Source organism: Alteraurantiacibacter aestuarii, assembly GCF_039523595.1.
In the GTDB taxonomy this organism is placed as follows: Bacteria; Pseudomonadota; Alphaproteobacteria; order Sphingomonadales; family Sphingomonadaceae; genus Alteraurantiacibacter; species Alteraurantiacibacter aestuarii.
The window spans coordinates 285,140-326,650 of the sequence record NZ_BAAAFP010000003.1 but is presented as its reverse complement, the minus strand read 5'-3'; the positions used below and the strand labels follow the sequence as shown (position 1 = coordinate 326,650).

Sequence of the window (41,511 nt, the reverse complement as noted above, 5' to 3'; positions counted from 1 at the left end):
CCGTCAGCGTGCCGCCAACAACCGCAACATCATTGACCAGGTCAACTCCGTCCGCACCAGCCTCGTCATTGGCAAAAACATCAACCACAACCGGATCATTCTCATGGTCCTGAGCGGCAGTATCGTCTTGCGCAATCGGAGCATCATCGATGACATGAATTTCAAGGATATCGCTGGCGACATCACCATCCAGATCGGTCACGATCACCTCGACAGGAATGGTCGTTCCATCAGTGTCACTGGTGTTGTCGTTGAGAGTATAGGTGTAAGTGATGGACCCCTGACCAGTCGCGGGGTCATATTGATAATCGGTGATGATCAGGGTGCCGGTTGTATCGGCAATCACAATCTGCGGCAGATTGCCGGGGTCAATCGTCGTGCCGCCAACGCTAACGCTTCCGACACCATCAGGCGAAATGAAGGTTATGGTGCCGCTTACCGCCTCACTGTTGCCATCGAAGGCCGTGCCGGGGGATTCATTGATCCGCGTATCCGTCGACGGAGGCAGATGAGCCTCGCGAACTTCGGTAGCCTCGCCGATTTCGGGAACAATGACCTGGTCCAGGCTGTCAGAGATCAAGATGGTCAAGGTGGCGGTGTCAGCGCTCCCATCACCATCCGTCAGCTGGTAGGTGAAGACATCCTCAACACCGCCCGGCGTGTTGAAGTTACGTGTATAGACATAGCTCCCGTCCGCATTGAGAATCAGCGTGCCAAATTGACCGGTGATCTCTTCACCAGCGTCAGCAAATGACCCGCTCGTGCCAGCGTAAAATCCAGAGACAGACGCGCCGTCCGCGCCTTCGATGTCCACGCCCAAAGCACCGCTTGTCGTGCCCACGCCGGTAATCACATTGCCGTCATGTGCGGAAAAATCCGCGGGCGGGATCAGATCCGTGTCATTGGCGGCAATCGGCGCGTCATCAATGATGTCGATGCGCAGCGTAGCTGTCGCCTGGTCACCGTCAGTATCGATGATGGTAACTGTGAAGAAGTCTGCCGAGACAACATCCGTCGTATTGTCGGCGAGCACATAATCGTAACCGATCCGGCCATTCGAGATACTCGTTATGGTCAGCGTACCCAGGTCGGTGGAGAATATCTGGCCGACAGCGGTAACGGCAACGCCGTTGATCGTGATCGCAGCCGTACCGTCGGGCGAGGAAAAGTTGATCCAGCCAAACGTGGCTTCGGAATCGGAAGCACTGTCCGTTCCCTCTGGTTCGCCGTTACGCGCCGGTAGCCCCGCTTCGGAAACCACGTCCTCGGCATTGATGACCGAGACGCCGGAATCGTCCGGCTCGATCGTGATCACCGGCTCATCGTCGGGCTCGAAGGGAATGATCTCCTCTTCCAGAATCGTGCGGACGGGAAGCTCGGTGTAAGGAAGAAGATCGCCGATATCGAAGGCTGACTGAATATCGCCCGGGTCGGTGGCAAAATTGCCGCCAGAACTCTGCACTTCACCTGCAGCGGGTTCAGGCTCGTTGCCCACAAGGAGGGCAGCGAGGTTCGCTGGCGGGATCGGCGTGTCGCCAACCACCAGTTGCGGAAGAATGATCGCCCCCTCGGGGATCACGATGCGACTGCCATCCGCAAGCGTGATCACAAGATCGCGTCCGACGGCCTCGACCTGATCGATAACCGCGTCCGCCGGCAAGGTAACCGTGTTCGACGGGCCTACCGGAACAGTCCTGGATGACTGAACAACGTTCTGAGCCGAAGGGCTTTCACCGAAACCCGATTGCGCGGCATCTGTCGAAAAATCACCGTCTTGCTGGTTCAGTTCTTCACTCATCAATCTGTCCTCTCGCCGCGAGACTTGAGGTGAATGAACAATCTAAACGGTGCTCAAGGCCCCAAGCCAATCAACGGATTTATCCACAGACATGGAAACACCGAAGTGGTGCGATATCAATGGTGTTAACATTTTCGTAGCGAATGGCTCGCGTGGAGCCTCAGGGGTCTTGAATCGAGGGAAATGCCATTTAATCTATGTAAAACAGGATTTTATGAATTTCGCTTGCTTTAGAAACCAATCCAGCACTACGGGAATATACGTAAACTGCTGAGCTCTCGAATTTGGGACTGTGCCAGTAACGAACAGGCTTCGGGGTAAGTTTAACAGCGTTAGGAATTAACCTTACCGAGTCGCGACAATAATGACCCTCCGAGTCGAATCGTCGATCTCAGTCCGATTGTGGTTCCCGGCGCCGTGGAACTCCCTGCGCATCAATTCCGTTGAACGAAATCGTGCAAGGCAAGGCGCAGCCAGGAAAGCCCCGCATCATCGGAACGAGTAGTGTGAAACTGGGACATTTCGCGCATCGGCGTGATTGCGAACGGAGGCTCACGTATCTCGAGCGAAAACAACGGGGCAATCTGCCGGGCCACAGTGGCGATCTGCGGCGGTGATCCTCGATCGTCTGACACCCTCCGTTTATGACAACGACAGGTTCCGGACGATAGGCCGTACGAACACGCTGCGCGTTGCACAGCAGTACGAAATTGCCATGCCGACCGAGGGAAAACGCGGAAGATCCAAGACGCTCTGGATGAGCTGAGCGAGCAAGGCAGAGTGGCCGGGCGCTCCTTCGCTCCACCTGCTCCGACCCTGGCGCGGATGGCAACGGTATGAGAGTAGGTATGTGGCGGAGAGGGTGGGATTCGAACCCACGGTACCCGTAAAGGCACAACGGTTTTCGAGACCGTCCCGTTCGACCACTCCGGCACCTCTCCGCATGGGGTGCGCGCAGGCAAGTTGCCTGCCCGGTCTGTTAGAAGCCGCGGCGGTTAGCCGATGGATGGGCCCTTGCCAAGACCTTGCTGCACGGCTTTTTCGATCTGGTGGGGGATTGTCATCTGTGAGAGGTTGTTTCGCAGGTGCAACATTCTATATTGGAACGCATGGAACGGTCGGAATTCTTCTTTCCGCAGGCCGGACGCAGGATCCAGGCTCCCCGCAATTCGCGAGCGCGTTTTGCTATCGGGGATATCGTTCGCCACCGCCTGTTCGATTTTCGCGGCGTTATTTTCGATATCGATCCGGTGTTTGCCAATACCGATGAATGGTATGAAGCGATCCCGCATGACATGCGGCCACTGCGGGAACAGCCCTTTTATCACCTGTTGGCGGAGAACGATGATTCGTCCTATGTCGCCTATGTCAGCCAGCAGAACCTGATGCAGGATGACGATGGCGGGCCGGTGGACCACCCCAGCCTGTCACAGTTGTTCGACAGTTTCGTCGACGGACGTTACCGCCTGCGCCGCAGCCTGACGCACTGACTTTTCCTCACCGGGGACCCCAAGACGATAGTAATAAGGCAAGTATTTTATGCGATATGGATCGTATGGATATGAACGCGCCCTATTCCGATCCCTTGCAGATGGCGTTGCAGCGGGAATTGCGCCGCAGTGAGCGTGTCTTGTGGCAGGCAAAGCCCCTGGCCCGCGTGGCCACAAAGGCCTTTCTGATCTATTTCTTCGCCATTCCCTGGACGGCATTCGCCCTGTTCTGGACGGTCATGGCCATGGGCGCGACAAGCGGCGGATGGGGAGATGCGGGCTGGCTCAGCTTTGCTTTCCCGCTGTTCGGCCTGCCCTTCATCTTGGTGGGCCTCGGCATGCTGTCAGCGCCGTTCATACCGCTGTTCGCTGCCCGAAAGACATTGTTTGCCATCACCGATGAGCGGGTGATCCGGCTATATCTGGGTCGCCGGCTGATGACCAGTTCGCTGGAAGCGGGCCAGATTGGCGAGATCGAGCGCACCGAAGGGCCAGATGGCAGCGGCACGCTGAAGATCACCGCAGGCAGTTACCGCGACAGCGACGGGGACAGGATGGCTCGCGAATTCGGGTTGGGCGAAGTGGAAAACGTGTTCAAGGCGCAGGAAACCATCCGCGACATGGTCAGCCGCCATCGCGCACGGGCAATCAGCTCTTCAGCTTCCAGCCACTCTTGAGCACGCGATAGGTAATCACGCCCAGCACCAGATTGAGCACGCCCACGCCGATCGCAGCGCCAAACACCGCCTCATTGGTATTGCCGATGTCGCTCGCCCCCAGAAAGCCGAAGCGGAAACCGGAGATCATGTAGAAGAACGGATTGGCGCGGCTGATCATCTGGAACAGCGGCGAGAGATTGGAAATCACGTAGAACGTGCCCGACAACAGCGAGAGCGGCGCGACGATGAAATTGGTGACCGCGGCGTTGTGATCGAACTTCTCCGCCCACAGGCTGGCCAACAGGCCAACAATGGCCAGCATGGTGGCGCCCATCAGCCCGAACCACACGATTGCCCACGGGTGCGCCGCGCGCAGTTCCACACCGGGCCACAGCCACATCGCCAGCGCCACCGCGCCGCCCACCATCACCGCACGGGTAATCGCGGCAGAGACGATGCCGATCATCAGTTCGGCCTCTGTCAAAGGCGGCATCAGCAGATCGATGATGGTGCCCTGCAGCTTTCCGGCCAGCAGAGAGAAGCTGGCGTTGGCAAAGGCGTTCTGCATCATGCCCATCATGATCAGGCCCGGCGCGACGAAAGTTGCAAAGGGCACACCCAGCACTTCACGCCCACTGCGGCCCATGGCGACGGTGAAAATGATCAGAAACAGCAGGGTCGTGACCGCAGGCGCCCAGACAGTCTGCGTCTGGACCTTGAGAAATCGCCGGATCTCCTTAATATAGAGACTCCACAGCCCGATCCGGTTGAAACCGGTAATCTGCGGCTGGCCCTTTGGCGGAAAGCTGCGTTGGCTATCCGTGACGGGATCACGAAATTCATGCATGGTATCGCCATGCTGCGTGGTACTTGCTGGGGCTTGATTGGCCATGTGCTGCCGCCTATCGGGCCGCAGGCAGGCTGGCAAGCTTCGGTGACAAGTGTCCACCGACTGGAAGAACGGAATAGTACATGAGTTGGACCGAAGAACGCATCGCAACCCTCACCAAGATGTGGGAGAGCGGGGCCACCGCCAGCCAGATCGCGGATGAGCTGGGCGGCGTTTCGCGCAATGCGGTGATCGGCAAGGCACACCGCCTTGGCCTGAAATCACGCCCTTCGCCGGTGAAGGCGAATGACCAGAAGGCGGCGAAGAAGAAGGAAGCCGTCGCGCCGGCCAAGAAGCCCGCCAAGCCCCGGGTGAAAGCCCCGGCTCCCAAGGTTGAGCAGGCAGCCAGCGACGATGCAACAGATGCGCCCAAGGCCATTCCTGAAAACAGCCAGCCGATTCCCAACCGGCCGGAAAACCTGCCCAAGATTCACTCCGTGGGTCCGGGTGGATTCGTTCGCCAGGGTCCCGGCGATCAGCAGGCACCGATTCCGCCCGCGCCGCCGCGCCGCCTGGTGCCGGCCAAGCCGAGCCCGGAAATTGCCAACAAGACCAGCCTGCTCGATCTGAATGAGCGTGTGTGCCGCTGGCCGATGGGCCATCCCGGCGAGGCCGATTTCCACTTTTGTGGAGAGAAGGTGAACCCGGGCTTCCCCTATTGCGTGCAACATTGCGGGCGGGCCTATCAGGCACAGCTGCCCCGCGGTGCGCGCCGTCCCCCGCCGCCCCTGCCTTTTGGCGGGCCGCGCGTCCGCTAGGACGCAGCGATCGGAAAATCGGGAAAGCCGTTTGGCGGCCCGCGCGTGAGGTAGGACAAACGCGCGGGCACGCCTCGGCGCCGAATCCGTACAAACCGATCCGGAAAATACCGTGCAGCTCCGCGCCTCTCAGGAGGGGGGAGGAGATTGGGCACGAAGCCGCACGATAAGGGAAACTAAGGCGCCCCGGCTTGGGGTCCAGGACGCCGAGATCACGACAAGTCTTTCGACGCGACCCGAAGAGCCGTCGCGTGATCTCTGGAGAGCCTATAAGCCGCTCCATAAAGTTGCGCATGTAACGTGATTGCCCGACAGGGTTAGTTACTACAGTATCTGTGCAGTCCGGCAGCGCCGGGGCAGGCATCAATCGAGCGACGAACCTCCGGGAGGCTGCAACTGGGCCGCATCCTTCAGCATCTTGGTGTAATCGCCCGAGATGATCATGCCGAGTGAGAGCGCTTTGACCGCCGCCATCGTCCGGTCAGAAACATCAAGCTTGGCGAACAGCCTGCGGACATAGACGTCCACCGAAGAGGGCGAAATTTCAAGCAGTTCCGCGATTACCGAATTGCTCTTGCCCTGTCCGATCCAGTGCAGGACTTCCAGCTCCCGATTGGACAATGCCGGGATCGTGACGGTCCTGGGCACAAGCCTGCAATAGCGCTGGATTGAGGTCTGGCCCAGCGAATGGATGCGCATCAGCGCGATCCCATCGGGCGTGGGCGCATCCTTGGACAGCACTGCCCCCAGGAAGCCACTGCGCCCGTTCGGGCCGAAACAGGCCACCGCCACTCCGCGCGCCAGACCGTATTTCGCAGCTATCGAGAGGTAGCGGCGTTCCTTGGGAGACAGTTTCTCATCGCCCAGCTGGTCTGGCCACACGAAGGCCTCAAGCCTGTCTATGGCAATGCGCGGCAAAGGGTCGATCAGGTGCAGGCGCGCGCGGTACTGGCGCTCCCATATCCACGGCAAGCCAATATTGGTGACGATGCGGCTGACGCGAGCGTCGCCGGTAATCGGCGCAACGTAATATGCAGTTGAAATACCAAACAGTTCGAGCGCATGCATAGTATTGCGCCGTATCGACACAACATCCGGGCTATCTGCGACAGCCCTCAGCCTTCGCGGGAAATCCTCCGCGTCCAATTGCATGCCCCTTCCCCAAGTCAGGAACTGCTTTCATCGGAAACAACGCGGCTATTTTCCTACGTCATTCCGAACGAATATTACAAATGCCACTTCGAGAACTCCTGCGCAAGGTGCTTGCAGGTCAGCTTCCAATCAACTCCCAGTCAACTCTGGGCCAATGGCGGCACGTGACGATCGACCACGAACGCCGCAGCCAGGATCAGGATGGCGCTCAGCGTCAGAACGGTAAAGAAGGGAATCACGCTCTGCCCGCCAAGTTGCAGCAGCGTTCCGCCCAGGCCGGTTGCGGCAACAGCGCCCACCCGGCTCATGAAGATGCCAAAGCCAATGCCCGCAGACCGGCAGCTTTGCGGATAGCCGGCAGTCATCACCACATACATGCCGGCAATGCTGGCGCTGAACACCGCGCCCGATGCCCCGATCAGCGATACCACCAGCAGGCGCTCTCCTGCATCGGGCGCAGCGGGAAGAGCCTCCACCGCCAGCCCCAGGGCGATCATCAGGCCCACCAGCGACACGCTGAGGCAGATCATCACGATGCGCGATCCGAAGCGGCGGATCAGCAGGCCCACCAGGATCGATCCGATCATCGACGTTATGCCGCCAATGGCAACCGCTTCGCCCGCATCGTCCAGCGTGAAGCCGGCTGCGGTCAGGAATGTGGTCGACCAGCTTAGGATCGAATAGGCGACCATCGCCGCCCCCGCAAAAGCCACCCCGATGCCTATGTTCATGCGCTTGTTGCTGGCGTGCAGGACACCGATCGATTTGCCATCCTTGCCATCGGTATCATGCGTTTCGGCAACCAGTTCCACCTGATCGTCCAGCACCAGTGCGGCATTCCTGCGCGCCTGATCGATCTTGCCCCGCGACAGCAGGTAGGATGGACTGTCCCGCATGCCGACCAGGATGACCACCACCAGCGCCATTGTCGCCAACCCGAAAATAACGAATGCGCCGCCCCAGCCATTGGCTGCGGCAAGGTCTGGCCCAAGCCAGCCGACGATAGTGCCGCCCACCGGCGTGCCGACGGAAAGCGTGCTGACGACCACAGGTCGCCAGCGATCGGAAAGCCATTCACCCGCCATCGCCAGCGCATTGGCATAGGCGCCGCCGAAACCAAGCCCGCCAATCAGCCGCCAGAAGGCCATCGACCACACCCCGTCCGCGCCGCCTGCGCCAATGGTGGCGAGCGAGAAGACCAGCGCGGCAATCGCCAGTGTGTAGCGCCTGCCGATGACATCTCCCAGATAGCCGCCGCCCCATGATCCGATGCCAAAGCCGATCAGGGCGGTCATCATGGCAATGCCAAAGGTACTGCGATCGACGCCGAAGTCCTCCATCACCAGCGGGGCGACAATGCCCAGCAATTGCAGGTCTATGCCGTCGCACACCAGCACCAGCATGCAGATCGCCACGGTCACGAACTGGAATGTCCGCATCGGAGATCGATTGAGCGCATCGATAAAGGACATCGGCGCCTGTGGAACGGGTGGGGTCTGGCTGGCCATTCTACTGTCCTCCCGCAGGTGATTTGGAGCCAAGGTCGAGCGCCATGTCTTCCTTGTTCTCCTTTGGCACCGGCCGGTTGCCCGGGGCCATCAGGTTGCGCACCATATCCGCGCGCATGCCTTCGAATTTCAGCCTGCCCGGCGTTGCCTCGTCACTTGGGAAGGCGTCCTCGATCTCACGGTGGCGCTGCTTCACTTCATCTAGGAATTCGCGGTTGGTGAAGATGTAGAAACGGTTTTCCTTGATCGCTTCCACCACCGCGCGGCCGGTATCTTCGGGATCGATGGCACCGCGCATCGCGTCCCACAGGTCCTTCAGGAATTGCGGGGCGTTTCCCTCGTCAATGGTGGGATCGTCCTCTGGCAGCGGGACCAGCGCCGTGCGCGTCGCGCCGGGGAACAGGCAGGATACGCCAATGCCCTTTTCCGCCAGCTGGATGCGCAGGCTTTCAGAGAAACCGCGGACGGCATATTTTGCCGTCGAATAGGCCGCCAGGCCGGGCAGCGGGACCATCCCCGCCATCGAACTGGTGTTGACGATATGCCCGCCCTCGCCCTGTTCGCGAATGATCGGCGCAACGATCTTGGTGCCGTTCACCACACCGCCCAGATTGACCGCGATAGCCTTGTCCCAGGCATCGAAATCGGGACTGGCAGCCGTGCCGCCGCCGTTGACCCCGGCATTGTTGCACAGCACGTGGATCTTGCCGAAATGCTCCAGCGTCTGGTCCACCGCCGCCTTCAGGCTGGTGCGGTCGGCAACATTCGCCTTGACGAAGAACACCGCATTATTGCCCGAAAGCTCGGCCCTGGCCTTGGCGATGTGGTCATCGCTCCAGTCTGCCAGCGCAACCTTCATGCCTTCAGCCAGAAAGGCCTTTGCCATGCCCAGGCCGATACCGCTGGCACCGCCAGTGATAAAGGCGACCTTGCCCGTCAGATTCTCCAATGATTCCTCCCCGAAATCCCTTTTCCTCGTGCTTTGTGTGGCAGAGGCTTGCGCCCGCGTCTATGGAGTTGCCTCACGGCTGATCAGCCAGACGAAGTCCGGAGCGTGCCATGCCCATTTCCCTTTACGCCGCCACCATCCCATCCACCCTGCAAATCATTGGCGCGGCCAGGGGCTGGCTGGACAAGGCGCAAGCCAGCGCGCTTTCGGAAGCCGAAGTGCTGGACGCCCGGCTGATCGATGACATGCTGCCCTTCGCCTATCAGGTCAAAAGCATGTCCGTGCATTCGATGGGCGCGATTGAGGGCCTGCGCGCGGGCGTGTTCTCGCCCGATTTCAGCGAGCCGCCATCCTCCATTTCCGGCTTGCGCGACCAGCTGGAAGAGGCCGAGAGCTATCTGAACGACCTGACCGAAGAGGAGATGGAAGACTTCATCGGCAAGGACATGCGCTTTGAAATTGGCGAGCGGCGACTGGATTTTACCGCCGAAGATTTCCTGCTCACATTCAGCCAGCCCAACTTCTATTTCCACGCCACCACCGCCTATGACATCCTGCGCGCCAAGGGCGTGGCCGTGGGCAAGCTGGACTATCTTGGCCGGATGCGGCTGAAGCGCTGAAAGGACCCGGCCAATGACATTTTCTCTCTATGACGCCGTCGTTCCCAGCTATCTCCAGACCCTGCGCGGCACCATCGGCTGGCTGGGCAAGGCCGAGGAATTTGCCGCGACCAATGGCAAGGAGGAGGCCGAGATGATGGCCGCGAGCCTGGCGCCTGACATGTTCCCCTTCAACCGCCAGCTGCGGGCCTGCGCCATGCACAGCCAGGGCGCGCTGGAAGGCGCGTTCAAGGGCGTGTTCTCTCCCGACCTGTCCCCGCATCCGGAAAGCTTTGCCGGCTTGCAGGAACGACTGGAAGAGGCGCTGGCCTATCTCGAAGCGCTGGATCGGGCGGAGGTCGATGCACTTACAGGCAAGCCGATGCGTTTCGAATTCGGCGAGACGAAATGGCCCTTTACGGCAGAGAATTTCCTGCTCAGCTTCAGCCAGCCCAACTATTATTTCCACACCACCACCGCCTACGCCATCCTGCGCAATCAGGGCATGGCGATCGGCAAGATGGACTACATCGGCAAGATGCGGATGGAAGGCTGAGCGGCGGGGGCCTGCCGCCCCCGCCTCAGGTCAGCCCGTAACTTCCAGCACCATGTTGGTGGGCGTTTCCGCCGCGCGCTTCACAGTGTTGAAGCCTGCTTCTTTCAGCACCTGTGTCAGGCGTTTCTGCCCCGCCTGTGCGCCCAGTCCCAGCCCCACATCCTGCGCCAGTGAGGCGGGCGTGCAGACCATGCAGGAGAAGCCGTAGAAGATCTGCCCGATGACGTGCATGTTCTCTCCCATGCTGTCTCCCGCCATCGGTTCGACCAGCATGAACGTGCCATCATCCTTCAGCGTATCGCGGATATGGCGGGCAGCGCCGACGGGGTCACCCATGTCGTGCAGCGCATCGAAAATACATGCAAAATCAAAATCTTCGCCCGGATAATCCTGCGCCTTCGCCACGCTGAATTCCACATTGGCAACACCCGCTTCGGCGGCCTGCGCGCGCGCCTGCTCTATCGAGGGGGCATGGAAATCGAAGCCGTGGAAGGTGGAATTGGGGAAGGCCTTGGCCATCAGCACGGTGGATGATCCGTGGCCGCAGCCAATATCGGCCACCTTGGCGCCCGCCTCCAGCTTCTCCTTCACGCCGCCAAGCGCCGGGATCCAGCTGTCCACCAGATTGGCCGCATAGCCGGGACGGAAGAACCGATCAGTGCCGCAGAAGAGGCATTGCGAGTGATCCGACCACGGCCGCCCCTCGCCCGATTTGAAGGTCTCCACCGCTTCCGCGTGCATTTCATATTGCGCCACAATCGCCTGGATGAAGCCCTGCATGCAGGCGGGCTGGCCCTCGCGCGTGAAGATCAGCGCCTGTTCGGGGGTAAGTTCGAAAGTCTCCGCAACAGGGTCGAAATCGACATATCCGGCGGCGGCAATCGAGCCGAGCCATTCGTGCAGGTATTTGGCGTTCATGCCGGTCCTGGCGGCCAGTTGTTCGCAGGTCATCGGGCCTTCGCCGTCCATCGCCTCGAACACACCCGCCTGGTCCCCCATATAGGCCATGAACAGGCTGACTGCGCCTGCCACATCGCCGATTACCTTGCCTGCCATTGCTTCGACTTTTGCCATGTCGATCTGCTCGCTCATGTCGCTCTCCCAAGTGCTTATCAGTGTGATCACATTTCACATGGGCCAGACCTAACACATTCCGGCCGCCTTTCGGAATGCGATTGCCCGATTTGCGCGGCCCAAGACAAACTCAAGTAAAAGCGCCGAAAAATGATATATGATTGATAATTATTTTACCCCTTCTCGGTAATTGCACGGACAGGGTAATTGGGTGAGGGACATGACCAGCTTGGAAGACGCGCAGAGCATTGGAATGCGGACAGGGCAGTTTCGCACTGCCTTGTTTTCATTGCAGGGCGTAGCGGCGATTATGCTGGTGCTGGCCATGACTACGGTCGGGATCACTCAGTTGCTTCTACTGGTCGGAACCTTCACGCTTGTTGCCATCCAGTTTATCATTTCGCGCCTTCTGGGGCACCGCAGCGGCCTGCAGATTGAGCAGCACCGCTATCTGACCATTCAGGCGCGCAAATCGCGCCAGCAGGTCGAAGAGCTGTTCGCCATGACCGACATGCTCCAAAGCGCCGAAAACCATGAGGATGCAGGCGCAGTCCTTGAAGCAACCAGCCGCAGCCTGCTGCCGTCATTTTCCGGCGCGCTTTATGTGTTCAACAATTCCCGTGACCGCCTCGATCTGGCCAAGTGCTGGGGGCACGATGGCGAATTCGATCCCGCCGATGCGCTGCTGCCGTCCAATTGCTGGGCGCTCAAGCGTGGCAAGGTCCATGTCAATGACATGAAGGCGGGCAGCCTTTGCTGCACCCATCACGTGGGAACGGACGCCACCATCGAAGTGCCGATGGTGGCGCGTGGAACGATCCACGGCCTGCTGATGTTTGGCTGTCCTGCTGATACGAATGGCAAGGAGCAGCTCAAGGACAATTCGCGCATCGCCCGCGCACTGGCCGATTCCATGTCGCTGGCGCTGTCCAACATTGCCCTGCGCGAGAAGCTGCGCACGCAGAGCCTGCGCGATCCGCTGACCGGGCTTTACAACCGCCGTTACATGGAAGATTCGCTCGAACGCTACCTCTCCATGGCGGAGCGCGATGGCGATGCGACTTCGGCAATCATGATCGATCTAGACCATTTCAAGGCGCTCAACGACAAGCACGGTCATGCCAAGGGCGACGCGGTGTTGCGCGATGTGGCGGGCCAGCTGGTCGGAGGTCTGCGCCCGTCCGACGTGGTGTGCCGCTATGGTGGTGAGGAAATCCTCGTGATCCTGCCCAAATGCTCACTCGACGAAGCTACGGGCCGCGCGGAGTTCTTGCGGGCCGCAGTGGAGGCGCTGAGCGGTTCGCACGGCGCCGCAATCAGCGCGTCTTTCGGCGTGGCCAGCGTTCCTGAAACCTCCAACGGTCCGGCCGATCTGGTCGCCATGGCCGATGCTGCGCTTTACCAGGCCAAGCGTGCGGGCCGCAACTGCGTGCAGGCAGCGCTTGTCCGCGAAGAGAAAAAGCTCGGCTCGCAGATCGTTGAAAGCAACTCCCCCCGCCTCGCCGTAGGCTGAACAGGCACTTCAGCCCACGGTGGCAAACCAGATGGTATGCCGCGGCCCCTTGTTGTTGGGGCGAGCACGCTCCGAGCGCACCTCAACCTCAAAACCAGCCTTGCGCAGGCGGTGCGTGAAACGCTCATCCGTGGCGGCTGACCATACGGCAAACACGCCGCCAGGGTTGAGGGCAGCCTTGGCCGCGCGCAGGCCGGGAAAGGAGTAGAGCCGCGTATTCTCGGAGCGGACGATGGCGTCCGGCCCGTTGTCGACATCGAGCAGGATCGCATCGAATTTATCGATGGTGCCATCGGCTGCATCATCGATCAGCGCGGCGACATCGCCCATTTCCAGCTTCAGGCGCGGATCGTCCAGGCAATCGCCCGTCAGTTCGGCCATGGGCCCGCGCGCCCATTCGATGATTTCGGGCACCAGTTCGGCCACCACCACCTGCGCCTTCGGCCCCAGACGGGAAAGCGCCGCACGCAGGGTGAAGCCCAGGCCATAGCCGCCGATCAATATGCGCGGCTGCGGGGCGGCCACGCGGTCCAGCGTCAGCTGCGCCAGTTGCTCCTCGGAAAACTGCATGCGCGTGCCCATCAGCTCGTTACGGCCGAGCATGACGATGAAATCGCGCCCGTGCGAAACCAGCTCCAGCGTCTCTCCGCCCGGGATCTGCGCCGTGGCCAGGTGAATTCTGGGAAGCATCTGCAAGTCTCCTGCTGAAATGCAAAAGGGCCGCGATCGCTCGCGGCCCTCTCACGTCAGACCTTGTCGGCCTTAGTCGTCCTTGAGGAAGGCGGGCATATGGTCGGGGCCGCTGCCACCGCCATTGTCACCGCCACCGTTGTCGCTGCCGCCATCACGGCGCGGTCCACGATCACGATTGCCGCCGCGATCGCCACCGCGGCCACCACGATCACCGCCGCCACGGGGGCGACGATCGCCACCGCCGCTGCGCGGACCACGATCACGATCACCGCCGCCTTCACGCTTTTCACGCGGGGGACGGCTGTCTTCCAGCTCTTCACCGGTTTCCTGATCGACAACGCGCATCGACAGGCGAACCTTGCCGCGCGGATCGATCTCGAGAACCTTGACCTTAACTTCCTGGCCTTCGGTCACGACATCGCTGACCTTCTCGACACGCTCGTTGCGCATTTCGGACACGTGGACGAGACCGTCCTTGCCACCCATGAAGTTCACGAATGCGCCGAAATCGACGATGTTGACGACCTTGCCGTTGTAGATCTTGCCCACTTCGGCCTCTTCCACGATGCCTTCGATCCAGGCCTTTGCGGCTTCGATCTGGGCATTGTCGGAGGAGCTGATCTTGATCAGGCCTTCGTCATCGATATCGACCTTGGCGCCGGTTTCAGCCACGATCTCGCGGATGACCTTGCCGCCCGTGCCGATAACGTCACGGATCTTGGCCTTGTCGATCTGCATGGTCACGATGCGCGGGGCATGCGCGGAAAGCTCGGTGCGGGCAGAACCCAGCGCCTTGTTCATCTCGGCAAGAATATGCGCACGACCGGCCTTCGCCTGCTCCAGCGCCTTGCCCATGATTTCCTGCGTGATGCCGGCAACCTTGATGTCCATCTGCATGGTGGTGATGCCGTTTTCGGTACCAGCCACCTTGAAGTCCATGTCACCCAGGTGATCTTCATCACCCAGAATGTCGGACAGCACGGCGAACTTGTCACCTTCCAGGATCAGGCCCATCGCGATGCCGGAAACCGGGCGATCGATCGGAACGCCGGCATCCATCATCGACAGACAGCCACCGCAGATCGTCGCCATCGAGGACGAGCCGTTGGACTCGGTGATGTCGGACAGGATGCGGATCGTATAGGGGAAGTCTTCACGGCTAGGCAGCACAGGGTGCAGCGCACGCCATGCCAGCTTGCCGTGGCCGATTTCGCGGCGACCCGGAGCACCAAAGCGGCCCACTTCACCGACCGAATAGGGCGGGAAGTTATAGTGCAGCATGAAGCTGGTGTAGGTCAGGCCTTCCAGCCCGTCGATCATCTGCTCGGATTCCTTGGTGCCCAGCGTGGTGGTGCAGATCGCCTGCGTTTCACCGCGCGTGAACAGCGCCGAACCATGCGTGCGCGGCAGGAAGCCGACCATGCTTTCGATCGGACGGACTTCGTCCAGCTTGCGGCCATCGATACGCTGGCCATCTTCGAGGATGGCGGTACGCACGATATCGGCTTCCAGCTTCTTCACCAGCTTGCCGGCGGTCATCTGCGTCTGCCCATCGGCACCGGCATAATGATCCTTGGCCTTGGCGCGTGCAGCGTTGAGCGCTTCGGAGCGGGCAGACTTGTCGGTCAGCTTGTAGGCAGCGGCAATATCCGCACCCACGATGCCGCGAAGTTCTTCCTTCATCGCAGCCTTGTCGTCCGAGCTGTCGATTTCCCACGGAGCCTTGGCAGACTGTTCGGCCAGCTGGATGATCGCACCGATGACCTTGCGGGCCTCGTCATGCGCGAACATCACGGCGCCGAGCATTTCTTCCTCGGTCAGTTCCTTGGCTTCGGATTCAACCATCATCACCGCGTCCTGCGTGGCGGCGACGACCAGGTCGAGCCGGCCCTCTTCGTCCAGGGCGACATTCAGGCTGGGGTTGAGTTCATATTCGCCATTGCGATAGCCGACGCGGCAGGCGCCGATCGGGCCCATGAAGGGCACGCCCGAAATGGTCAGCGCAGCAGATGCCGCAATCATCGCCACCATATCGGCTTCGGTCTCACCATCATAGGAGAGGACCTGACAGATCACGTTGATTTCGTTGTAGAAACCTTCCGGGAACAGCGGGCGGATCGGACGGTCGATCAGGCGGCTGGTCAGCGTTTCCTTTTCGGTCGCACCGCGCTCACGCTTGAAGAAACCACCCGGGATACGGCCGGCAGCAGAGAATTTTTCCTGATAGTGAACGGTCAGCGGGAAGAAATCCTGGCCTTCCTTCACCTTCTTGGCTGCGGTTACTGCGCACAGCACCACGGTTTCGCCATAGGTCGCCAAAACGGCGCCATCGGCCTGGCGGGCAATACGGCCCGTTTCCAGAGTGAGGGTTTTGCCGCCCCACTCCAGCGATACAGTTTTCGTGTCGAACATATTTATCCTTCGAACCCGCAAGGCCCTATTGCCAGGCGGGGTTTTCTGCCGGGGATACCGTCCCGGTCCGGTTCAGGGCCTTTTGAACGCCCCTAGGCCCCTTCACCGAATTGCGAAGGAAACCTGATAAAGTGAAAGGGCGGCCCCTTGGAGCCGCCCCATCGAAAGTCTTACTTACGCAGGCCCAGTTTCTGGATCAGCGTGTTGTAGCGTTCCACATCCTGGCTCTTGAGATAGGCGAGCAGGCTGCGACGCTTGTTGACCATCTTCAGCAGGCCACGACGCGAATGGTTATCCTTGTGGTGGGCCTTGAAGTGATCGGTGAGGTTGCGGATACGCTGGGTCAGGATCGCGACCTGTACTTCCGGCGAACCGGTGTCGCCCTTGCCAACGGCGTTGTCCTTGATGATTCCAGCTTTTTCTTCGGCAGTTACCGACATTACCATTACTCCGCAGTATCTTGCATGTTGAAACCCCTGACGATTTTGGTCGTCCCGGACGTAATCTCGATCAGCGCGACTGGCACATCGGCCAGCTTCGCAAGATAGAGCCCGTCTGGTTGGGGCAATCCGGAAATGACCCGGCCCTGTCGGGCCGCCTGCGCGCTTTCCGGATCGAGGGGAAGGGCCGGGATACCGTCCAGCCCCGCCTCCAGCGGCAGGAGGTGGTCTTCAAGTCGCGCGCCGTTACCGATTTCGTTCAGTTTGTCCAGCGAAATCGCCTGATCTTCACTGAACGGACCGGCCTTTGTGCGGCGCAGATAGGTCACATGGCCCACCGTACCCAGCGCATGAGCAATGTCGCGCGCCAGGGATCTTATATAGGTGCCCTTGCTGACATGTGCCACCAGCGTGACGCTATCCGCCAGTTCCAGCGGCATGGAAGGGTCATAGGGATCGGGCCGTCCCGCAGTGGTAGCAAAGGCGGACGTGACCGCATCGCTCTGCCCTCCCCCGGCAAATCCTTCCGCCCTTCCCCCGGCCAGGCCAAGCGAATGAATGGTGACGCGGCGCGTCTTCAGCTCCACTTCCTCGCCCGCGCGGGCCAGGTCATAGGCACGCCTGCCGTCCACCTTCAGCGCGGAATAGGCCGGCGGAACCTGTTCGATCTCACCAGTGAAGTGCTCGCAGATGGCAGCAACGGCAGCCAGCGGCGGGCGGCGTTCCGATGTCGTCACCACATCGCCCTGCGCATCGAGGGTGGAGGTCTCTTCACCAAATGCCAGGGTGAATTCGTAGATCTTGTCCGATTCCAGCATGCGCCCGGCCAGCTTGGTCGCCTCGCCCAGCGCAATCGGCAGCACGCCTTCGGCCAGCGGATCGAGAGTGCCGCCGTGGCCCACCTTGACCTTTGCATATCCGGCCTGACGCAAATTGCGCTTCACCGCGCCCACGGCCTGTGTCGAGCCAAGCCCGTGCGGCTTGTCCAGGATCAGCCAGCCATTGGGCGGCGCGCGTGTCCCTGCCTCACGTGTCACAGGCCCGAAATCGCCTCGGCCAGACCGAGGTATTTCTCCAGCAGCCAGTTCACCGGCACACCGACGGTGTTCTCCAGAATGCCCAGCTGCGGGAAGAACCACACGCTGGCGACCAGCGCGAAGAAGAACATCATGCCAAAGGGCCGCAGCCGGTTGTAGGTCTCACCCCAGCTGGGGGGCAGAAGACCCTCGACAATATGCGACCCATCAAATGGCGGGATCGGCAGCATGTTGAACACCGCCAGGAAGATGTTGATGAGGATGAAGTAGAACAGCGCCTGCGCGCCATATCCCGCCTCCCCGTTCATCCCCAGCCCCAGCTTGGGAGCAAACAGGCCCAGCGCAATAGCGCCCACCAGTGCCAGCAGCAGGTTGGTCCCCGGCCCGGCAGCAGCCACCGCCATCATTCCGAAGCGCGGATTGTCGAGCCTCTCCTTGATTACGGGAACCGGCTTGGCCCAGCCGAACGCCGGTCCGCCTGCCAGCAGCATGGCGCCGGGCACCAGCAGCGTGCCAATGGGGTCCACATGGCGCAGCGGATTGAGGCTGAGACGCCTGCGTTCCTTGGCCGTGGGATCGCCCAGCAACATCGCCACATAACCATGGGCAACTTCGTGAAAGACGATGGCCACGATCAACGCGGGCACCAGCAGCAGGATCTGAATGATTGTGTCTGTCATATGGGCTTGCGGGTTAGCAGATGGGGACTGCTGCGCCACAGGTAAAGACCCGGGCGATTAAACAGCGCTTAGCTATATATCCCCAGCGCCTGCGCAAAATGGCGGCGGCACAGCGCGAGATAGCGCTCATTCCCGCCGATTTCGGTCTGCGCGCCCTCGCCCACTGGCCGGCCCGCTTCATCCACGCGCAGGTTCATGGTGGCCTTGCGCCCGCAGTGGCACACGGCCTTCAGCTCCTCCAGCGCATCGGCAATGCCCAGCAATGCGGCGGAGCCGGGGAACAGCGCCCCCTTGAAATCCGTCCGCAGGCCGTAGCACAGCACCGGGATACCCGCCTCATCCGCCACGCGGGCCAGTTGCCACACCTGATCGGGGGCGAGGAACTGCGCCTCATCCACCATTATGCACGAGAGCGGGGTGGCCGTGTGCTGCTCACCCACTTCGGTCCAGAAATCGGTCGCGGGGTGATAGCGATGCGCCTCCGCCTCCAGCCCGATACGGCTGGAAATGGGCATGCCCTGCGATCTGGTATCGAGGCTGGCGGTCCACAGCATGGTGGCCATGCCGCGTTCGCGGTAGTTGAAATCAGCCTGCAACAGGGTGGTGGATTTGCCGGCATTCATGCTGGCGAAGTAGAAATAGAGCTTGGCCATCTGGCCTAGTCATCCTCACCCAGATCGCGGGAGACCTTGGGATCGCGCAGCAGCTGCTCGATCCGCCCCGCCTCATCAAAGCTTTCGTCTTCCATGAAGCGCAGCTTGGGCGCGAATTTCAGGCCCAGGCGCTTGGCCACTTCGCGCTGGAAGAACGCGGTGTTGACCTGCAGGGCCTTGATGACCACCGCCTCATCCTCGCCCAGCAGCGGCTTCACATAGACCTTGGCATTGCGCAGATCGGGCGACATGCGCACTTCGGTGACGCTGACGGCATGGGCGGTAAGCACTTCATCATGCACTTCCTGCCGGGCCAACAGTTCAGACAGGATATGGCGTACGCGCTCACCCACCTTGAGCAGGCGGACGGACTGGTCTTCGGGGGCGGAGTGCTTGGGCATTACTCTTCCAACTTGTCCAATATGCGTTGCAGGCTGCGCATGTTGCGCGCCGTGCCGCGGCAATCGAGCTTGCGCTCCATGAAGGCGCTGGTCAGCCGGGAGCTGCCCACGCCATCGACAAAATCGATATAGAGGCAGCGATCCCCGATGGCGATCCTTTCGCGCCCGCGTCCTTCATAACCTGCCAGCATCACCTGAAATTGCGCCGGATCGGCCTGCTTTTCCAGAAACAATGTGTGGACCTGATTGTCCTGCCCGTCAGCCGCAAAGGGATTGTCGGCAATGGCACTGCGCACCTCAGCCGCATTGCGCACGGCGGCAAAGGTTTCAAAGCCAAAGTGCTCCTTCACGATCCACGCGAGCATTTCGCTCAGGCCTTCGGTGGGCCGTTCATCATAGGAGAACAACACGTTGCCGCTGGCGACAACGGTCTCGATATCCTCCAGGTCCTCACGCTCCAGCGCCTCGCGCAGATCTTCCATCTTCAGCCGGTTTCCACCGACATTCATGGCTGCGAAGAAGGCGACGTACCTTTCCATTCAGTATGCCGCCCTCCTTGGACGCAGGACTATTAAAGCACCCGTTCGCGCAGCTCGATCTCGAACACTTCGAGGCTGTCACCCGGCTGGATGTCATTCGTGTCTTCCAGCACCACGCCGCATTCCAGGCCGGTGCGGACTTCATCCACATCATCCTTGAAGCGCCGCAGCGAGGCGATGGTGGTGGCCGATACGATGACGTCGTCGCGCGTGAGACGGGCGTGGAGGCCCTTGCGGATAACGCCTTCGACAACCAGCAGACCAGCCGCCTTGTCCTTCTTGCCGGACTTGAACACTTCCTTGACATCGGCGCGGCCGACAACGTGTTCGATCTTCTCCGGGCCAAGCTCGCCAGCCATCTCCTTGGCGATCTCATCGGTCAGGTGATAGATCACATCGTGATACTTCATCACCACGCCATCGCGCTTGATCAGGTCACGCGCCTTGGCATTGGGACGCACGTTAAAGCCGATGATCGGCGCCTTCGATGCTGCTGCCAGGGTCACGTCGCTTTCGGTGATCGCACCCACGCCCGCATTCAGAACGCGGACCTTGATGAGATCGTTGGAAAGGTTGTGCAGCGCGGTAACGATCGCCTCTACCGATCCCTGCACGTCGGCTTTCACCAGCACGGGGAATTCGACCACATCACTCTGCAGGCTGCTGAACATCGTGTCGAAATTGGTCGGGGCGAGCGCGGTACGCTTTTCTGTCGCCTTTTCCTTGCGATATTGCGCCACTTCGCGGGCGCGCTGTTCATTCTCGACCACGGTCAGCACGTCACCCGCGGCAGGAACGCCGCCAAGGCCCAGCACTTCCACCGGCATTGACGGGCCGGCTTCCTTGATCTGCTTGCCCTGGTCATCAACCAGTGCGCGCACACGGCCGCTCTGCGTGCCGACAACGAAAGTGTCGCCGCGCTTCAGCGTGCCGCGATTGACCAGCACGGTGGCCACGGGGCCGCGGCCCTTGTCCAGTTGTGCTTCGATCACGGTGGCTTCGGCATCGCGGTCCGGACGGGCCTTCAGCTCCAGCAGTTCTGCCTGCAGCAGGATCTTTTCGATCAGCTCATCCAGGCCGGTGCCCTTCTTGGCGGAGATTTCGACGTCCTGCACATCGCCGGACATGTCCTCCACCACAACTTCATGCTCCAGCAGGCGCTCACGCACCTTCTTGGCATCGGCTTCGGGCTTGTCGATCTTGTTGATCGCCACGATCATCGGCACGCCGGCAGCCTTGGTGTGATTGATCGCCTCAATCGTCTGCGGCATGATGCCATCGTCAGCGGCGACCACCAGGATCACGATATCGGTGACATTGGCACCGCGCGCGCGCATCTCTGAAAAGGCAGAGTGGCCCGGCGTATCGAGGAAGGTGATCTTCTTGCCGTCCTTGGTGGTGATCTGATAGGCGCCGATATGCTGGGTGATACCGCCAGCTTCGCCCTTCACCACATTGGCACCGCGCAAGGCATCCAGCAGGCTGGTCTTGCCGTGATCCACGTGGCCCATGATGGTGACGACAGGCGGGCGTTCCACCAGTGTTTCTTCCGGATCGGTTTCGACATCGTGGACGATGTCGATATCGCTTTCGGACACGCGCTGGATGTTGTGGCCAAATTCCTCGACCAGCAATTCCGCCGTATCCTGATCGATCGTCTGGTTGACGGTGACCATCATGCCCATGTTGAACAGGGATTTGACCAGGTCGGCACCCTTTTCAGCCATGCGGTTGGCCAGTTCCTGCACCGTGATCGCTTCGGGCACGACAACTTCGCGCACCTGCTTTTCACGCGGCTTGGACGTGCCGCCGGAATGGGCCCGGCGTTCCTTTTCACGCGCACGCTTGAGCGCGGCGAGCGAACGGGCGCGAGCGCCTTCATCTTCGTTGAGCGCGCGGTTGACGGTCAGCTTGCCGCCGCGGCGCTTGTCACGCTCGCTGACGCCAGCACCGCTGCCGCCACCACCGCCGCCGCTGCCCTTGCCTGCAGCCTTGCGATCCTGCTTCTTCTCAGGGCGCTTGGGTTCGGGACGGGCAACGGGCGTAAACCTGCGCGGTGCGGGCGGGGGTGATCCGGCCTCGGCACCAGCTTCGGCTGGCTCAGCCTCGGTTTCCTGCACTGCCGTCTCTTCCTGAGCGGCAGTTTCCTTGGCAACCTCGGCATCGCTCTCGCGCTGCTTGACGGCCTCAACCTCGGCCTTGCGATTATCATCGGCGCGGCGCTTTTCCTCTTCGGCAGCCTTGGCCTTGGCCTCTTCCTCGCGGCGACGCGATTCCTCGGACTGGCGCAGGCGATCTTCTTCGGCCTCGCGCTGCAGGCGGGCGACGCGTTCCTGCGGAGTTTCCCCGGCTGGAATCTTCTTGGCCGGAGCCTTCTTGGCAACCGGAGCAGGTGCCGGAGCGGGCGCGGGCGCTGGTTCGGGAGCAGGCGCAGGCGCGGGCGCCGCATCCTCTGCAGGAGCGGAGCCGGGCTTGGTCAGCTTGCGACGACGCTTCACCTCGACCGCAACCTTGTTGGTGCGACCGTGGCTGAAGGTCTGCTTGACCTCTCCCGCATCGACCGAATGCTTCAGCCCCAATGGTTTGCGGCTACGCTTCGGTGTTTCTTCACTATCGCTCATACGCCTAAACTTTTCCTTCAAAATCAATCAGTCGTCGCAGGTTCGTGCGCAGCTTCACCAGCTGCGCCGTCACTGCTGTTGCCGGCTTCGTCACCAGCCCCCAAAAAGGCCTGCAAACGCCGTAGCGGAATCAGGACCCGCTCAGCCGATGCGCGATCGGCCAGCGCCAGATGGACGACATTGTCGCGGCCCAATGCCACAGACAAGGCCATGCGGTCCAGTGGCAGCCTGTCGCCAGTCTCGCCGCTGCCTTCCGCATCCATTCCCACCCGCCAGGCCTGATCGAGCTTTTTCGATCCATCCTCGCTGGCGTCACTGGCATGGTAAAGCGCGGCGACCTTGCCCATCCGCGCTTCGTTGGAAATCCTGTCAGAACCCAAGATAAGCCGTCCTGCGCGCATTTCGAGGCCCAGCCTCTCCAAAACCGCACGTCGCAGCGCATTTTCGAGTAGGACAGGCAAATCTTGCGGGATCGCCAGCTTTCCATCGCGGAAGGACCGCGCCAGGGCAGCCTTGAGCTGGCCCTTGTCCATTGCCTGCTGCAATTCGGCCCGGCTCACACCGATCCATGCCCCGCGCCCCGGCGCACGCGCCAGCGCATCGGGCAGGACATCGCAGATACCTTGCGCGTTGGGAGGAGAGATCGCCAGACGCAGCAGTTCATCGCGGCAGGCGGTCCTGCCGGTCAGAATGCAGCGCCGTTCAGGAGCTTCCTTGCCCCCGCCGCGCTTTCCGGTTCTGTCGGAACCTAGCGGCTCATTGTGAGGATTCCGCATCAGCGGCCTCCTCTGCTTGGGCTTCGGCCTTGGCAGCAGGAGCTGCCTTTTCCTCATCCTCGAACCAGTGCGCACGAGCGGCCATGATGATCTCATTGCCCTGCTCTTCGCTCAGACCATAGCTGCCCAGAACGCCGCCCTTGTCCTCCTGGCGCTGCGAACGGCGCAGCGGAGGCCCATCGGCATTCTGTCGGCGGCGCGGTGCTTCGCGCTTCTTGGCAATCAGCTCATCGGTGGCCAGATCGGCCAGATCGTCCAGCGTCTTGATTCCGGCCCTGCCCAGCACCACCAGCATTTCCTCTGTCAGGTGCGGGATTTCGGCCAGCGCATCTTCCACGCCCAGTTCGCGGCGGGTGGCGCGGTGCACCTCTTCCTGCCGCTCGAGCGCTTCGGTGGCACGGCTCTGGAGCTCTTCAGCCAGCTCATCGTCGAAACCTTCGATCGCGGCCAGTTCGGCGAGGTCGACGTATGCGACTTCCTCCAGCTCGGCGAAGCCTTCGGCCACCAGCAGCTGAGAGAGTGTCTCGTCCACGTCCAGCTCTTCCTCGAACATCTTGGAACGCTCGGCAAATTCCTTGCTGCGCTTCTCCGAGGCTTCTTCCTCGGTCATGATGTCGATCTGGCTTTCCGTCAGCTGGCTGGCCAGGCGAACGTTCTGTCCGCGGCGGCCAATGGCGAGCGAGAGCTGATCATCGGGAACAACCACTTCGATGCGGCTTTCGTCCTCGTCCAGCACCACGCGGCTGACCGTAGCCGGCTGCAACGCGTTGACCACGAAAGTGGCGGTATCTTCGGACCAGGGGATGATGTCGATCTTCTCGCCCTGCAATTCCTGCACCACCGCCTGAACGCGGCTGCCCTTCATGCCGACGCAGGCGCCGACCGGATCGATGCTGGAATCGTGGCTGATCACGCCGATCTTGGCGCGGCTGCCCGGATCGCGGGCAGCGGCCTTGATTTCGATGATGCCGTCATAGATTTCGGGCACTTCCTGCGCGAACAGCTTCTTCATGAATTCGGGATGGGCGCGTGACAGGAAGATCTGCGGACCGCGATTGTTGCGCTCCACCTTCAGGATCAGCGCACGCACGCGCTCACCCACGCGGGCAGCCTCACGCGGTATCTGCTGGTCACGGCGGATCACACCTTCGGCACGGCCAAGGTTGACGATCACATGGCCGAATTCGACCGACTTGATCACCCCGGTGATGACTTCGCCGGCGCGGTCCTTGAATTCTTCATACTGACGCTCACGCTCGGCATCGCGGACCTTCTGGAAGATCACCTGCTTGGCGCTCTGCGCATCAATGCGGCCCAGGTCCACCGGGGGCAGCGGATCGACGATGAAGTCACCCACCTGCGCGCCGGGCTGGAGCTTTTCGGCCTGCTTGAGATCGACCTGCTTGAAGTAGTCTTCCACTTCCTCGACCACTTCGACCACGCGCCACAGGCGCAGATCGCCGGTCAGCGGATCGAGCTTGGCGCGGATATCGTTCTCCGCGCCGTAACGGCTGCGCGCGCTTTTCTGGATCGCTTCTTCCATCGCCTCGATAACGATCGACTTGTCGATCATCTTTTCCGAAGCGACAGCCGTGGCGATCGCAAGCAGTTCTGCCTTATTGGCGGAAATGGGGGTGGCCATTTTTTCGCTTAAGCCTTTTCTTCTTCGTTTTCGTTTGCTTCTTCGATTTCGTCCGCGCCCGAGCTGTCGAGCGGCTGGGTGGCGGCGATCAGCCGGTCAGTCAGGACCAGTTGCGCCGCATGAATGTTTTCCAACCGCACGGTAACCGCACCGGAATCCTTGTCATCAATCGTGACAACATCGCCTTCGATGCCAATGATCGGGCCGACCAGCCTGCGACGGTCGTCCACTTTTTCCACCAGCGATATCTTGGCGTCATGCCCGGCCCAATTGGCGTAATCCTTGGGGCGAACCAGAGGGCGGTCGATACCGGGGCTGCCGACTTCCAGCATATATGCCCCTTCGACCAGCTCCTCGCCGCTTTCCTCAATCGTATCGATCTTGGCGGAAATGGCGCGCGAAAGCTGGGCGCATTGTTCCATGATCATCTGCCCGGTGGCGGGATCTTCCGCCATGACCTGCAGGGTCCGATTCTCACCCGTGCCCATCAACCGAACGCGCACGAGCTCAAAGCCGAGCGTTTCGGCTTCGTGGGCGATCAGATCGGTCAGGCGCGCAATATCGGCCATAAAACTCCAGCGGCGGTCTAGTCGAACAATGTGACAAAGCGGATTTGGCCGGCCCCTTGCGGCGCCAGCATCACGGCTTTGTAATCACAATGTCGGGATTGATGCGTCAGTTAGTCGCAGTCGGGATATTTTGCAAGCGCGTTCGGCAGTGCATCGGCTTTCGCGCATCAGACAGGCGGGGCCGCGAATAGACCCGATGTGACGTGGGCGGACCTGGCACTATCTGCCAGTCCGCCCACTTATGCGCCCGCAGGCGCCGGTATGAACATGCAATCGACCGCTGCCTCCCCGTGGCGGCAGCCGAAAGCAAGGGCAGGTCAGGACCCGCCGTTCACCTGATTCATGGCCGCTGCCGTATCCTCGAAGCGGTTAACCGCTGCGTCGGCTTCTTCCAGCGGATTGCCGATACCAGCTTCTTCGAGGTAGCCGGATGCTTCACTGACGATATCGTCAACAAAGCTCGACTCATCGGCCTGAGCAACCTGGACCGAGCTCTGCTGGACAGACCACGGACTGTTGGATTGCTCCTGCTCTTCTTCACCATTCGGCGTCATCACGAAGACCGCGATAGCACAAACAGCAACGGCACCGACTTTGTGCCTGACGATATAGCGTGCGAATGAAAACATAGTAGAAACTCCCCTGAATCCGAAAGTTTGATACCATGCCCCCCTTACCTGCCCGTTAACTCAAAGTTTTATGGATGGTAACCAATTGCACGTAGTTGATCGTTAACCATCAGTCCCCTGATCGGCTGGACTATTGGTGATGCCGTGCTTTTTCAGACAATGGCGCAACTGGTCATAGGACAGGCCGAGCGCCTTGGCAGTCTGGCGCTGGTTCCACCTGTGGCGGCCGAGTGCATGCTGCAAAATCGCCTTTTCGTGCAGGTCCACAGCCCCGCGCAGATCATCGATGGAATCGAAATCCGTTGAAGCATGGGCGCGTGCAGGCGCGCTGTCATGTGCCCGGTGTTGCGGTGCCAGATTGTCCAGTGCCTGGGACTGGGGCGAAGGTTTCCACGGCGAATCAAAGGGATCGAATACCATGTGGGCAATCGGCTCTGACCAGTCATCCCACCGGTAAACCGCGCGCTCCACTGCATTGCGCAATTCGCGCACATTGCCCGGCCAGCTGTGGGTCTCCAGCGCCTCGGCCACATGCTCGGCGAAACCGGGCCATTCCTCCCAGCCCAGTTCAGCGGCCATGCGGCGCCCGAAATAATCCGCCAGCACCTCGATATCGCCTTCGCGCACACGCAGCGGCGGAAGCGTGATGACTTCGAAACTGAGCCGGTCGAGCAGGTCGGGACGAAAGCGCCCCTCCCTCGCCAACCGCGGCAAATCCTCGTTCGTGGCCGCGACGATGCGCACATCGACACGGATCGGCCGCGATGATCCGATGCGGGTAACTTCACCATATTCGACGGCGCGCAACAGCCGCTCCTGCGCCCCCATCGACAAGGTGGCCAGTTCGTCCAGGAACAAGGTCCCGCGGTGCGCCTCCTCAAAACGACCCTCGCGCGCCCGGGTGGCACCGGTGAAAGCGCCCGCCTCATGGCCGAACAGTTCGGCTTCGATCAGCGTTTCGGGCAAGGCCGCACAATTGAGCGTGACCAGCGGTTCTTCCCAGCGGTTGGACAGGCGATGCAGGCGCTCGGCAATCAATTCCTTGCCCGTTCCCCGCTCTCCGATGACAAGGACTGGCCGCGCCATCGGCGCTGCCCGACTGGCGCGTTCGACCGCATCAAGGAAGGCCCCTGACTGGCCGATAAACTGGCTGTCTCTTTCCACAACCAAGATATAGCAAATTTCGCCAATGCTTGGCAATACATCCCATATTCATCCAGCCATGCCGCAGCAAAACAGCCTGATTTCCGCGCGATTGCGCAAATTGGCACGCCCTTTGCAATGTTGAGGGTAACTTGGAAATCAGGAGGAATTCATGTTCGATCAACGCTTTCTTGCCAGCAAAACCGGCGCCGCCGCGCTGGTGAGCATCGCCGCGATGATCGCCTTCAACTTTTTCGCAATCGCGCAACAAGAGGGTGTTACATCGCACCTGATGCTGGTTGCCGTGCCACTGGTTGAACTGGCGTGAACGAAGACAATCGCAACCCCCTGACCCCGATTGGCATGGGCCGGGACGACAACGCCGCCTCGCGTATTGACCGCGAGATAGAGCGTCTGCGCACCAGCCCCACGCCAACCCGCAATTCGCTATCAGCCGGAGGAAACTGGATGGGCATTTTTTCGCGTACCCGAGACATCATCGCGGCCAATTTCAACGAATTGCTCGATCAGGCAGACGACCCCTCCAAGATGATCCGCATGATCATCCTGGAAATGGAGGAAACGCTGGTCGAAGTGCGCGCCAGTGCAGCGCGCACCATTGCCGACCAGAAGGAAATGCACCGTCACACGGTGAAGCTGGACAAGCTCCAGTCCGACTGGTCGGAAAAGGCACAGCTGGCCCTGTCGAAGGATCGTGAGGATCTGGCCCGGGCAGCCCTGCTGGAAAAGAAGAAGGCCAGCGACATGGCCGACCAGCTCAAGCAGGAAATCGCCGTGCTGGATGATGCGCTGCGTGCGTACGAGCAGGATATTCACAAGCTGCAGAACCGCCTGCGCGAAGCCCGCAGCCGGCAGAGCCAGATCGCGGCCCGGCTGGAAAGCGCCGAGAACCGCGTCAAGCTGCGCAGCCTGATGACCAATGAGCGGGTGGACGAGGCGCTGAGCCGGTTCGACCAGCTCGAACGCCGCGTCGATTATGCCGAAGGCCGCGCCGATGCGCTTGGCATTTCCAACAGCACCCCCAGCCTGGCCGATGAATTCGCCGCGCTGGAAGGTGGCGACAAGATCGATGACGAACTGGCTGAGATGAAGCGCGCCCTGGGCAAGGGCAACGAAGACAAGAAGCAGGAGGGATAAGTCATGGAAGAAGTATTCATCATACCGGTGGTCGTGATCGGGCTTCCCTGGCTGATCCTCCACTACATCACCAAGTGGAAGACATCAGGGTCCATCACCTCGGACGACGAATCGCTGCTGGACGAACTCTATCAGCTGGCCAAGCGTCTGGATGAACGGATGGATACGGTCGAGCGGCTGGTTTCCGCGGACAATCCCGACTTCAAGACCGCCCGCATCATGCATGACCGCGAAATCGACAATGCACCGCTGCGCGAGCTGGAAGAACTGCTCGCCGAGAAGAAAGGAACGCAGAAGTGAACACGCCCCGCACCACACTTTATCGCGACAAGCACAATGCCAAGCTGATGGGCGTCTGCGCCGGGATTGCCGACTACACCGGGGTCAACTCGCTGTGGGTTCGCCTGGGCGCGCTGATGATGATCGGGCTGACCGCCGGTTGGTTCATCCCGCTCTATTTCCTGGCCGGCCTGCTGCTGAACAAGAAGCCGCCGCATCTGTACCGTGACGATCAGGAGCAGAAATACTGGCAGGGCGTCCGCCAGTCTCCCAAGCGCACCGCACGCGAAATCCGCGCGCAGTTCCGCGATGTGGACCGCCGCCTGGCCGATGTGGAGCAGTACTATGTCACCAGCAATCCGCGCCTTTCGGCAGAGATCGAACGGCTGCGCTGACCACGCACTTTGGGGGAAACTGAACAATGGGTAATCTGGCACTTCTGATCCCGATCATGGGCATGTCCATCCCGCTGTTTGCGATCTGGATGAAGCACCGTGAAAAGGTTGAGCAGATGCGCATGAGCGCCACTGCCGAAAACACCGCCGAACGCGCTGCGCAATATGCCAGCCATGTGCAGGAACTGGAGCAGCGGGTGCGCGTGCTGGAGCGGATCGTGACCGACCAGGGATATGACACCGCCCGCCAGATCGAGGCCCTGCGCGATAACCGCCAGGTCGAGAACCGGCGGCTGCAGGCTGAAAACGCAGCCATCTGAAAGTTAGACGGAAGGGAATTGAGATGAGTTTTGGCGATCCCAGCTTCGTGGTGGCAATCGTTGGCTTGTCGATGGGGGCATGGCTGATCAGCACATGGATCCGCGTCAAGCATGGTTATCCGCTGGACGACGGCGCTGGAGGCCGGATCGAGAAGTCGAACAATGGCGAGGCACAGCGTCTGCTGGAGACCAACCGCGTGCTGACCGAACGGCTGGAAAACGCCGAGGACCGCCTCGCCGTGCTCGAACGCATCGTCACCGATGAAGGTTATGACACCGCGCGCAAGATCGAAGCTCTGCGCGATCGACAGGAGACAAACTGATGGATCCGGAAATTGCAGCCTGGCTTGGCTTCGTTCCCTGGGTAATCGGCGGCGGCATCGCGATCGCACTCGCCGGGGTGTGGGCATCGGTCCACAACACCAAGCTCAAGATCAGGAATGGCTATCCGCTGGAAGGCATGTGGGGCCAATCCCTCAAGCCCGACATGTCCTCTGAAAGCATGGAGCGCGTGCGCCTGCTGACACAGGAAAACGCCGCCCTGCGCGCCGAAGTCAGTTCCATGAAGGAACGCATGGCGAATGTGGAGCGCATCGTTACCGATAGCGGCTTCCAGCTGACCCACCAGATTGACCGCCTGCGCGACAGTGACGAGGTGAACTGATGGATATCAACATGATCCTGGCGTTCATCTTCGTCATCATCCTCGTCTCGATTGTGATGACCACGCTTGGCGGAGTTATCAAACGGCACATCCGCTACAAGGAGCGCGAGATGGAACTGCGCAACGCGCCGCCGCAATCCGGCATCAGCGCCGCCAAGGCAGAGCAGCTGGAGGAGCGCATCCGCGTGCTGGAACGCATCGCCACCGATGGCAATGCCGATCTCGCCCGCCAGATCGAGGACCTGCGGCTTCCCGATAGCAGCGTAGAGATTCAAAGGGAGACTGCGCGGTGACCTTCTGGACAGCCATTGTCATCATCGTTGGCATGACAATCATCGGCAGCGTGCTGCGCAGCCGGCACAATGCCCTGAACGGCTATGCCACCGACCAGCAGGGCAATCCTGTCGGCCCATCCCCGCGTGAGCGTGAGATGGCCGCCGAACTTACCGAATTGCGTGAACGGGTGAAGGTGCTGGAACGCATCGCCACCGATGGAAATGAAACTGTGCGCCTGTCCGCCGAAATTGATCGGCTGCGCGACGAATAGGGGATGGAGGGAATGTTGAGCGAACAATTGCTGATTGCCAGCTGTTCACTGCTGGGCATGATGATCCTGGCCACCGCCATGCTGAAAGGCTGGCAGGGTTGGCTGGCGCTGAAGGAGCGCGAACTGAACCTGCGCACCATGCCGATGGAAATCGAAGGCGGCGTACGCGAAGGTGCCGCCCGGATAGAGCTGGCGGACCTGAAAGAACGCATCCGCAAGCTGGAAGCCATCGCCAATGGGGTGGATTTGTAGCGCCAAGCCACTAGATGCGCCCCATGCGCACGCTTGAAGACATCCAGGAAGAATATGAATTCCTCGAAGGCGATGAACGATATCGCCTGCTGATCGAACTGGGGCGAGAGCTTGAGGATATGCCCCAGCCGCTGAAGACAGACGCCACTCTGGTGCGCGGATGTTCAGCGCAGGTCTGGGTCTATCCCACCGGCAATGCCGAAAATCTGCATTTCCTGGCGGACAGCAACGCCGCGATCACCAAGGGGATCGTCGCGCTGGTGATTTCCGCCGTGCAGGACCGCCCGGCCGGCGAGGTTGCGCAAATGGACGTGATCGCCGCTCTCGAACCGTTCGACCTGAAGAACCAGCTCTCCTCCAACCGCACGCAGGGCGTTCCCAACATGATCGCGCTGGTCAAACAGCACGCCGCTCGGATCGCTGCGGCCTAGGGAAGCATTCCCGGCGCATTCGAGAGCAATATCCAGCCATCGCCGATCTGTTCGAACCGGGTTTCCCCGACCGGATATCCCTGTTGCAGCAAGCGCGCGGTTATTTCAGCCTGGCCATCCTGCTGCCCGGCAACGTGTTCGGCCCAGAACACCGTCGGGCAATCGGCAGACATCCGGCGGGAGGCTTCATCCTCGACAGAAAAGTCATGGCGCTGCGCCATCAGGCGATAGGCCATGGGCATCACGCGCCGGTTGTCCGCCGGTGGCAAGTCCATCGTCGGCCTGTTCCAGTCGAGTGCCGGATGCACGATCGTATCGGGGCATTGGCGGGAGATTTCAGCGATCCTGCCGGCGGTGCCGTTCCATGAAGGCAGGGCGCGCACCATGTCCAGCTTCTGCGAAAGCGACAGGCCCATGATCATCAGCATGGTGGCAATCGCCGCAAGCCTGAGCAGAGCATTGACCCGGCCAAGAATGACCGAGGCGCCGACTGCCAGGATCATCGCGATGAGCGGGGCCAATGCCACCAGATAGCGCCCCAGGATGATCGGTCGCCACATGTGCACGGCCAGCAGGATAGTGGTGGCCAGAGCGGCACCGGCCGCCAGGGCAAGAACCAGCTGGAATTCCGGCGGAAGCTGGCGCTCCCTTACCGCTGCCTGCACCAGATAGCCGATCCCCATGGCGCCAACCACGGTCAGGGCGATGTTGTCTCCGGCCCAGCCGACAAGCTCGTTTTCCAGCGCCCAGCGCGCCGCATCGAAGCCGCCGGGTATCCAGAAAACCCGCGTGTTCTCCTCCATCCGGCCAAATTGCATCGCTATCAGGATGATGAAGGGCAAGGCTGCAATCAGCCCGGTAATCACAAGGCCGATGGACTGCGGCCAGTCGCGGCGCAGCAAGATCCACACCCCGAATGCCGCGCCCACGGCGGCGCAAATCACCGTGGCGGTAAGGTGGACATTGAAGGCGATGGCAAGGGCAATCCCCAGAAAAGTCCAGTCACGCCGCACGGGCTTTGGTGAGGCAGGATTGGCAATCACCGTCAGGGCGGCAACGAGCACCGCCGCGCTTGCATAAGCGAGGAAGTTGGATCGCAATTGCGCCACCTGGAGCACAGCAGGGTCTAAGCTGACCAGAGCAATGGCATAGAGCAAGCCGACACGGCGAAATTCAGGCCGCCACTGCCCCAGCAGGAAAAGCGCGAACGCAGCCATCAGCAGGATGCCAAGATTGATGAAGCGCCGCGCCTCCACGGCCTCTCCCAGCCAGCCGCTGGCCCAGCTCAAGGCATAATACAGCGGCGGGTGGTTATCCGGCAGCCAACGCTGCACCAGCGCATCGGCAAAGCCAAGGCCCGGGTCGGCGGCGTAGAGAGTGTAGAATTCATCGTACCACGGCCCGCGCGCCATGATGGCGGCGGCGGAAAAGGCCACAGCAGCCGCCAGCACGATGGCCAGTGCGAGTTTGTGCCACGGGTCGGAGCGATACATGCAGCCTCCATGACAGCGCAAACCTGCCAGCCAACGGCATTTGGAAGCGTGCCTTATAGGGGCACAAACTCTGTGAAATTCCTAACGCCGGAAAATTCCGGCCTCAGGCTCCGGCGCTGTCCCGGACAACGGCAATGCCGGCCTCTCGCTGGCGCCTGAGTTCTGCCTTCAGCCGCGCCGGATCGTCGGCGAAGATAAAGCCGAAGCTGACCCCGCCCTCCTTGCCGATGGTGGCGTGGTGCAGCTTGTGCGCCTGCACCAGCCGCTTGGCATAGCCGCGCTTGGGCACCCAGCGGAAATAGCGCTGGTGGACCAGCCCATCGTGCACCAGCGTATAGATGATGCCGTAACCAAGAATGCCCAGGCCGATGAAGGTGGCCGGCCACCAGGCCGCATCGCCCAGCACCATCGTGCTGCCCAGCGCGAACATGGAAATGCTCATCACCGCGCCCACTACGCCGTACAGGTCGTTCTTTTCGAAGATCTTGTCATGCGGCTCATGATGGTCACGGTGCCAGCCCCAGCCCCAGCCGTGCATGATGTATTTGTGGCTCGCCCAGGCGACCCATTCCATCGCCAATATGGTGGCGAGCACAATCAGGATTGGAACTGCGATCTGCATGGCTGCCTGTATAGGCGCGGTATGGGCCGGAGGCAAAGCGGACCTTTGGCCCCCTCACCTTTCAGCAACGCCACTCAGCGGCGCCCACTCAGCGGCGCCCAGTCAGCAACGCCGCGCCCTATTCGCCGGTGTAGGTCTTCTGCTGGCGCGGCAGACCGAAATATTTCTCCGCCACATTGCGGTCAATCCGCGCCGGGCGCAGCGTGTTGGTATCGATGCAGCACCACATGCTCTGCACTTCGGCCAGCACTTCGCCGCCGCGGTCGATCACCGTGTTGTAGAAGGCGCGCGCACCGGCGATCTTTTCCAGCACCGTGCTGGCCACCACGTCATCCTTCAGGAAAGCCGGGCGGCGATAGGTAATCTCATGCTTGAGGGCCACCCACGCATGCGCGGCCACCGTTTCCGGCGGGGCGACCTTGCGCCAATGGCTGAGCACCACGTCCTGAACCCAGTTCAGATAGCGGGCATTGTTCACGTGGCCCATGAAATCAATATCATCGGGGGTGATGTGAATCGGAATGGCATGTGCATTTGCTGACATAATTGTCAGTTAGTGCAGAATTGTTTCTTTTCCAAGTCATTTGGCGCGAAAAAGAATTCCTTCGCCGCGCGCAGCTTGCCGTAAAGTGGCATTGGCGGCTAACGGGGCTGCATGTCTGCAAAACACCGCACCCTTTATGACAAGATCTGGGATGCCCACGTCGTGGAACAACGCGATGACGGCACCTGCCTGATCTTCATCGATCGCCATCTGGTCCACGAAGTGACCAGCCCGCAGGCCTTTGAAGCCCTGCGCCTTTCCGGCCGCAAGGTCCGCCGCCCGGAACTGACGCTGGCGGTGCCCGATCACAACCTGCCCACCACGGCGCGGGTGGACGCCGATGGCAATCGCATTCCCATTGCCGATCAGGAAAGCGCTGCGCAGCTGGCCGCGCTGGAAGCCAATGCCCCGGCCTTTGGCGTGCGCTACTTCGGTGCGACGGCCAAGGAACAGGGAATTGTCCATGTGGTCGGCCCGGAACAGGGCTTCTCCCTGCCCGGCACCACTATCGTTTGCGGTGACAGCCACACCGCCTGCCACGGCGGGCTTGGCGCATGGGCCTTTGGCATCGGCACCAGCGAGGTGGAGCACGTGCTCGCCACGCAGACGCTGCTGCTGCGCAAGTCCAGGACCATGGAAATCCGGGTGGAGGGCGAACTTGGCCCCGGCATCACCTCAAAGGATCTGATCCTGCACATCATCGGCGTGATCGGCACCGCCGGCGGCACCGGTCATGTGATCGAATATCGCGGCAAGGTGTTTGAGGACATGTCCATCGAAAGCCGCCTGACCGTATGCAACATGAGCATAGAGGGCGGCGCGCGCGGCGGGATGATCGCGCCCGATGAAACCACCTTTGCCTATCTCAAAGGGCGCAACTTCGCCCCCAAGGGTGAGGAATGGGACAAGGCCGTCGCCTATTGGAAGACACTGCACAGCGATGAAGGCGCGGTGTTTGACAAATCCGTGGTGATCGATGCCACCGAAGTCGAGCCGACCGTCACCTGGGGCACCAGCCCTGAAGACGTGGTGCCCATCGGCGGCGTGGTGCCCGATCCGCTCAGCTTTGCCGATCCTTCCAAGCAGAAAGCCGCGCGCGCCAGCCTTGATTACATGGGGCTGGAGCCGGGGCAGCGGATGGACGAAATCGAAGTGCAGAACATCTTCATCGGTTCGTGCACCAACAGCAGGATCGAGGACTTGCGCGCCGCAGCAGAGGTTCTGCGCGGCCGCCACATACACCCCAACATCAAATGGGGCATCGTGGTGCCGGGTTCCGGCCTCGTCAAAATCCAGGCCGAGGCCGAGGGGCTGGACAAGGTGTTCATCGATGCCGGGCTGGAATGGCGTGAGCCGGGCTGTTCGGCGTGCCTTGGCATGAACCCGGACAAGGTGCCCATGGGCGAACGCTCAGCCTCCACCAGCAATCGCAATTTCGTGGGCCGACAGGGACCCGGCGCGCGCACGCATCTGGTCAGCCCGTCGATGGCGGCAGCCGCTGCCGTTGCAGGCAGGCTTGCCGACGTGCGGGAGCTGAGCAAGCAGCCTGCGTAAGGCAGGTTTCCCTCCGGTCGTATCGCCCGATACGCGGCTGCTGTTGCTCGGCAGCCTGCCGGGTGAGGCATCGCTGGCCGCCGGGCGATATTATGCCCATCCGCGCAACCAGTTCTGGCAGCTTGTCGGCGCGGTGATCGGCCGCGATCTTGTTGCGCTGGATTACGAGCTTCGCCTGCAAGCCCTGCTGAATGCCGGGATCGGCCTGTGGGACACTGTGCAATCGGCACACCGGGAAGGCAGCCTGGACAGTGCCATTCGCGAGGAGAGCCACAACAGCCTGCACGATCTGTGCGCCCAACTCCCCGCCCTGCGCGCCATCGGCTTCAACGGCGCCAAATCCGCCCGGATCGGCAGCAAATTGCTGGCAGGCTCACCCTATATGCTGGTCAGCCTGCCCTCCTCCAGCCCGGCCTATGCAGCGATGAATCTGGCGGGGAAACAGGCGCGGTGGATGGAGCTGGGCCAATTCCTGAAGTGAATCTTTTCCGCCCGTCAATCTTGCAACCAAATCCGCCTACGCCCATTGAAGAATCATGACCAAGAAATTCCCCACTGGAAAAGCCGCCATTGCCGGCGCGATCGGTTCTGCAGCTGTGGCTGCGGCGTTGATTTACGTGAACAAGCGCAAGGACAAGAGCAATGAGCCTGCGCAGCTTCCTGCCATCCCCTCCGGCGAAAATCCGGAGACCGATTGATGGATCCTGTCACGCAGGTTGAAGGGGGCGCGTACCCCTTCGGCATGAAGAATGTCGACACGGACATCATTATCCCCGCCCATTTCCTCAAGACCGTCAGCCGTGACGGGCTTGGCCGCGGGGCGTTTGAGGCCTTGCGCAAGGATCCGGCCAATGTGTTCGACGATCCGCAGTACAAGGGATCGCCGATCATCATCGCCGGTGACAATTTTGGCTGCGGTTCCAGCCGCGAACACGCCGCATGGGCCTTGCTCGATATGGGCGTGAAGGCGGTAATCGCCCCCAGCTTTTCGGATATCTTCGCGGGCAATGCCTTCAAGAACGGCATTCTCACTGTGGTCCTGCCGCAGGATCAGGTGGACCGTTTGATGGAAGTGGCCCGGACCGATCCGATCACGATTGACCTGGAAAGCCAGATCGTGACCTCGCCGTTCCAGGATCGTTTCAGTTTCGAGATTGATCCATTCCGCAAGTTCTGCCTGCTGCAGGGTCTTGATGAGGTTGGCCTCACGCTTACCCGCAAGGACGCCATAACCGGATATGAGCAGCGTCTGGCGCAGGAAAAACCTTGGCTGGCGCGCGGAACCGGGCTTGCCGCCTGACCCAGCCTCAGGCAAAATATATCCAACTGGATAAAGGGCTATCAAAATGACCGATTTCAAGGACCGCGAGCGCGCGGAAGAAGCCAAGTTCGCCTTTGACGAGGACAATGCCTTTCGCATTGCTGCCCGCCGCAACCGCCTGCTGGGCGAATGGGCGGCGCAGGTGATGGGCCTCACCCCGGAAGAGACCGAAGCCTACAAGAAGGCGGTGGTACAGGCCGATTTTGAGGAAGCGGGCGACGAGGATGTGATCCGCAAGCTGGTTGGCGATCTTACCGCTGCCGGATGCGACGTGGACGAATCCACCGTGCGCGCCCAGCTGGAAGAAAAGGCGATCGAGGCTCGCCGCCAGTTCATGAGCGAATCCTGATGAAGCGGAGCATGATCTGATGGCGATGCCAGCGGCGGATATCGAAGCCCTGATCAAGGCCGCACTTCCTGATGCCGTGGTAGAGATCACCGCGCTGGTGGATGATGGCGACCATTATCAGGCCCGCGTGGAATCCGCAGCCTTCAGGGGCAAGACGCGCGTCGCGCAGCACAAGATGGTTTATGAAGCGCTGGGCGGCCGGATGGGCGGCGAACTCCATGCCTTGCAACTGAGCACGTCCGTTCCCAATTGATGGCTTCAACAGAACAAATTGGTGGGACCCATGTCCGAGACAAATGAACGCATTTCCAAGATCGTGAACGAGAACGACGTGGTTCTCTTCATGAAGGGCACGCCGCTGTTTCCGCAGTGCGGCTTCTCCAACCGCGCCTGCGCGATCCTCGATCACTGCAATGTCGCCTTTGAAAGCGTCGACGTGTTGCAGGACATGGAGATTCGCCAGGGCATCAAGGGTTTCTCTGACTGGCCGACCATCCCGCAACTGTATGTGAAGGGTGAATTCGTCGGCGGCAGCGACATCATGATGGAAATGTACGAAGCTGGCGAATTGCAGCAGCTGCTGGATGAAAAGCAGGTCGCCAAGGCCGAGTGATCGCTCTACGCTCCCACCGATTACACACGGCGGGAGTTTTCGATGAAGCGCATCATTCTGTTGCCAGCCATGCTGTCGCTGGCCAGCGCCGCCGCCGCACAGGATTTTGAGCCTGCGGATATTGAAGCGCGGATGGCCGCGGCAAGCCAGGCGCAGCAGCGTGCCGCGCTGATTGCCGAGCAGTTGAGCGCGCCCGATTCATCGCAGCAGATGCAACCTGCCCAGATTGAGGCAATCGCCGAAATCCGCGAGTACATCGCCGCCCAGCCTGACGATGCCTGCGACGCGGTCGCTTTCCAACCTGTGGTCCTGCCGCAAGAGGCGGATGGCAGAACGCCCGTTTACTTGGTCAACACATCGGGCAAGGAGCGATCTTTCGCCCTGGGTGAGAATTTCCGGGTGATGATCGGTCCGAACGATGAAATCGGCCCGGTGGAGCCGCTCACGCAAGGCTGCGAAACGATTGAATGGGACCCGGACAATCCCGAACTGGGCCTGAGTGTCTTCGTCACCCGCTATGACATGGGCCGCAACCCCAGCGAAATTCACTTCCTCGCCAGCTCACGCCTGCCGATGAGCATGGGGGTTATCACCGGTGACCTGATCTGGCCGATGGCTGGTGGCTTCACCGCCGGTCCCGTGCCCGCAGCCGAAGCGGGTTACTGATCCCACGGCGACATGTGCAATCTCTACCGCATGAACCAGAGCCGCACCGAAGTGGCGGATTTCTTTTCTGCCATCGGGGCAGACATGCGCGTGGCGCCGGGCAATTCCCCCGCAGAAATCTATCCCGGATATCCCGGCCTGGTGCTGGCTGACCGGCGCATTCAACAGATGAACTGGGGCTTCCCGCTGGCGCGCAAGGGCGCCAAGGGCCAGCCGCTGAAGCCCAAGCCGGTCAACAATGCCCGCAGTGACAAGCTGGGCAGCCCGTTCTGGTCGGCCAGCTTCAAATCGCGGCGCTGCCTGATCCCGGTTTCCGAATTCGCCGAGGCCGAAGGGGAAAAGGGCGCCAAGACCCGCACCTGGTTTACCCTGCCCGATACGCCCTTGTTCGCCATCGCCGGATTGTGGCGCGATACCGCAGAATGGGGCCCCGCCTATACGATGGTGATCACCGGCGCCAATGCGCAGATGCGCAGCGTGCATCACCGCATGCCGGTGATTATCCCGCCCGAAAACTGGCAGCAATATCTGGGTGATGATCCGCAGGCGGCTTTCGATCTGTGCCAGCCTTATGCAGGGGACATGATCATGACGCGCACCGACGTGCCTTGGGCCGGTCACCGCTAGAACTTCGTCTGATTGTTGGGGAGAGCGGGGCTTCGGGGAGGTGGAGCCGGGAGACTTTGGGGATCCAGGGGTTCGGCCCCACCTCGTTCGAAGACCCTCTTGGGTACGCCAATAACATTGCACGAGCCGTGCCAGTTTTGCGGTTTGGCGGATTTGTGCGGGAGACGATGGTTGGCGAAACCTTAACGCGCGCACCGCGTGTAAAAATTTCCGACAAAACTGGCGCGCCCAGCAGGAGTCGAACCTGCGGCCTCAGGATTAGAAGTCCCGTGCTCTATCCAGCTGAGCTATGGGCGCGTCGCGGTGGTCCATAGCGGGCTTTGCGCCGGGCGCAAATCGCGATAGGCTGCACTTCGATGAACAGGCAGCCGCAACAACTGGACGGAAAGGCGGGTGCCGGACGGCAGTTTCGCTATTTCGATTATGTGATGGCGGCCTTTGTCACCATACTGCTGCTGTCCAACGTGATCGGCGCGGGCAAGGTTTCCGAAGTCATCCTGCCCGGCGTTGGCCTGTGGCCCTTTGGCGCAGGTATCCTGTTCTTCCCGGTGTCCTACGTGATCGGTGACGTACTGACCGAAGTCTATGGCTATGCCCATGCAAGGCGCTGCATCTGGGCAGGCTTTGCCGCGCTGCTGTTCATGGCCTTCATGGCGTGGGTTGTGGTCGCCCTGCCACCGGCCGCCGACTGGGGCGGGCAGGACGCCTATGAGCAGGTTTTCGGGCAAGTCCCGCGCATAGTCTTTGCCTCCATCATCGCCTTCTGGGCCGGAGAATTCGTCAATTCCTATGTGATGGCGAAGATGAAGATCTGGACACAGGGCAAGGCTTTGTGGAGCCGCACGATCGGTTCGACCATTGTCGGCCAGGGCGTGGACAGTGCGCTGTTCTACCCGCTTGCCTTCATGGGTGCGGAAGGGTGGACCACCCAACTGGTGATCACCGTGGCGCTGACGCAATGGGCGCTGAAGACCGGCTGGGAGGCGCTGCTGACGCCGGTCACTTACGGAGTGGTCAATTTCCTCAAGCGCCGCGAGGGCGTGGAGGTTTTCGACACGGGAACCGACTTTTCGCCTTTCGCCAAGGCGCGTTAAGCGCGGCAGGCGTCGGGACGCCGGCGGATCAGTCCGCCAGCGCCCAGATCGCAAGATAGATCAGGATGAAACTGCCGACACCGGCAACCGCACCGATCACGAAGATCAATCGAACCACCAGCGGATCGATCTTGAAATAACGGGCAAGACCGGCGCAGACACCTGCGATCTTGCCGTTCTGGCGATCGAGCCCGAATTTCTTCGGAGGACCGCCGACTGGCTGCTGACTCAGCTGGCTCATGCCAGCATCGTCGCGGCAGCCTGCACTTCGGGAGTTGCAAAGTAGCTCACCAGAAGTGCCATGGACATTGCGACAGCACCAAAAGCGGCGGCGGCGCGGTGAAAAAAGCTGTTTTCGTTCGACATTTCATTTCCCCTGATTGGTTGCCGGGCTTTCATTTGCCCGATGCAAACTACACTGCAGCAAGTGTGCCAAATGCAGAAAATGGCAGAATTCCGCCATTTCCGTTCAGCTCGCCGAAAGATTTGAGCGCCCTCAATCCTGAGAGTTGGGATTTTTCACCAATATTTGGAAATGGCATTTTGCATGGTCACGCGCCGCCGCCTCGCCTAATTGCCGGATCGCACCATGGCACTCGACCGGATCACCCTTTCCACCTTCCGCAACCATGCCGAAACCCGGCTGGACGGCACGGCGCGCTTCAACCTGCTGGTGGGAGAGAACGGCGCGGGAAAGACCAATGTGCTGGAGGCCCTGTCACTGTTTTCACCGGGCCGCGGCCTGCGCCGTGCCTCCATGGCGGAAATGGCGGGTCAGGGCGGGGATGGCAGCTTTGCGGTCAGTGCCGCGCTCGATCAGGGCGATGGCAGCGATCCGGTCAAGCTGGGAACCGGCACGCTGGCAGCGCAGCCCGGACGGCGCATCGTGCACATCAATTCCACCAGCGCCAGCGCGATCAGCCTTGGCGAATGGCTTTCCATGGGCTGGCTGACCCCGGCGATGGATCGCCTGTTCGCTGAAAGCGCAGGCACCAGGCGCCGCTATCTGGACCGGCTGACGGTGGCCGTGGACCCGGCACATGCGCGCCATGCCACCCGCTATGAGGCAAGCCTGCGCGAGAGAAACCGCCTGCTGTCTGACGATCGTGAACCCGACAAGACCTGGCTGGAATCGATTGAATTGCAGATGGCTGAAAGCGGTTCCCTGCTGGCACAGGGACGCGCCGCGCTGATCCAGCAACTCGCCACGCAGCTGGAGGTGTTGCCGGCAGAGCCCTTTGCCCGGCCCACCCTGACATACCGGCCCGGAGGCCCCCTGGGCGAACAGGCCTTGCGCGCCGAATTTGACCGCAATCGCAAACGCGACAGGGCCGCCCGCCGCACGCTGTCAGGCCCGCACCGGGATGAGCTGGAAGTGGTGATGGCGGGAAAGAACGTGCCC

53 protein-coding genes and 2 tRNA genes (1 of these 55 running past the window's edge) are annotated in these 41,511 nt (G+C 61.1%); 28 read left to right on the top strand and 27 right to left on the bottom strand.

Going from position 1 to position 41,511, the window contains the following annotated elements; translation table 11 throughout:
• Together ABDZ98_RS14955 and ABDZ98_RS14950 are read right to left on the bottom strand one after the other, a co-directional pair.
• Nucleotides 1-1,798, bottom strand: a 1,798-nt coding sequence (locus ABDZ98_RS14955) for an Ig-like domain-containing protein (protein ID WP_343809115.1), incomplete at its 3' end; no start/stop codon positions are given.
• 851 nt (nucleotides 1,799-2,649) lie between these two features.
• Nucleotides 2,650-2,739 (bottom strand) — tRNA-Ser (locus tag ABDZ98_RS14950).
• A gap of 168 nt (nucleotides 2,740-2,907) precedes the next feature.
• Between ABDZ98_RS14950 and hspQ the strand changes: the two genes are divergently transcribed.
• Together hspQ and ABDZ98_RS14940 are read left to right on the top strand one after the other, a co-directional pair.
• A complete protein-coding gene (hspQ, locus tag ABDZ98_RS14945; RefSeq protein WP_160591742.1) occupies nucleotides 2,908-3,288 on the top strand; it encodes a heat shock protein HspQ in 381 nt (126 codons plus the stop codon).
• A 71-nt stretch (nucleotides 3,289-3,359) separates the two neighbouring features.
• Nucleotides 3,360-3,965: a hypothetical protein gene (locus ABDZ98_RS14940; protein ID WP_160591740.1), complete on the top strand. Its 606-nt coding sequence runs from the start codon at nucleotides 3,360-3,362 to the stop codon at nucleotides 3,963-3,965.
• Here the strand turns inward: ABDZ98_RS14940 and ABDZ98_RS14935 are convergent.
• A complete protein-coding gene (locus tag ABDZ98_RS14935; RefSeq protein WP_160591791.1) occupies nucleotides 3,937-4,794 on the bottom strand; it encodes an ABC transporter permease in 858 nt (285 codons plus the stop codon). The genes ABDZ98_RS14940 and ABDZ98_RS14935 overlap by 29 nt on opposite strands.
• A gap of 125 nt (nucleotides 4,795-4,919) precedes the next feature.
• On the opposite strand from ABDZ98_RS14935, the gene ABDZ98_RS14930 reads away from it, so the two are divergent.
• Nucleotides 4,920-5,594: a GcrA family cell cycle regulator gene (locus ABDZ98_RS14930; protein WP_160591738.1), complete on the top strand. Its 675-nt coding sequence runs from the start codon at nucleotides 4,920-4,922 to the stop codon at nucleotides 5,592-5,594.
• 363 nt (nucleotides 5,595-5,957) lie between these two features.
• On the opposite strand, the gene ABDZ98_RS14925 is transcribed toward ABDZ98_RS14930, so the two are convergent.
• From ABDZ98_RS14925 to ABDZ98_RS14915, 3 genes are all read right to left on the bottom strand, one after another.
• A complete protein-coding gene (locus tag ABDZ98_RS14925; RefSeq protein WP_160591736.1) occupies nucleotides 5,958-6,662 on the bottom strand; it encodes a helix-turn-helix transcriptional regulator in 705 nt (234 codons plus the stop codon).
• Between the two features lie 224 nt (nucleotides 6,663-6,886).
• The gene (locus ABDZ98_RS14920) at nucleotides 6,887-8,254 is read right to left on the bottom strand and encodes an MFS transporter (RefSeq protein ID WP_160591734.1); all 1,368 of its coding nucleotides are present in this window, start codon (nucleotides 8,252-8,254) and stop codon (nucleotides 6,887-6,889) included.
• A 1-nt stretch (nucleotide 8,255) separates the two neighbouring features.
• Nucleotides 8,256-9,203 carry an SDR family oxidoreductase gene (locus ABDZ98_RS14915; RefSeq protein WP_160591732.1) on the bottom strand — a complete coding sequence of 316 codons (948 nt, stop codon included), beginning with the start codon at nucleotides 9,201-9,203 and terminating at the stop codon, nucleotides 8,256-8,258.
• A gap of 110 nt (nucleotides 9,204-9,313) precedes the next feature.
• Between ABDZ98_RS14915 and ABDZ98_RS14910 the strand changes: the two genes are divergently transcribed.
• Together ABDZ98_RS14910 and ABDZ98_RS14905 are read left to right on the top strand one after the other, a co-directional pair.
• A complete protein-coding gene (locus ABDZ98_RS14910) occupies nucleotides 9,314-9,823 on the top strand; it encodes a DUF1993 domain-containing protein (protein WP_160591729.1) in 510 nt (169 codons plus the stop codon).
• Between the two features lie 13 nt (nucleotides 9,824-9,836).
• Nucleotides 9,837-10,358: a DUF1993 domain-containing protein gene (locus tag ABDZ98_RS14905; RefSeq protein ID WP_160591727.1), complete on the top strand. Its 522-nt coding sequence runs from the start codon at nucleotides 9,837-9,839 to the stop codon at nucleotides 10,356-10,358.
• A gap of 30 nt (nucleotides 10,359-10,388) precedes the next feature.
• On the opposite strand, the gene ABDZ98_RS14900 is transcribed toward ABDZ98_RS14905, so the two are convergent.
• Nucleotides 10,389-11,450 (bottom strand): class I SAM-dependent methyltransferase, encoded by a 1,062-nt coding sequence (locus ABDZ98_RS14900; RefSeq protein WP_160591725.1) that lies wholly within the window; start codon nucleotides 11,448-11,450, stop codon nucleotides 10,389-10,391.
• 307 nt (nucleotides 11,451-11,757) lie between these two features.
• Here ABDZ98_RS14900 and ABDZ98_RS14895 point away from each other — a divergent pair, with 307 nt between their 5' ends.
• Nucleotides 11,758-12,945 (top strand): GGDEF domain-containing protein, encoded by a 1,188-nt coding sequence (locus ABDZ98_RS14895; RefSeq protein ID WP_160591723.1) that lies wholly within the window; start codon nucleotides 11,758-11,760, stop codon nucleotides 12,943-12,945.
• A 9-nt stretch (nucleotides 12,946-12,954) separates the two neighbouring features.
• On the opposite strand, the gene ABDZ98_RS14890 is transcribed toward ABDZ98_RS14895, so the two are convergent.
• The 14 genes from ABDZ98_RS14890 to pspF form a co-directional block, all read right to left on the bottom strand.
• Entirely contained in the window at nucleotides 12,955-13,635 is a 681-nt protein-coding gene (locus ABDZ98_RS14890; protein WP_160591721.1) for a spermidine synthase, read from the bottom strand.
• A gap of 72 nt (nucleotides 13,636-13,707) precedes the next feature.
• Entirely contained in the window at nucleotides 13,708-16,050 is a 2,343-nt protein-coding gene (gene pnp, locus ABDZ98_RS14885) for a polyribonucleotide nucleotidyltransferase (RefSeq protein ID WP_160591719.1), read from the bottom strand.
• A gap of 170 nt (nucleotides 16,051-16,220) precedes the next feature.
• Nucleotides 16,221-16,490 carry a 30S ribosomal protein S15 gene (rpsO, locus tag ABDZ98_RS14880; protein WP_160591717.1) on the bottom strand — a complete coding sequence of 90 codons (270 nt, stop codon included), beginning with the start codon at nucleotides 16,488-16,490 and terminating at the stop codon, nucleotides 16,221-16,223.
• A 5-nt stretch (nucleotides 16,491-16,495) separates the two neighbouring features.
• Nucleotides 16,496-17,527, bottom strand: a complete 1,032-nt coding sequence (gene truB / locus ABDZ98_RS14875) for a tRNA pseudouridine(55) synthase TruB (RefSeq protein ID WP_160591715.1) — start codon at nucleotides 17,525-17,527, stop codon at nucleotides 16,496-16,498.
• Nucleotides 17,524-18,207 (bottom strand): site-2 protease family protein, encoded by a 684-nt coding sequence (locus tag ABDZ98_RS14870; RefSeq protein WP_160591711.1) that lies wholly within the window; start codon nucleotides 18,205-18,207, stop codon nucleotides 17,524-17,526. Before ABDZ98_RS14870 ends, truB begins: the two co-directional genes overlap by 4 nt.
• Nucleotides 18,208-18,275: 68 nt before the next feature.
• Nucleotides 18,276-18,860, bottom strand: a complete 585-nt coding sequence (locus ABDZ98_RS14865) for a thymidine kinase (protein WP_160591709.1) — start codon at nucleotides 18,858-18,860, stop codon at nucleotides 18,276-18,278.
• 5 nt (nucleotides 18,861-18,865) lie between these two features.
• Nucleotides 18,866-19,261: a 30S ribosome-binding factor RbfA gene (rbfA, locus tag ABDZ98_RS14860; protein ID WP_160591707.1), complete on the bottom strand. Its 396-nt coding sequence runs from the start codon at nucleotides 19,259-19,261 to the stop codon at nucleotides 18,866-18,868.
• Nucleotides 19,261-19,800, bottom strand: a complete 540-nt coding sequence (locus ABDZ98_RS14855; protein WP_160591705.1) for a DUF1697 domain-containing protein — start codon at nucleotides 19,798-19,800, stop codon at nucleotides 19,261-19,263. The genes rbfA and ABDZ98_RS14855 overlap by 1 nt, the downstream gene beginning before the upstream one ends.
• 32 nt (nucleotides 19,801-19,832) lie before the next feature.
• The gene (gene infB, locus ABDZ98_RS14850) at nucleotides 19,833-22,421 is read right to left on the bottom strand and encodes a translation initiation factor IF-2 (protein ID WP_160591703.1); all 2,589 of its coding nucleotides are present in this window, start codon (nucleotides 22,419-22,421) and stop codon (nucleotides 19,833-19,835) included.
• 23 nt (nucleotides 22,422-22,444) lie between these two features.
• Nucleotides 22,445-23,197, bottom strand: coding sequence for a DUF448 domain-containing protein (locus ABDZ98_RS14845; protein WP_160591701.1), 753 nt, complete (start codon nucleotides 23,195-23,197; stop codon nucleotides 22,445-22,447).
• Nucleotides 23,178-24,839 carry a transcription termination factor NusA gene (nusA, locus tag ABDZ98_RS14840; protein WP_160591700.1) on the bottom strand — a complete coding sequence of 554 codons (1,662 nt, stop codon included), beginning with the start codon at nucleotides 24,837-24,839 and terminating at the stop codon, nucleotides 23,178-23,180. Before nusA ends, ABDZ98_RS14845 begins: the two co-directional genes overlap by 20 nt.
• Nucleotides 24,840-24,847: 8 nt before the next feature.
• Complete coding sequence (rimP, locus tag ABDZ98_RS14835) at nucleotides 24,848-25,408, bottom strand: ribosome maturation protein RimP (RefSeq protein ID WP_160591698.1); 561 nt, start codon at nucleotides 25,406-25,408, stop codon at nucleotides 24,848-24,850.
• Between the two features lie 317 nt (nucleotides 25,409-25,725).
• Complete coding sequence (locus ABDZ98_RS14830) at nucleotides 25,726-26,037, bottom strand: hypothetical protein (RefSeq protein WP_160591696.1); 312 nt, start codon at nucleotides 26,035-26,037, stop codon at nucleotides 25,726-25,728.
• 102 nt (nucleotides 26,038-26,139) lie between these two features.
• Nucleotides 26,140-27,201, bottom strand: coding sequence for a phage shock protein operon transcriptional activator (gene pspF, locus ABDZ98_RS14825; RefSeq protein ID WP_160591694.1), 1,062 nt, complete (start codon nucleotides 27,199-27,201; stop codon nucleotides 26,140-26,142).
• 151 nt (nucleotides 27,202-27,352) lie between these two features.
• Here pspF and ABDZ98_RS14820 point away from each other — a divergent pair, with 151 nt between their 5' ends.
• The 11 genes from ABDZ98_RS14820 to ABDZ98_RS14770 are packed head-to-tail and all read left to right on the top strand — an operon-like array spanning nucleotide 27,353 to nucleotide 31,226.
• Nucleotides 27,353-27,508, top strand: a complete 156-nt coding sequence (locus ABDZ98_RS14820; RefSeq protein WP_160591692.1) for a hypothetical protein — start codon at nucleotides 27,353-27,355, stop codon at nucleotides 27,506-27,508.
• A gap of 35 nt (nucleotides 27,509-27,543) precedes the next feature.
• The gene (gene pspA / locus ABDZ98_RS14815; RefSeq protein WP_202386032.1) at nucleotides 27,544-28,338 is read left to right on the top strand and encodes a phage shock protein PspA; all 795 of its coding nucleotides are present in this window, start codon (nucleotides 27,544-27,546) and stop codon (nucleotides 28,336-28,338) included.
• Nucleotides 28,339-28,341: 3 nt separating this feature from the next.
• Nucleotides 28,342-28,638 carry an envelope stress response membrane protein PspB gene (gene pspB / locus ABDZ98_RS14810; RefSeq protein ID WP_160591691.1) on the top strand — a complete coding sequence of 99 codons (297 nt, stop codon included), beginning with the start codon at nucleotides 28,342-28,344 and terminating at the stop codon, nucleotides 28,636-28,638.
• On the top strand, nucleotides 28,635-29,012 hold the full coding sequence (pspC, locus tag ABDZ98_RS14805; protein WP_160591690.1) for an envelope stress response membrane protein PspC: 378 nt from the start codon (nucleotides 28,635-28,637) through the stop codon (nucleotides 29,010-29,012). Before pspB ends, pspC begins: the two co-directional genes overlap by 4 nt.
• 26 nt (nucleotides 29,013-29,038) lie before the next feature.
• Nucleotides 29,039-29,332 (top strand): hypothetical protein, encoded by a 294-nt coding sequence (locus ABDZ98_RS14800; RefSeq protein ID WP_160591688.1) that lies wholly within the window; start codon nucleotides 29,039-29,041, stop codon nucleotides 29,330-29,332.
• A gap of 23 nt (nucleotides 29,333-29,355) precedes the next feature.
• Nucleotides 29,356-29,655, top strand: coding sequence for a hypothetical protein (locus tag ABDZ98_RS14795; protein ID WP_160591686.1), 300 nt, complete (start codon nucleotides 29,356-29,358; stop codon nucleotides 29,653-29,655).
• A complete protein-coding gene (locus ABDZ98_RS14790) occupies nucleotides 29,655-29,996 on the top strand; it encodes a hypothetical protein (protein ID WP_160591684.1) in 342 nt (113 codons plus the stop codon). The genes ABDZ98_RS14795 and ABDZ98_RS14790 overlap by 1 nt, the downstream gene beginning before the upstream one ends.
• Nucleotides 29,996-30,289, top strand: a complete 294-nt coding sequence (locus ABDZ98_RS14785) for a hypothetical protein (RefSeq protein WP_160591682.1) — start codon at nucleotides 29,996-29,998, stop codon at nucleotides 30,287-30,289. Before ABDZ98_RS14790 ends, ABDZ98_RS14785 begins: the two co-directional genes overlap by 1 nt.
• Nucleotides 30,286-30,543: a hypothetical protein gene (locus ABDZ98_RS14780; RefSeq protein WP_160591680.1), complete on the top strand. Its 258-nt coding sequence runs from the start codon at nucleotides 30,286-30,288 to the stop codon at nucleotides 30,541-30,543. The genes ABDZ98_RS14785 and ABDZ98_RS14780 overlap by 4 nt, the downstream gene beginning before the upstream one ends.
• A gap of 12 nt (nucleotides 30,544-30,555) precedes the next feature.
• Nucleotides 30,556-30,795 carry a hypothetical protein gene (locus tag ABDZ98_RS14775; protein ID WP_419866767.1) on the top strand — a complete coding sequence of 80 codons (240 nt, stop codon included), beginning with the start codon at nucleotides 30,556-30,558 and terminating at the stop codon, nucleotides 30,793-30,795.
• A 23-nt stretch (nucleotides 30,796-30,818) separates the two neighbouring features.
• On the top strand, nucleotides 30,819-31,226 hold the full coding sequence (locus ABDZ98_RS14770; RefSeq protein ID WP_160591676.1) for a SufE family protein: 408 nt from the start codon (nucleotides 30,819-30,821) through the stop codon (nucleotides 31,224-31,226).
• On the opposite strand, the gene ABDZ98_RS14765 is transcribed toward ABDZ98_RS14770, so the two are convergent.
• The 3 genes from ABDZ98_RS14765 to ABDZ98_RS14755 form a co-directional block, all read right to left on the bottom strand.
• A complete protein-coding gene (locus ABDZ98_RS14765; protein ID WP_160591675.1) occupies nucleotides 31,223-32,719 on the bottom strand; it encodes a hypothetical protein in 1,497 nt (498 codons plus the stop codon). The two genes, ABDZ98_RS14770 and ABDZ98_RS14765, sit on opposite strands and share 4 nt — an antisense overlap.
• A gap of 103 nt (nucleotides 32,720-32,822) precedes the next feature.
• A complete protein-coding gene (locus tag ABDZ98_RS14760; RefSeq protein ID WP_160591673.1) occupies nucleotides 32,823-33,341 on the bottom strand; it encodes a sterol desaturase family protein in 519 nt (172 codons plus the stop codon).
• A 118-nt stretch (nucleotides 33,342-33,459) separates the two neighbouring features.
• Nucleotides 33,460-33,885 (bottom strand): acyl-CoA thioesterase, encoded by a 426-nt coding sequence (locus ABDZ98_RS14755; protein WP_160591671.1) that lies wholly within the window; start codon nucleotides 33,883-33,885, stop codon nucleotides 33,460-33,462.
• A 111-nt stretch (nucleotides 33,886-33,996) separates the two neighbouring features.
• Between ABDZ98_RS14755 and leuC the strand changes: the two genes are divergently transcribed.
• The 9 genes from leuC to ABDZ98_RS14710 are packed head-to-tail and all read left to right on the top strand — an operon-like array spanning nucleotide 33,997 to nucleotide 39,015.
• Nucleotides 33,997-35,439 (top strand): 3-isopropylmalate dehydratase large subunit, encoded by a 1,443-nt coding sequence (gene leuC, locus ABDZ98_RS14750; protein WP_160591669.1) that lies wholly within the window; start codon nucleotides 33,997-33,999, stop codon nucleotides 35,437-35,439.
• A complete protein-coding gene (locus ABDZ98_RS14745) occupies nucleotides 35,432-35,920 on the top strand; it encodes a DNA-deoxyinosine glycosylase (protein WP_160591787.1) in 489 nt (162 codons plus the stop codon). The genes leuC and ABDZ98_RS14745 overlap by 8 nt, the downstream gene beginning before the upstream one ends.
• A gap of 55 nt (nucleotides 35,921-35,975) precedes the next feature.
• Entirely contained in the window at nucleotides 35,976-36,137 is a 162-nt protein-coding gene (locus ABDZ98_RS14740; RefSeq protein WP_160591667.1) for an isopropylmalate isomerase, read from the top strand.
• Entirely contained in the window at nucleotides 36,137-36,739 is a 603-nt protein-coding gene (gene leuD, locus ABDZ98_RS14735; RefSeq protein WP_160591665.1) for a 3-isopropylmalate dehydratase small subunit, read from the top strand. Before ABDZ98_RS14740 ends, leuD begins: the two co-directional genes overlap by 1 nt.
• Before the next feature lie 46 nt (nucleotides 36,740-36,785).
• Nucleotides 36,786-37,109, top strand: a complete 324-nt coding sequence (locus tag ABDZ98_RS14730; RefSeq protein WP_160591663.1) for a DUF1476 domain-containing protein — start codon at nucleotides 36,786-36,788, stop codon at nucleotides 37,107-37,109.
• A 19-nt stretch (nucleotides 37,110-37,128) separates the two neighbouring features.
• Nucleotides 37,129-37,362: a BolA/IbaG family iron-sulfur metabolism protein gene (locus ABDZ98_RS14725; RefSeq protein WP_160591661.1), complete on the top strand. Its 234-nt coding sequence runs from the start codon at nucleotides 37,129-37,131 to the stop codon at nucleotides 37,360-37,362.
• Nucleotides 37,363-37,392: 30 nt separating this feature from the next.
• Nucleotides 37,393-37,722 (top strand): Grx4 family monothiol glutaredoxin, encoded by a 330-nt coding sequence (gene grxD / locus ABDZ98_RS14720; RefSeq protein WP_160591659.1) that lies wholly within the window; start codon nucleotides 37,393-37,395, stop codon nucleotides 37,720-37,722.
• A 42-nt stretch (nucleotides 37,723-37,764) separates the two neighbouring features.
• Nucleotides 37,765-38,388 (top strand): hypothetical protein, encoded by a 624-nt coding sequence (locus ABDZ98_RS14715; protein ID WP_160591657.1) that lies wholly within the window; start codon nucleotides 37,765-37,767, stop codon nucleotides 38,386-38,388.
• Between the two features lie 12 nt (nucleotides 38,389-38,400).
• Nucleotides 38,401-39,015: an SOS response-associated peptidase gene (locus tag ABDZ98_RS14710; RefSeq protein ID WP_160591655.1), complete on the top strand. Its 615-nt coding sequence runs from the start codon at nucleotides 38,401-38,403 to the stop codon at nucleotides 39,013-39,015.
• 220 nt (nucleotides 39,016-39,235) lie between these two features.
• Here the strand turns inward: ABDZ98_RS14710 and ABDZ98_RS14705 are convergent.
• Nucleotides 39,236-39,312 (bottom strand) — tRNA-Arg (locus tag ABDZ98_RS14705).
• A 59-nt stretch (nucleotides 39,313-39,371) separates the two neighbouring features.
• On the opposite strand from ABDZ98_RS14705, the gene ABDZ98_RS14700 reads away from it, so the two are divergent.
• Nucleotides 39,372-40,109: a queuosine precursor transporter gene (locus tag ABDZ98_RS14700; protein WP_160591653.1), complete on the top strand. Its 738-nt coding sequence runs from the start codon at nucleotides 39,372-39,374 to the stop codon at nucleotides 40,107-40,109.
• 28 nt (nucleotides 40,110-40,137) lie between these two features.
• Here ABDZ98_RS14700 and ABDZ98_RS14695 read toward each other — a convergent pair whose 3' ends face one another.
• Together ABDZ98_RS14695 and ABDZ98_RS14690 are read right to left on the bottom strand one after the other, a co-directional pair.
• Nucleotides 40,138-40,350 (bottom strand): PspC domain-containing protein, encoded by a 213-nt coding sequence (locus ABDZ98_RS14695; RefSeq protein WP_160591651.1) that lies wholly within the window; start codon nucleotides 40,348-40,350, stop codon nucleotides 40,138-40,140.
• The gene (locus tag ABDZ98_RS14690; protein WP_272916792.1) at nucleotides 40,347-40,475 is read right to left on the bottom strand and encodes a hypothetical protein; all 129 of its coding nucleotides are present in this window, start codon (nucleotides 40,473-40,475) and stop codon (nucleotides 40,347-40,349) included. Before ABDZ98_RS14690 ends, ABDZ98_RS14695 begins: the two co-directional genes overlap by 4 nt.
• A gap of 223 nt (nucleotides 40,476-40,698) precedes the next feature.
• On the opposite strand from ABDZ98_RS14690, the gene recF reads away from it, so the two are divergent.
• Nucleotides 40,699-41,511: the 5' portion of a DNA replication/repair protein RecF gene (recF, locus tag ABDZ98_RS14685; RefSeq protein WP_160591649.1), read on the top strand. The gene runs 273 nt beyond the window's last position; 813 of the gene's 1,086 nt are visible here — the first part of the coding sequence; the start codon lies at nucleotides 40,699-40,701; its stop codon lies beyond the right edge, outside the window.

Excerpts from the sequence above, each read along its gene's own strand:
- ABDZ98_RS14795 (WP_160591686.1), top strand. The coding sequence starts at position 29,356 with ATGAGTTTTGGCGATCCCAGCTTCGTGGTGGCAATCGTTGGCTTGTCG.
- ABDZ98_RS14760 (WP_160591673.1), bottom strand. The coding sequence starts at position 33,341 with ATGCAGATCGCAGTTCCAATCCTGATTGTGCTCGCCACCATATTGGCG.
- infB (WP_160591703.1), bottom strand. The coding sequence starts at position 22,421 with ATGAGCGATAGTGAAGAAACACCGAAGCGTAGCCGCAAACCATTGGGG.
- ABDZ98_RS14700 (WP_160591653.1), top strand. The coding sequence starts at position 39,372 with ATGAACAGGCAGCCGCAACAACTGGACGGAAAGGCGGGTGCCGGACGG.
- ABDZ98_RS14935 (WP_160591791.1), bottom strand. The coding sequence starts at position 4,794 with ATGCATGAATTTCGTGATCCCGTCACGGATAGCCAACGCAGCTTTCCG.
- pspA (WP_202386032.1), top strand. The coding sequence starts at position 27,544 with ATGGGCCGGGACGACAACGCCGCCTCGCGTATTGACCGCGAGATAGAG.
- leuC (WP_160591669.1), top strand. The coding sequence starts at position 33,997 with ATGTCTGCAAAACACCGCACCCTTTATGACAAGATCTGGGATGCCCAC.
- ABDZ98_RS14830 (WP_160591696.1), bottom strand. The coding sequence starts at position 26,037 with ATGTTTTCATTCGCACGCTATATCGTCAGGCACAAAGTCGGTGCCGTT.
- ABDZ98_RS14690 (WP_272916792.1), bottom strand. The coding sequence starts at position 40,475 with ATGTCGAACGAAAACAGCTTTTTTCACCGCGCCGCCGCCGCTTTTGGT.
- ABDZ98_RS14895 (WP_160591723.1), top strand. The coding sequence starts at position 11,758 with ATGACTACGGTCGGGATCACTCAGTTGCTTCTACTGGTCGGAACCTTC.
- ABDZ98_RS14865 (WP_160591709.1), bottom strand. The coding sequence starts at position 18,860 with ATGGCCAAGCTCTATTTCTACTTCGCCAGCATGAATGCCGGCAAATCC.
- ABDZ98_RS14900 (WP_160591725.1), bottom strand. The coding sequence starts at position 11,450 with ATGAGCGAGCAGATCGACATGGCAAAAGTCGAAGCAATGGCAGGCAAG.
- ABDZ98_RS14820 (WP_160591692.1), top strand. The coding sequence starts at position 27,353 with ATGTTCGATCAACGCTTTCTTGCCAGCAAAACCGGCGCCGCCGCGCTG.
- ABDZ98_RS14845 (WP_160591701.1), bottom strand. The coding sequence starts at position 23,197 with ATGCGGAATCCTCACAATGAGCCGCTAGGTTCCGACAGAACCGGAAAG.
- ABDZ98_RS14755 (WP_160591671.1), bottom strand. The coding sequence starts at position 33,885 with ATGTCAGCAAATGCACATGCCATTCCGATTCACATCACCCCCGATGAT.
- ABDZ98_RS14920 (WP_160591734.1), bottom strand. The coding sequence starts at position 8,254 with ATGGCCAGCCAGACCCCACCCGTTCCACAGGCGCCGATGTCCTTTATC.
- grxD (WP_160591659.1), top strand. The coding sequence starts at position 37,393 with ATGTCCGAGACAAATGAACGCATTTCCAAGATCGTGAACGAGAACGAC.
- ABDZ98_RS14930 (WP_160591738.1), top strand. The coding sequence starts at position 4,920 with ATGAGTTGGACCGAAGAACGCATCGCAACCCTCACCAAGATGTGGGAG.
- ABDZ98_RS14695 (WP_160591651.1), bottom strand. The coding sequence starts at position 40,350 with ATGAGCCAGCTGAGTCAGCAGCCAGTCGGCGGTCCTCCGAAGAAATTC.
- ABDZ98_RS14790 (WP_160591684.1), top strand. The coding sequence starts at position 29,655 with ATGGATCCGGAAATTGCAGCCTGGCTTGGCTTCGTTCCCTGGGTAATC.
- rpsO (WP_160591717.1), bottom strand. The coding sequence starts at position 16,490 with ATGTCGGTAACTGCCGAAGAAAAAGCTGGAATCATCAAGGACAACGCC.
- ABDZ98_RS14925 (WP_160591736.1), bottom strand. The coding sequence starts at position 6,662 with ATGCATGCGCTCGAACTGTTTGGTATTTCAACTGCATATTACGTTGCG.
- leuD (WP_160591665.1), top strand. The coding sequence starts at position 36,137 with ATGGATCCTGTCACGCAGGTTGAAGGGGGCGCGTACCCCTTCGGCATG.
- ABDZ98_RS14730 (WP_160591663.1), top strand. The coding sequence starts at position 36,786 with ATGACCGATTTCAAGGACCGCGAGCGCGCGGAAGAAGCCAAGTTCGCC.
- ABDZ98_RS14940 (WP_160591740.1), top strand. The coding sequence starts at position 3,360 with ATGAACGCGCCCTATTCCGATCCCTTGCAGATGGCGTTGCAGCGGGAA.
- nusA (WP_160591700.1), bottom strand. The coding sequence starts at position 24,839 with ATGGCCACCCCCATTTCCGCCAATAAGGCAGAACTGCTTGCGATCGCC.
- ABDZ98_RS14870 (WP_160591711.1), bottom strand. The coding sequence starts at position 18,207 with ATGACAGACACAATCATTCAGATCCTGCTGCTGGTGCCCGCGTTGATC.
- ABDZ98_RS14800 (WP_160591688.1), top strand. The coding sequence starts at position 29,039 with ATGGGTAATCTGGCACTTCTGATCCCGATCATGGGCATGTCCATCCCG.
- ABDZ98_RS14770 (WP_160591676.1), top strand. The coding sequence starts at position 30,819 with ATGCGCACGCTTGAAGACATCCAGGAAGAATATGAATTCCTCGAAGGC.
- ABDZ98_RS14710 (WP_160591655.1), top strand. The coding sequence starts at position 38,401 with ATGTGCAATCTCTACCGCATGAACCAGAGCCGCACCGAAGTGGCGGAT.
- ABDZ98_RS14910 (WP_160591729.1), top strand. The coding sequence starts at position 9,314 with ATGCCCATTTCCCTTTACGCCGCCACCATCCCATCCACCCTGCAAATC.
- ABDZ98_RS14725 (WP_160591661.1), top strand. The coding sequence starts at position 37,129 with ATGGCGATGCCAGCGGCGGATATCGAAGCCCTGATCAAGGCCGCACTT.
- ABDZ98_RS14765 (WP_160591675.1), bottom strand. The coding sequence starts at position 32,719 with ATGTATCGCTCCGACCCGTGGCACAAACTCGCACTGGCCATCGTGCTG.
- rimP (WP_160591698.1), bottom strand. The coding sequence starts at position 25,408 with ATGGCCGATATTGCGCGCCTGACCGATCTGATCGCCCACGAAGCCGAA.
- ABDZ98_RS14775 (WP_419866767.1), top strand. The coding sequence starts at position 30,556 with ATGTTGAGCGAACAATTGCTGATTGCCAGCTGTTCACTGCTGGGCATG.
- ABDZ98_RS14715 (WP_160591657.1), top strand. The coding sequence starts at position 37,765 with ATGAAGCGCATCATTCTGTTGCCAGCCATGCTGTCGCTGGCCAGCGCC.
- hspQ (WP_160591742.1), top strand. The coding sequence starts at position 2,908 with ATGGAACGGTCGGAATTCTTCTTTCCGCAGGCCGGACGCAGGATCCAG.
- rbfA (WP_160591707.1), bottom strand. The coding sequence starts at position 19,261 with ATGCCCAAGCACTCCGCCCCCGAAGACCAGTCCGTCCGCCTGCTCAAG.
- ABDZ98_RS14855 (WP_160591705.1), bottom strand. The coding sequence starts at position 19,800 with ATGGAAAGGTACGTCGCCTTCTTCGCAGCCATGAATGTCGGTGGAAAC.
- pnp (WP_160591719.1), bottom strand. The coding sequence starts at position 16,050 with ATGTTCGACACGAAAACTGTATCGCTGGAGTGGGGCGGCAAAACCCTC.
- ABDZ98_RS14890 (WP_160591721.1), bottom strand. The coding sequence starts at position 13,635 with ATGCTTCCCAGAATTCACCTGGCCACGGCGCAGATCCCGGGCGGAGAG.
- ABDZ98_RS14905 (WP_160591727.1), top strand. The coding sequence starts at position 9,837 with ATGACATTTTCTCTCTATGACGCCGTCGTTCCCAGCTATCTCCAGACC.
- pspB (WP_160591691.1), top strand. The coding sequence starts at position 28,342 with ATGGAAGAAGTATTCATCATACCGGTGGTCGTGATCGGGCTTCCCTGG.
- ABDZ98_RS14740 (WP_160591667.1), top strand. The coding sequence starts at position 35,976 with ATGACCAAGAAATTCCCCACTGGAAAAGCCGCCATTGCCGGCGCGATC.
- ABDZ98_RS14785 (WP_160591682.1), top strand. The coding sequence starts at position 29,996 with ATGGATATCAACATGATCCTGGCGTTCATCTTCGTCATCATCCTCGTC.